The sequence below is a fragment of the Clostridium sp. DJ247 genome (assembly GCF_014231265.1).
Window position 1 is genome coordinate 1 of the sequence record NZ_JABAIW010000011.1, and the last position, 57,671, is coordinate 57,671.

Annotated in this window: 51 protein-coding genes and 2 riboswitches (1 of these 53 running past the window's edge); of the genes, 47 read left to right on the forward strand and 4 right to left on the reverse strand. The window is 29.8% G+C overall.

All coding sequences use genetic code 11. The features are described 5' to 3' along the window. Window positions 1–328: 328 nt before the first annotated feature. A complete protein-coding gene (locus HGI79_RS06280; RefSeq protein ID WP_185649814.1) occupies window positions 329–3,256 on the forward strand; it encodes an insulinase family protein in 2,928 nt (975 codons plus the stop codon). A gap of 118 nt (window positions 3,257–3,374) precedes the next feature. On the opposite strand, the gene HGI79_RS06285 is transcribed toward HGI79_RS06280, so the two are convergent. Then, window positions 3,375–5,162 (reverse strand): carbon starvation protein A, encoded by a 1,788-nt coding sequence (locus tag HGI79_RS06285; RefSeq protein ID WP_185649815.1) that lies wholly within the window; start codon window positions 5,160–5,162, stop codon window positions 3,375–3,377. A gap of 413 nt (window positions 5,163–5,575) precedes the next feature. On the opposite strand from HGI79_RS06285, the gene HGI79_RS06290 reads away from it, so the two are divergent. Both HGI79_RS06290 and HGI79_RS06295 read left to right on the forward strand, forming a co-directional pair. Then, window positions 5,576–5,980: a bacteriohemerythrin gene (locus tag HGI79_RS06290; protein WP_185649816.1), complete on the forward strand. Its 405-nt coding sequence runs from the start codon at window positions 5,576–5,578 to the stop codon at window positions 5,978–5,980. A 141-nt stretch (window positions 5,981–6,121) separates the two neighbouring features. Continuing rightward, window positions 6,122–6,712, forward strand: a complete 591-nt coding sequence (locus HGI79_RS06295; RefSeq protein WP_185649817.1) for a response regulator — start codon at window positions 6,122–6,124, stop codon at window positions 6,710–6,712. Between the two features lie 246 nt (window positions 6,713–6,958). On the opposite strand, the gene abc-f is transcribed toward HGI79_RS06295, so the two are convergent. Continuing rightward, on the reverse strand, window positions 6,959–8,872 hold the full coding sequence (abc-f, locus tag HGI79_RS06300) for a ribosomal protection-like ABC-F family protein (RefSeq protein WP_185649818.1): 1,914 nt from the start codon (window positions 8,870–8,872) through the stop codon (window positions 6,959–6,961). Between the two features lie 290 nt (window positions 8,873–9,162). Here abc-f and HGI79_RS06305 point away from each other — a divergent pair, with 290 nt between their 5' ends. The 12 genes from HGI79_RS06305 (at window position 9,163) to HGI79_RS06360 (ending at window position 22,371) form a co-directional block, all read left to right on the forward strand. Next, window positions 9,163–9,795, forward strand: a complete 633-nt coding sequence (locus tag HGI79_RS06305) for a redox-sensing transcriptional repressor Rex (protein WP_185649819.1) — start codon at window positions 9,163–9,165, stop codon at window positions 9,793–9,795. A gap of 244 nt (window positions 9,796–10,039) precedes the next feature. Continuing rightward, entirely contained in the window at window positions 10,040–10,819 is a 780-nt protein-coding gene (locus HGI79_RS06310) for a short-chain-enoyl-CoA hydratase (RefSeq protein WP_185649820.1), read from the forward strand. A 13-nt stretch (window positions 10,820–10,832) separates the two neighbouring features. Then, a complete protein-coding gene (locus HGI79_RS06315; protein ID WP_185649821.1) occupies window positions 10,833–11,972 on the forward strand; it encodes an acyl-CoA dehydrogenase in 1,140 nt (379 codons plus the stop codon). Window positions 11,973–11,990: 18 nt separating this feature from the next. Beyond that, complete coding sequence (locus HGI79_RS06320) at window positions 11,991–12,770, forward strand: electron transfer flavoprotein subunit beta/FixA family protein (RefSeq protein ID WP_185649822.1); 780 nt, start codon at window positions 11,991–11,993, stop codon at window positions 12,768–12,770. An 18-nt stretch (window positions 12,771–12,788) separates the two neighbouring features. Continuing rightward, window positions 12,789–13,793 (forward strand): electron transfer flavoprotein subunit alpha/FixB family protein, encoded by a 1,005-nt coding sequence (locus tag HGI79_RS06325; protein WP_185649823.1) that lies wholly within the window; start codon window positions 12,789–12,791, stop codon window positions 13,791–13,793. Between the two features lie 322 nt (window positions 13,794–14,115). Then, window positions 14,116–14,964 (forward strand): 3-hydroxybutyryl-CoA dehydrogenase, encoded by an 849-nt coding sequence (locus tag HGI79_RS06330; protein WP_185649824.1) that lies wholly within the window; start codon window positions 14,116–14,118, stop codon window positions 14,962–14,964. A gap of 201 nt (window positions 14,965–15,165) precedes the next feature. After that, entirely contained in the window at window positions 15,166–16,056 is an 891-nt protein-coding gene (locus HGI79_RS06335) for a sulfide/dihydroorotate dehydrogenase-like FAD/NAD-binding protein (protein WP_185649825.1), read from the forward strand. After that, window positions 16,056–17,441 carry an NADPH-dependent glutamate synthase gene (gltA, locus tag HGI79_RS06340; protein ID WP_185649826.1) on the forward strand — a complete coding sequence of 462 codons (1,386 nt, stop codon included), beginning with the start codon at window positions 16,056–16,058 and terminating at the stop codon, window positions 17,439–17,441. The genes HGI79_RS06335 and gltA overlap by 1 nt, the downstream gene beginning before the upstream one ends. A gap of 838 nt (window positions 17,442–18,279) precedes the next feature. Then, a complete protein-coding gene (locus HGI79_RS06345; protein ID WP_185649827.1) occupies window positions 18,280–18,687 on the forward strand; it encodes a C-GCAxxG-C-C family (seleno)protein in 408 nt (135 codons plus the stop codon). 21 nt (window positions 18,688–18,708) lie between these two features. Beyond that, window positions 18,709–19,620, forward strand: coding sequence for a DNA-3-methyladenine glycosylase (locus tag HGI79_RS06350; RefSeq protein ID WP_185649828.1), 912 nt, complete (start codon window positions 18,709–18,711; stop codon window positions 19,618–19,620). A gap of 256 nt (window positions 19,621–19,876) precedes the next feature. Further along, on the forward strand, window positions 19,877–21,367 hold the full coding sequence (locus HGI79_RS06355) for a 4Fe-4S dicluster domain-containing protein (protein ID WP_185649829.1): 1,491 nt from the start codon (window positions 19,877–19,879) through the stop codon (window positions 21,365–21,367). 272 nt (window positions 21,368–21,639) lie between these two features. Further along, the gene (locus HGI79_RS06360) at window positions 21,640–22,371 is read left to right on the forward strand and encodes a TVP38/TMEM64 family protein (protein WP_395939516.1); all 732 of its coding nucleotides are present in this window, start codon (window positions 21,640–21,642) and stop codon (window positions 22,369–22,371) included. A gap of 1 nt (window position 22,372) precedes the next feature. On the opposite strand, the gene HGI79_RS06365 is transcribed toward HGI79_RS06360, so the two are convergent. Further along, a complete protein-coding gene (locus HGI79_RS06365; protein WP_313885184.1) occupies window positions 22,373–23,041 on the reverse strand; it encodes a TIGR01906 family membrane protein in 669 nt (222 codons plus the stop codon). A 359-nt stretch (window positions 23,042–23,400) separates the two neighbouring features. Between HGI79_RS06365 and groES the strand changes: the two genes are divergently transcribed. From groES to HGI79_RS06460, 19 genes are all read left to right on the forward strand, one after another. Then, complete coding sequence (groES, locus tag HGI79_RS06370) at window positions 23,401–23,685, forward strand: co-chaperone GroES (protein WP_185649831.1); 285 nt, start codon at window positions 23,401–23,403, stop codon at window positions 23,683–23,685. Window positions 23,686–23,738: 53 nt separating this feature from the next. Beyond that, window positions 23,739–25,367 (forward strand): chaperonin GroEL, encoded by a 1,629-nt coding sequence (gene groL, locus HGI79_RS06375; RefSeq protein ID WP_185649832.1) that lies wholly within the window; start codon window positions 23,739–23,741, stop codon window positions 25,365–25,367. Window positions 25,368–25,558: 191 nt separating this feature from the next. Continuing rightward, window positions 25,559–25,642, forward strand: a riboswitch (cyclic di-GMP riboswitch). Window positions 25,643–25,698: 56 nt separating this feature from the next. Next, window positions 25,699–26,448, forward strand: a complete 750-nt coding sequence (locus HGI79_RS06380) for an A24 family peptidase (protein WP_185649833.1) — start codon at window positions 25,699–25,701, stop codon at window positions 26,446–26,448. Between the two features lie 386 nt (window positions 26,449–26,834). Next, window positions 26,835–27,359 (forward strand): prepilin-type N-terminal cleavage/methylation domain-containing protein, encoded by a 525-nt coding sequence (locus tag HGI79_RS23165; RefSeq protein WP_185649834.1) that lies wholly within the window; start codon window positions 26,835–26,837, stop codon window positions 27,357–27,359. 175 nt (window positions 27,360–27,534) lie between these two features. After that, window positions 27,535–29,211: a GspE/PulE family protein gene (locus HGI79_RS06390; protein ID WP_185649835.1), complete on the forward strand. Its 1,677-nt coding sequence runs from the start codon at window positions 27,535–27,537 to the stop codon at window positions 29,209–29,211. A gap of 36 nt (window positions 29,212–29,247) precedes the next feature. Next, window positions 29,248–30,441: a type II secretion system F family protein gene (locus HGI79_RS06395; protein ID WP_185649836.1), complete on the forward strand. Its 1,194-nt coding sequence runs from the start codon at window positions 29,248–29,250 to the stop codon at window positions 30,439–30,441. 10 nt (window positions 30,442–30,451) lie between these two features. After that, entirely contained in the window at window positions 30,452–30,889 is a 438-nt protein-coding gene (locus tag HGI79_RS06400) for a type II secretion system protein (protein WP_185649837.1), read from the forward strand. Between the two features lie 9 nt (window positions 30,890–30,898). Continuing rightward, window positions 30,899–31,360: a type II secretion system protein J gene (locus HGI79_RS06405; protein ID WP_185649838.1), complete on the forward strand. Its 462-nt coding sequence runs from the start codon at window positions 30,899–30,901 to the stop codon at window positions 31,358–31,360. A gap of 10 nt (window positions 31,361–31,370) precedes the next feature. Continuing rightward, the gene (locus HGI79_RS06410) at window positions 31,371–32,282 is read left to right on the forward strand and encodes a hypothetical protein (RefSeq protein ID WP_185649839.1); all 912 of its coding nucleotides are present in this window, start codon (window positions 31,371–31,373) and stop codon (window positions 32,280–32,282) included. Window positions 32,283–32,340: 58 nt separating this feature from the next. Next, the gene (locus HGI79_RS06415; protein WP_185649840.1) at window positions 32,341–33,816 is read left to right on the forward strand and encodes a hypothetical protein; all 1,476 of its coding nucleotides are present in this window, start codon (window positions 32,341–32,343) and stop codon (window positions 33,814–33,816) included. Beyond that, window positions 33,803–34,852, forward strand: a complete 1,050-nt coding sequence (locus HGI79_RS06420) for a hypothetical protein (protein WP_185649841.1) — start codon at window positions 33,803–33,805, stop codon at window positions 34,850–34,852. The genes HGI79_RS06415 and HGI79_RS06420 overlap by 14 nt, the downstream gene beginning before the upstream one ends. 66 nt (window positions 34,853–34,918) lie before the next feature. Beyond that, the gene (locus tag HGI79_RS06425; RefSeq protein WP_185649842.1) at window positions 34,919–36,358 is read left to right on the forward strand and encodes an O-antigen ligase; all 1,440 of its coding nucleotides are present in this window, start codon (window positions 34,919–34,921) and stop codon (window positions 36,356–36,358) included. 189 nt (window positions 36,359–36,547) lie between these two features. Further along, window positions 36,548–36,645: riboswitch (purine riboswitch) on the forward strand. A gap of 111 nt (window positions 36,646–36,756) precedes the next feature. After that, window positions 36,757–38,211 (forward strand): IMP dehydrogenase, encoded by a 1,455-nt coding sequence (gene guaB / locus HGI79_RS06430; RefSeq protein WP_185649843.1) that lies wholly within the window; start codon window positions 36,757–36,759, stop codon window positions 38,209–38,211. A gap of 30 nt (window positions 38,212–38,241) precedes the next feature. Continuing rightward, the gene (gene guaA, locus HGI79_RS06435) at window positions 38,242–39,774 is read left to right on the forward strand and encodes a glutamine-hydrolyzing GMP synthase (RefSeq protein WP_185649844.1); all 1,533 of its coding nucleotides are present in this window, start codon (window positions 38,242–38,244) and stop codon (window positions 39,772–39,774) included. A gap of 142 nt (window positions 39,775–39,916) precedes the next feature. After that, the gene (locus tag HGI79_RS06440) at window positions 39,917–40,882 is read left to right on the forward strand and encodes a site-specific integrase (protein WP_185649845.1); all 966 of its coding nucleotides are present in this window, start codon (window positions 39,917–39,919) and stop codon (window positions 40,880–40,882) included. A 2-nt stretch (window positions 40,883–40,884) separates the two neighbouring features. After that, window positions 40,885–41,133, forward strand: a complete 249-nt coding sequence (locus HGI79_RS06445; protein WP_185649846.1) for a hypothetical protein — start codon at window positions 40,885–40,887, stop codon at window positions 41,131–41,133. A 1,150-nt stretch (window positions 41,134–42,283) separates the two neighbouring features. Beyond that, a complete protein-coding gene (locus tag HGI79_RS06450) occupies window positions 42,284–42,421 on the forward strand; it encodes a hypothetical protein (protein ID WP_185649847.1) in 138 nt (45 codons plus the stop codon). A gap of 199 nt (window positions 42,422–42,620) precedes the next feature. Beyond that, complete coding sequence (locus tag HGI79_RS06455) at window positions 42,621–42,887, forward strand: hypothetical protein (RefSeq protein WP_185649848.1); 267 nt, start codon at window positions 42,621–42,623, stop codon at window positions 42,885–42,887. A gap of 260 nt (window positions 42,888–43,147) precedes the next feature. Next, entirely contained in the window at window positions 43,148–44,740 is a 1,593-nt protein-coding gene (locus HGI79_RS06460) for a DUF262 domain-containing protein (RefSeq protein ID WP_185649849.1), read from the forward strand. Window positions 44,741–44,754: 14 nt separating this feature from the next. Here HGI79_RS06460 and HGI79_RS06465 read toward each other — a convergent pair whose 3' ends face one another. Beyond that, complete coding sequence (locus tag HGI79_RS06465) at window positions 44,755–44,991, reverse strand: helix-turn-helix transcriptional regulator (protein ID WP_185649850.1); 237 nt, start codon at window positions 44,989–44,991, stop codon at window positions 44,755–44,757. 281 nt (window positions 44,992–45,272) lie between these two features. On the opposite strand from HGI79_RS06465, the gene HGI79_RS06470 reads away from it, so the two are divergent. From HGI79_RS06470 to HGI79_RS06530, 13 genes are all read left to right on the forward strand, one after another. After that, window positions 45,273–45,701, forward strand: coding sequence for a hypothetical protein (locus HGI79_RS06470; protein ID WP_185649851.1), 429 nt, complete (start codon window positions 45,273–45,275; stop codon window positions 45,699–45,701). Window positions 45,702–45,743: 42 nt separating this feature from the next. Next, a complete protein-coding gene (locus HGI79_RS06475; RefSeq protein ID WP_185649852.1) occupies window positions 45,744–45,911 on the forward strand; it encodes a hypothetical protein in 168 nt (55 codons plus the stop codon). Between the two features lie 178 nt (window positions 45,912–46,089). Continuing rightward, window positions 46,090–46,458 carry a hypothetical protein gene (locus HGI79_RS06480; RefSeq protein WP_185649853.1) on the forward strand — a complete coding sequence of 123 codons (369 nt, stop codon included), beginning with the start codon at window positions 46,090–46,092 and terminating at the stop codon, window positions 46,456–46,458. A gap of 109 nt (window positions 46,459–46,567) precedes the next feature. Further along, complete coding sequence (locus HGI79_RS06485; RefSeq protein WP_185649854.1) at window positions 46,568–47,161, forward strand: helix-turn-helix domain-containing protein; 594 nt, start codon at window positions 46,568–46,570, stop codon at window positions 47,159–47,161. Window positions 47,162–47,165: 4 nt separating this feature from the next. Then, entirely contained in the window at window positions 47,166–47,486 is a 321-nt protein-coding gene (locus HGI79_RS06490; protein ID WP_185649855.1) for a hypothetical protein, read from the forward strand. A gap of 424 nt (window positions 47,487–47,910) precedes the next feature. Next, window positions 47,911–49,737, forward strand: a complete 1,827-nt coding sequence (locus HGI79_RS06495) for a DUF3102 domain-containing protein (protein WP_185649856.1) — start codon at window positions 47,911–47,913, stop codon at window positions 49,735–49,737. Between the two features lie 60 nt (window positions 49,738–49,797). After that, window positions 49,798–49,989, forward strand: coding sequence for a hypothetical protein (locus tag HGI79_RS06500; protein WP_185649857.1), 192 nt, complete (start codon window positions 49,798–49,800; stop codon window positions 49,987–49,989). 233 nt (window positions 49,990–50,222) lie between these two features. After that, window positions 50,223–51,590 (forward strand): hypothetical protein, encoded by a 1,368-nt coding sequence (locus tag HGI79_RS06505; protein WP_185649858.1) that lies wholly within the window; start codon window positions 50,223–50,225, stop codon window positions 51,588–51,590. A 151-nt stretch (window positions 51,591–51,741) separates the two neighbouring features. After that, the gene (locus HGI79_RS06510; protein ID WP_185649859.1) at window positions 51,742–54,819 is read left to right on the forward strand and encodes a hypothetical protein; all 3,078 of its coding nucleotides are present in this window, start codon (window positions 51,742–51,744) and stop codon (window positions 54,817–54,819) included. 418 nt (window positions 54,820–55,237) lie between these two features. After that, window positions 55,238–55,636 (forward strand): hypothetical protein, encoded by a 399-nt coding sequence (locus tag HGI79_RS06515; RefSeq protein ID WP_185649860.1) that lies wholly within the window; start codon window positions 55,238–55,240, stop codon window positions 55,634–55,636. A 153-nt stretch (window positions 55,637–55,789) separates the two neighbouring features. Next, window positions 55,790–56,113 carry a hypothetical protein gene (locus tag HGI79_RS06520; protein ID WP_185649861.1) on the forward strand — a complete coding sequence of 108 codons (324 nt, stop codon included), beginning with the start codon at window positions 55,790–55,792 and terminating at the stop codon, window positions 56,111–56,113. Between the two features lie 357 nt (window positions 56,114–56,470). Beyond that, window positions 56,471–57,169: an antA/AntB antirepressor family protein gene (locus HGI79_RS06525; protein WP_185649862.1), complete on the forward strand. Its 699-nt coding sequence runs from the start codon at window positions 56,471–56,473 to the stop codon at window positions 57,167–57,169. Between the two features lie 84 nt (window positions 57,170–57,253). Continuing rightward, window positions 57,254–57,671 carry the 5' portion of a hypothetical protein gene (locus HGI79_RS06530; RefSeq protein ID WP_185649863.1) on the forward strand. Its footprint extends 281 nt past the window's final position, so the window shows 418 of its 699 coding nt (coding positions 1–418); its start codon is at window positions 57,254–57,256; its stop codon lies beyond the right edge, outside the window.

Below are 57,671 nucleotides of genomic sequence, written 5' to 3' on the forward strand. Positions count from 1 at the left end.
TTCTAAGATTTTTTCTCAAATTTTCACTAAGACTAATAAAAAATATTTAAATGTGACTTCAACATTGGTAATATATCGCTACGTATAAGTTAAATTTAAGTTATTGTTATCTATATATTACCCCCTTGCTTATAGTTGTTTATAAGAAAGGGGGTAAATATTATTATAAATTCATAATAAAAAAACAAGTTTTTGGATATTATTGTTATATATATATGATAGCAATGTGGTATAATAAATAACACTAAATATTTATATATGTATGCAATTAGGGATGATGGCCCAGTAGATAAAGTGAAACTGATATGTTGAAAGGGGAATATAAATAATGGAATTAGAGATAGGCAAAGTGTACCATGGATTTAAGTTATTAGAGAAAAAAGACTTAAATGAAATTAAGTCGGTTGGTATATTGTTTGAGCATGAAAAAAGTGGGGCTAGACTACTTTATTTAAAAAATGATGATGATAACAAGGTTTTTTCCATAAGTTTTAGAACCCCACCAGAAAATAGCACAGGAGTTCCACATATATTAGAGCACTCAGTATTATGTGGTTCTAGAAAATTCCCTACAAAAGAGCCTTTTGTAGAGTTAGTTAAGGGATCATTGAATACATTTTTAAATGCATTTACTTTTCCTGATAAAACTATGTATCCTGTAGCAAGTATAAATGATAAAGATTTTAGAAACTTAATGGATGTGTATTTAGATGCAGTTTTTTATCCTAATATATATAAGCATCCAGAAATCCTAATGCAAGAAGGATGGCATTATGAATTAGAAAATAGCAACTCGGAAATCACTTACAAAGGTGTAGTATATAATGAAATGAAAGGGGCTTTTTCATCTCCAGAATCAATACTTTTCCGAAAGATATCAGAATCCTTGTTTCCAGATACTCAATATGGGGTTGAATCAGGTGGAGATCCCGATGTAATTCCAAATTTGACTCAAGAAGAGTTTTTATACTTTCATAAAAAACATTATCATCCATCTAATAGTTATATTTATCTATATGGTGACATGGATATACAGGAAAAATTAAAATTTATAGATGAAGAATATTTGAAAGATTTTAATAGAGTTGATATAAGCTCTAAAATATCCTTCCAAAAGGCCTTTAATGAACAAAAAGAAAGGGTTATTCAGTATCCTATATCTAGTTCAGAAAAAGAAGAAGATAAAACCTTTTTAAGTATGAACTTTGCTGCTGGAAGTGCTACTAATGATGAAATATACCTAGCTTTTGATATACTTGAGCATTTGCTGCTTGAAACTCCATCTTCACCTTTAAAGAAAGCATTAATCGATGCTAATATAGGAAAAGATGTATTTGGGTCCTTTGAAAATAGTATACTTCAGCCCATGTTTAGTATAGTAGTTAAGAACTCAAATGAAAGCGAGAAGGAAAGATTTAAAAGCATAGTAATAGAAACATTACAGAAGCTTGTCAACGAAGGTATTGATAAGAAACTTGTGGAGGCATCTATCAGTATAAAAGAGTTCCAATTAAGAGAAGCAGATTACCATGGGTATCCTAAGGGGTTAATATATGGAATGAAATGTATGGATAGTTGGTTATACGATGAAAAACCTTGGATACACTTAGCTTATGAAGATACTTTAAAAAAGATAAAAACGGCTCTACAAACCAACTATTTTGAAAATCTTATTGATAAATATTTACTAAAGAATACCCATAGTTCAATACTGGTTGTGAAACCAGCAAAGGGTTTAACGGAAGAAAAAGAAGTTGCGTTAAAGAAAAAGTTAGCTGATTTTAAGGCTAGTCTTTCAGCAGAACAAATACAAGAAATAGTAAAAAATACTGCTAAGCTTAAAGAAAGACAGGTAACTCCTGATAGTGAAGAAGATTTAAAGAAAATTCCGTTATTATCTATAAGTGACATTGATATTAAGGCAAAAGAATTACCTTTAGTAGAAAAGACAGAACAAGGTATTAAAGTACTCCATCATCCTATATTTACAAATGGTATTGCATATGTAAATCTGTATTTCGGAACAGAAACAGTTAAACAGGAACACATACCTTATATATCCTTACTAAGCACTATATTAGGAAAAGTAAGTACAGAAAAATACTATTATGAAGACTTGTCAAAAGAAATAAATATAAATACAGGGGGGATTAGGTATAGTTCTCAAGCATACTCAGAGAAAGGTACTGATGAAAAGTTCCATCCTAAATTTGTTATAAGGTCTAAGGTATTAACTGGTAATATTCCTAAACTTACAGAATTAATAGGCGAAATAGTTGGTCATACTAAGTTTGATGATTATAAACGTCTAAAAGAAATAATACAAGAAACAAAATCTCGTTTAGAAATGATAATATTTGATAGAGGTCACGTAGTAGCTGCAAACCATTTATTTTCATACTTTTCTCCATTAGGCAAATATGAGGATATACTTAGTGGTTTATCATTTTATAAATTTATAGTAGATTTAGAGAAAAATTTTGATAAAAAATCTAAAGAGATAAGTGAAAACCTGAAAAATGTTGCCAAAACTATTTTTAATAAAAATAGACTAATAGTGAGTGTCACTATAGAGGATAAAGATTATCATGTATTTACACAAAACTTTGAAACAATTTATAAAGAGTTAAATGCTGATAAGATAAATTCAGAACAATATACCTTTGAATTAGGCAGAAAAAATGAAGGACTCATGACTTCAGGAAAGGTACAATATGTCTCTAAAGCATATAACTTTATAAAACTAGGGTATCAATATAGTGGTAGCTTACAAGTTCTAAGGACTGTAGCTAACTATGATTACTTGTGGAACAATGTGAGGGTTCAAGGTGGAGCTTATGGAAGTTTTTCAGCATTTCAGAGAAATGGAAACATGTTCTTTACTTCATACCGTGATCCAAATTTAAAGGAAACTTTGAGCATATACGATGGTGCAGGAGAATTCTTTAAGAATTTTGATGCAGATGGCAGACAGATGACTAAATATATTATAGGAACTGTTTCAGACTTAGATACGCCTTTAACTCCATCAATGAAAGGTGAGAGAGCAGCAGAAAACTATATTAAGAAGTTAACTTATGCTGATATTCAAAAAGAGAGAGAAGAAGTTATAAATACTACTGTAGAAAATATAAGACAATTCGGTGATATGATATCAGATGTTATGAAGCAAGATTATGTGTGTGTACTAGGTAACGAAGAAAAAATAAAAGAAAATAAAAACATATTTAATCATCTTGTGGATGTATTTGAATAAAGGTTGGGGTGTAAAACGAAAACTTAAATTATAATTTTAGTTTTGCGCTATGCCCCTTAGAGCATATAAGAAATGGCAAGTGTAAAATACACTTGCCATTTAATTTTAGTGCTTAATTTTATAAAGCATGATTTTCTTTATTGCTAGCTACATTACTATTCCAATTTTTTTGCCAGTTTCTAATGCTTTCGTAAATTATTAATACAAGCATTACTACTAAAATCATAGATAACACTGCTAGTAGGTTTTTGTGAGATGGTATATAGTTTATGAATATATTAGTAATTTCTGCAGTAAGTGCTACTACTGATATAAAGACCATAGGGATTATTGTGATTGGTACATATTTTTGTTTACCCATTTTGATTATTATAGTAGTACCTATAGCTAAGGCAATTGCGGCTAAGGTTTGGTTGGCTGTACCAAATAGAGGCCAAATAGTAGATATATTACCTGTATATAATAAGTAACCCCAAGTAAATGACATAAGGAAACTAAATAATATAATGTTAAACCAGGAATCCTTCTTTTCAAAGGGTTTATAGAAACGGCTTAATAAATCTTGGAAAAGATACCGGCCAATTCGTGTACCTGCATCTATAGTAGTTAAGATAAATAGTGCTTCAAACATTATGCAAAAATGATACCAGTAAGCCATTAAGCCTTTGAGTCCAGGAAGTTTATAGAATACATATGACATACCTACAGCCAGTGATACAGAGCCACCAGGTCTACCAGCTAGATTTTCTCCAACCATTTGTGACAGCATAGGGAGCTCTTCGGGAATCATACCTAGCTTGGCAAATACTGCAGGAGCTGAATTTATAGCAAAATAATCAGCGGTTGGTAGACAGGTTGCAGCAATTAGTGCCATTAGTGCTATAAAGGATTCTATAAGCATTGCGCCAAAACCTATAGGAAGTATATCTTTTTCATTTCTGATTAGTTTAGGGGTAGTACCAGAGCCTATTAGTGAATGGAATCCAGATAAGGCACCACAGGCTATAGTGATAAACAAAAATGGGAATACTTTACCTGGAATAATAGGACCACCGCCATTTATGAATTTAGTTACTGCAGGCATTTGTATTGTTGGTCTAACAAATATAATACCTAATACAAGAAGACCTATAACACCAAGCTTCATATATGTGCTTAGATAGTCTCTAGGGATAAGTAGTAACCATACGGGAAGAACAGCGGCACAGAAACCGTAGAAAGCTAAAATTAGAGACATTTGTTTCACATTAAAAGTTAAGTAAGGAGCTAGAAATGTATGTTGAATATATGGACCAGCAATAACACCTACTAAGATAAGAGCCATACCAATAACTGTAGCCTCAGCTATTCTACCTGGTCTTATAAATTTAAGATATATACCAATGAAAATAGCAACAGGAATTGTAAATCCAACGGTAAATGTTCCCCAAGGGCTGTTGTAAAGTGAGTTAACAATTGGTAATCCAAGCCCTGCCATTGTTATAATTAGTATAAATAGAACTGCGATGGATGTAATAAAGCCCATTCTTTCACCAAGATTTGTCCTCGCAATTTCAGCGATGGATTGGCCATCATGTCTAACTGAAGCTAGTAATACAACTATATCGTGGACAGCACCAGCAAATACGCCTCCGATTAGTATCCAAAGAGCTCCAGGTAAGTAACCAAACTGGGCTGCTAAAACAGGTCCAATTAGTGGGCCCGCACCAGCTATAGCTGCAAAGTGATGTCCTAGTAATACCCACTTGTTAGTAGGTACATAATCACGACCATCTTCATGTATCTTTGAAGGGACTGCCCTAGTTTCATCAAGAGCTAATACTTTTGCTGCTATAAAGGCACCATAAAATCTGTAACCTAGAACTAATATTAATGCACCTACAATTACCAGTACAATAGAATTCATTTATAATTCCTCCTTTTAAGTAAATTTGGTGAAACCTTAAAGTACATATTTAATAAAGTAAATGATTATTTTTAAACTGGTTAACCGTTTATAATACAATAATATTATTTGTTTTCTGAATTTAGTATAATATTTGGCTGAATGGGTGGAATTTAACAGTAAACAGTAAAAATTCAACTTTGTTTGACAGTAATGTTATAAAATTATTTAAATATTTTTATTTTGTTATATAATATATAAGGAAAGAATATTTTAAAATAAGAATACAAAAAATTTTTAAACATGAATAATAATATTAAAGAACTTTATTCATGGTTTAATGGAACATATAAACTAGTAATGAATAATAGAAAATTAAAATGGTTGCTTGGAATTTAGATTAAATTTTATTCAGTAGGAGGAATAATGATATTATGGTAAGCTTATTTACAGATAGGCTATTAATCTACGTTGACAAAATTGATGAACAGCACGAAAAAATATTTAAAGTTGTAGAAAAGCTTCAAAAAGCATGTTCTAGTCAAGGTAATAAGGAAGAATTAATAGAGCTATTTAATGTTTTGAAGATTTATATGAAAGAACATTTTGAAGAAGAGGAAAGGTATATGGTTCAATACGCATATCCTCATTATGGAGAGCACAAGGAAAACCATAATATATTCGCCAGAAAAATGAGTGTGTTAGAAAAAACAGTTAGTCTGGATTATATATCCCTTGCTAAGATAGTTGAAATTAATGAATTTATTTCAGAAGGCTTTATTACACATATTTCTGACGTGGATAGTAAGCTTGGAGAGTATTTACAGGATAAACTGTAATGGAGATACTAGCAATTGTTTAATTGACATCTATATTATTAACGTTTAATATGGATATATAATGAAATCTAAGAAACTTTTTAAGTAAAAGAATATAAATCAAAATTATATTCTAATAGATTGTTAAATGGTGGTGATACCATGAAAAAGGTTCTTATTGTTAACGATTGTAAATTTGAAAGTGTTATCATGAAGGATTTCTTAATGGACTCAGGCTATAATGCGGATACTGCTAACGAGTATGACGTATTAAATAAGATAAGTTTATTCCAACCAGACATAATAATAGCAAATCTAATCATGAAAAACACTAGAGGCCATGAACTTATAGAAAAAATAAAAATAAAAAATCCTGAAATAGTATGTTTACTTTCCTCATGTGATCCTATAAAACTTCGAGATTTTACCCAAAATAGAGTTGATGAAGTTATACATACTCCCGTAGATAAATCACATTTGATAGAAGCAATAAATAGGGCCTTACATAAACATGAAAAAGTCATTTTAAACGAAAAGAATACAGACCAAATTTTTAGAAACTTAGATTTCAAAAGATTTAATTACATAGAAAATAGTAAAGAACATAATAAAGAAAACAATAGAGAAGACAATAAAGAAATTAATGATAGAGAAATTAAATTTGCATTTTGTCCATATTGTGGACATAAGCTAGATGCTAAAGATAACGGTTTTGCATTTTGCCCATATTGTGGACAAAGGTTAAGCAACTAACAGTAGGGATATAAATTAAGTAAAGCTATGAATTAAAAATATAGGGTCATAGCGCGAAACTTAAATTATACGCAGGGATATGTTGCAAAAACTGAAAGCACATTTAAAAATTTTTTTATCAGTCTTAGTGAAGTGTTTTAGACTGATAAAAAATTTTTAACGTGCTGAAGTTTGGCAACGTATCCGGTCGTATGATTTAAGTTTCTACCGCGAGTCCCCCTATACACTTTTTAATACATAGCTTCCTTACACTAAGCTTTCCCATTCTTCATAAAGAGAATCTATTTTGTTTTGGGCATCCAGTAATTGTTTGTTTACTTCACCACTTTTTTCAGGACTTGAATAAACTTCTTCTAAACAAAGTTGACCTTGAAGCTCCACAAGAAGTTCTTCTAAAGTTGAAATTTCACTCTCTATGCTTTTAATTCTTATCTTTTTATCTTTTTCTGCCTTTTCTAATTCTTTCTTTTTCTTCTTTTCATTCTGAATTTGTGTTTTAGTTCTTCCTAAGTTTTCTTCTTCTTGTTGGAATCTTAGTGGGTTTTGTTTTTTATCTATATAATAAGAGTAATTTCCTAAATATTCTTTCATGCCATCAGCATTAAGTTCATAAATTTTCTGTACAACTTTATTTAAGAAGTATCTATCATGCGATATGACAAGGACAGTACCATCATATCCTAAAATAGCCTCTTCTAAAGCTTCACGTGACATTATATCAAGATGATTTGTTGGTTCATCAAGTAATAAAAAATTAGATTTAGAAAGCATGAGCTTTAGTAGATTAATTCTACATTTTTCCCCACCACTTAAAGATGATATGCTTTTGAATACGTCATCTCCTGTAAATAAAAATGCCGCTAATGCATTTCTAACTTCAGTAGTAGTAAGCTCTGGAAAATGATCCCAAACTTCATCAATAACTGTCTTACTATCATTTAAGTTGGATTGCTCTTGATCATAGTAACCTATAAATACATTTTTTCCTAATACGGATATGCCTGTATCAGGATTTAACTCATCCATAATTATTCTAAATAAAGATGTTTTACCTCTTCCATTTTCTCCTATAAGAGCAGTTTTGTCTCCTCTCTTTATATCTAATTCTACATTAGTAAATAACTTCTTTTCACCAAAGCTTTTACTTAAGTTTTCAATGTGGAGAACGTCGTTACCACTCTTTATTTGAGTTTCAAATACTACATTTCTTATTTTATTTTCCTTGTCTGGAGCTGATATTCTTTCAATCTTATCTAAAGCTTTTTGCCTACTTTCAGCAGCTTTTATACTTTTTTCTCTATTAAAGGATCTATATCTCTCTATTATTTCCTCTTGTCGTTTTATTTCAGCTTGTTGTAGGGTAAAGGCTTTTAATTGTATCTCATAATTTTTTTCTTTTAAATCCAAATAGGTAGTGTAGTTCCCATTGTAGCAGTTCACATGTCCGTTAATAAGTTCAAAGGTTTTATTAGTAACTGCATCTAAGAAATATCTGTCATGTGAAATTAGTATAATGGTGCCTTTGTATGCATTTAAATATTCTTCTAACCATTCTATAGCATCCAAGTCTAAGTGATTTGTAGGCTCATCTAGTAGTAATATTTCAGGTTTAATTAAAAGAAGCTTACAAAGGGCAACCCTAGTTTTTTGTCCGCCGCTTAATATTTCTATAGGTTTATCAAAATATTCTTCAGTAAATCCTAAGCCTTTAAGGACCTTACTTATTTCAGCTTTATAAGTATATCCTCCGCGATTAGTATATAATTCTGAATAAGTTGTATAATCTTTTATAATTTTATTGTGATATTCCTCTTTGGAGGAATCATAAGGTTCATTCATTAGAAGCTCTAACTTATTAAGTCTATTTTCAATTTCAAGTAAGTCTTTAAATACAGAAAGCAGCTCTTTATGAATTGTATTTGAAGAATCCAAAGATAAATGCTGAGATAAGTATCCTATAGTCCTACCTTTATCGATAAAAAGTTCTCCTGAATCATAATCGCATTGATTAGTAAGTATTTTAAAAAGTGTAGATTTACCAGCTCCATTAGGGCCTATAAGTCCAACTTTTTCACCATCATTTATATTAAAGGTTATGCTTTCTAATATAACATCTATTCCATAACTTTTGTGTATATCTTTACAACCTAAGACTATCATTGTTTCACCTTCCTTAATCATATAATATTGTACTATGAATAAAGAATTTTTTATAGAGTTATTTAATAAATTAAAACAATTGAAGAGGGTTTACAGTGAAGAGGCTTATATAATATATAAGAAGAATAATAAAAATAGTATTAATCACATAAAATATAGTTAAATAATAGTATAAAAAAAAACATAAAATTATCATTGAAGGATTTTATATACAGAAAACTATAACATTTTACAATGAATATAAAATTAATGTATAATATTATCATATAATACTAAATAAGAGGTGCGGTATGGATAAGAAAAAAAATATATCAATGGCTGTAATAAAAAGATTGCCTAAATATCATAGATATTTAAATGAATTAATGAAGAATGATGTAGATAGAATATCATCAAAGGAATTAAGCGAAAAAATAGGTTTTACGGCTTCACAAATAAGACAAGACTTAAATTGCTTTGGTGATTTCGGACAACAAGGTTATGGATATAATGTAAATGAGTTATATAACCAAATAAAAAATATTTTAGGTCTTACAAAAACATATAAAACAATATTAGTGGGTGCAGGGAACATAGGGCAGGCTATAGCAAACTATACAGAATTTGAAAAGTTTGGATTCGAGGTAAAGTCCATATTTGATATAAATCCCAAAATAATAGGAATTACTATAAGGGGAATAGAAATAAAAGATATAGACTACTTAAGTGATTATGTAAAGGAAAATCCTACGGATATAGGAATAATATGTGTTCCAAACAACAATGCTCAAAAGGTATGTGATATTTTAACTAAAAACGGCGTTAAAGGTATATGGAATTTTGCACCAGTGGATTTAGTGGTGCCTGAAGATGTTAAAGTTGAGAATGTTCATTTGAGTGACAGTTTGTTAACACTAAGTTGTCTATTGAATGACATAGAATAATAAACTACATTTAGATAAAAAATAAAAATCTATGTAATCAGCTAATAAGTATTTAAATATTAAGTATTTGTTAGCTTTTTAAGATAAATTGGAAGAAATTGGAATTGAAGTATATGATTTACAGGTATATAATAATAATTGAAGTACAAAACTTCAATTATTTTTTTGTATTTGTTATAATATTAACAATTTTTTGTTAACGTTGTAGCAGCTAATTAAATAATAGTTCATGGGGGAGGATAATATGGAATTTAAAAACATAACCCTTGAAAAGGAAGGAAAGATTTCCTTAATAACAATTAATAGACCTAAGGCACTTAATGCATTGAATTCAGAAACTTTAAAAGAGCTAGGTTATGCAATTGATAACATAGCTGAAGATAAGGAAGTACTGGCAGTAGTGCTGACAGGAGCTGGTAAAGCTTTTGTTGCAGGGGCAGATATAACTGAAATGAAGTATCTTAACACCGTTGGCGGAAGAAGTTTTGGAATATTAGGAAACAAAGTTTTTAGAAAGTTAGAAAATTTAGAAAAACCAGTTATAGCAGCAGTTAATGGATTTGCTTTAGGTGGTGGATGTGAAATATCAATGGCTTGTGACATAAGAATAGCTTCAGCAAAAGCTAAATTTGGTCAGCCAGAAGTTGGTCTTGGAATAACTCCTGGATTTGGAGGAACTCAAAGATTACCAAGACTTGTTGGTGAAGGTATGGCAAAAGAACTTATATACTCAGGAAAAATAATAGATGCTCAGGAAGCTTTAAGAATAGGACTTGTTAACAGAGTTGTTGAACCAGAACAATTACTAGATGAAGCAAAAGCTTTAGCAAATACCATAGCAGCACAAGCACCAATAGCTGTAACACTTTCAAAAGCAGCTATAAGCAAAGGAGTGCAAACTGATATAAATACTGCTTTATCATATGAATCAGAAGTATTTGGAGAATGTTTCGCAACAGAAGATCAAAAAGAAGGTATGACAGCTTTTGTAGAAAAAAGAGATAAAAACTTTAAAAATAGATAGGAGGTAACAATAAATGGACTTTACATTGACAAAGGAACAACAATTAGTACAACAGATGGTAAGAGAATTTGCTGAAAGTGAAGTTAAACCATTAGCGGCAGAAATAGATGAAACAGAAAGATTTCCATTAGAAACAGTAGAAAAGATGGCCAAGTATGGCATGATGGGTATTCCATTTTCTAAAGAATACGGTGGAGCAGGTGGAGATACTCTTTCATATATATTAGCAGTGGAAGAGCTATCAAAGGTTTGTGGTACTACAGGAGTTATACTTTCAGCTCATACTTCTCTGTGTGCTTCATTAATAAGTCAGTTCGGTACTCCAGAACAAAAAGAAAAATATTTAATACCACTTGCAAAGGGTGAAAAAATAGGAGCATTTGGTTTAACAGAACCGAATGCAGGAACAGATGCTGCAGGACAACAAACTGTAGCTGTTCTTGAGGGAGACCATTATGTAATAAATGGTTCAAAAATATTCATAACAAATGGTGGGGTTGCTGATATATTTGTTATATTTGCAATGACTGACAGAAGCAAAGGAACAAGAGGAATAACAGGTTTCATAATTGAAAAAGGCTTCAAGGGCTTCTCCGTTGGAAAAGTCGAAAATAAATTAGGAATAAGAGCATCTTCAACAACAGAACTTATATTTGAGGACATGATAGTTCCAGCTGAAAACATGATTGGAAAAGAAGGAAAGGGCTTTGGTATAGCAATGAAAACTCTTGATGGAGGAAGAATTGGTATAGCAGCTCAAGCTTTAGGTATAGCAGAAGGTGCCTTCGATGAAGCTAAAGCATACATGAAAGAAAGAAAACAATTTGGAAGATCATTAGACAAGTTCCAAGGCTTATCTTGGATGATGGCGGATATGGACGTGGCTATTGAATCTGCTAGATATTTAGTATACAAAGCTGCGTGGCTTAAAGATCAAGGACTTCCTTACACTGTAGAAGCTGCTAGAGCAAAACTTCATGCTGCAAATGTAGCAATGGATGTAACAACCAAAGCAGTTCAGTTATTCGGTGGATACGGGTATACAAAGGATTACCCAGTAGAAAGAATGATGAGGGATGCTAAGATAACTGAAATCTACGAGGGAACTTCACAGGTTCAAAAACTGGTTATTTCGGGAAACATTTTCAAATAATAAGGAGGATTTAGAACAATGAATATAGTTGTTTGTTTAAAACAAGTTCCAGATACAACTGAAGTTAGAATAGATCCGAAAACAGGAACTCTTATAAGAGAAGGTGTTCCATCAATAATAAATCCAGATGATAAAAATGCATTAGAAGAAGCATTAGTATTAAAAGAAAATACAGGTGCTAAGGTTACTGTATTAAGTATGGGACCTCCGCAAGCAGAAGCAGCTTTGAGAGAAGCTATAGCTATGGGAGCTGATGAAGCAATTCTTATAACAGACAGAGCCTTTGCAGGAGCTGATACTCTAGCTACTTCAAATGCACTAGCAGGAGCACTAAGAAAATTAGACTATGATATAGTGTTTGCAGGAAGACAGGCTATAGATGGAGATACTGCTCAAGTTGGACCTGAAATAGCTGAACATTTAGGAATTCCTCAAATTACTTATGTAGAAAAAGTGGATATTGATGGAGATTCATTAAAGGTTAGGAGAGCATGGGAAGACGGGTATGAAGTGATAAGCGTAAAAACACCAGTTCTTTTAACAGCAATAAAAGAATTAAATCAACCAAGATATATGCACATAGCTAACATATTTGAAACCTTTAAGAAAGAAGTAAAGATATGGAGCACAGCTGATATAGATGTAGATAAATCTCTTCTAGGACTTGCTGGATCACCAACTAAAGTTAAGAAATCATCAACTAAGGAAGCTAAAGGACAAGGAGAATTAGTTAACCAGCCACCAAAGGAAGCAGCAGCATATGCAGCTCAAAAATTAAAAGAGAAACACTACATCTAATATTAGGAGGGAATTATAATGAATATAGCAGATTACAAAGGTGTATGGGTATTTGCTGAACAAAGAGACGGACAACTACAAAAAGTTTCACTAGAATTACTAGGAAAAGGCAGAGAGCTTGCAGATAAACTAGGAGTAGAATTAACAGCACTTCTTCTAGGAAGTGATGTAGATGATATAGCAAAAGAATTAGTAGCTTATGGAGCTGATAAAGTAATATATGCAGACAGCCCATTATTAAAGCATTTTACAACAGACGGATATACAAAGGTTGTATGTGATATAGCAAATCAAGTAAAACCAGAAATAATATTAGTAGGAGCTTCCTTCATAGGAAGAGACTTAGGTCCAAGAATAGCAGCTAGACTTGCTACAGGACTTACTGCGGACTGTACATCTCTTGATATAGATCCAGAAAACAAAAATTTGCTTGCAACAAGACCGGCATTTGGTGGAAATCTAATGGCCACAATAGTATGTGCAGATCATAGACCACAAATGTCCACAGTAAGACCAGGAGTATTCGAAAAATTAGCTAAGAATGAAACTAGAGAAGGTGAAATCCAAAAGGTAGCTGCTAAGATAACTGATACAGATATAAGAACAAAAGTAGTTGAGGTAGTTAAAGTAGCTAAAGATGTTCTAGATATAGGAGAAGCTAAGGTACTTGTAGCAGGGGGAAGAGGTGTCGGAAGTAAAGAAGGCTTCAATACATTAAAGGAACTTGCAGAAGTACTTGATGGAACAGTAGCAGGATCAAGAGCTGCTATAGAGAATGGATGGTTAGAAAAGGATTATCAAGTTGGTCAAACAGGTAAAACAGTTAGACCAAATTTATATGTAGCTTGTGGTATATCAGGAGCAATACAGCATTTAGCTGGCATGCAGGATAGTGATTATATCATAGCTATAAACAAGGATGCAGAGGCTCCAATTATGAAAGCTGCTGACCTTGCTTTAGTTGGAGATTATAAGAAAATAGTTCCTGAACTTATAGCTCAAATTAAAGAATTGAGTAGATAGCAAATGTAAAGAGCTAAAGCAGAAACTTAACTTATACTCCGGAATATATTATGATACTTCGTCATGTTAAATATTTTTAATTAGTCTAAAGCTCGAATTTGAGAAAAAGCTAAGAACTTTGATAAACTCGTACCTCAAACATATCTAAAGTTCTAAGATTTTTCTCAAATTCTCCCTAAGACTAATAAAAAAATATTTAAATGTGACTTCAGTATTCATAATATATTCCTACGTATAAGTTAAGTTTCAAGCTTAAAACTCTATACAATAATAAAAAGGTAAAATAATAAATAAATTATATAAAATAGGGGGAATATCTCGTATGAAAAAAGTATGTGTTCTTGGAGCAGGCACAATGGGAGCTGGAATAGCTCAGGCTTTTGCAGCTAAAGGATATGAGGTAGTATTAAGGGATATTAAGGAAGAATTTGTTGAGAGAGGACTTATAGGCATAAAGAAAGGTCTTTCAAAATTAGTAGCTAAAGCAAAAATTACTCAAGAAGATGCAGATGCTCTTGTGGCTAGAATAACAGCAACAACTGACTTAAATTTAGCAGCTGATTGCGATTTGATAGTTGAAGCAGCAGTAGAGAATATGGAAATAAAGAAGCAGATATTTAGGGAACTTGATAAGATATGCAAGGCGGAGACTATACTTGCATCAAATACATCATCACTTTCAATAACTGAAGTTGCAGCTGCTACCAATAGACCGGATAAAGTTATTGGCATGCACTTCTTTAACCCAGCTCCAGTTATGAAGCTTATAGAAATAATAAGAGGAATGGCTACTTCACAAGAAACTTTTGATATGATCAAAGAGTTATCTTTAGCTATAGGTAAAGATCCTGTTGAAGTTGCAGAAGCTCCGGGCTTTGTTGTAAATAGAATATTGATACCAATGATTAATGAAGGTGTTGGAATATTAGGAGAAGGAATAGCTACTGCAGAAGATATAGATAAGGCTATGCAGCTTGGTGCTAATCATCCAATGGGACCTCTAGCTTTAGGAGATCTTATAGGATTAGATGTATGTTTAGCTATAATGGATGTTCTATATAAAGAAACTGGAGATACAAAATATAGAGCACATTCATTATTAAGAAAATATGTAAGAGCTGGATGGCTTGGAAGAAAGACTGGAAAGGGATTCCACAATTACGCAAAATAACACAAAAAACCATTGAGATATTCTCAATGGTTTTTTTATATATATCGACAAATTTATCATTTTGATATATAATTTTTGAAATATAATTTTTGAAATATAATTTTTGAAATATCTAATATATTATGAAACTCTAGTATGTTATAATTTAGGTTGAAGTATAAAGTTATTTATTTTAAAACATATTTTACAGGGGGTAACAAAATGTACAAAATACTTGCAAAGAGAATCTTGGCACCTAATATATTTCTAATGGATATAGAAGCACCGAGAGTAGCCAAGTCATGTGTGCCAGGACAATTTATTATAGTTAAGATGGATGAAAAAGGTGAAAGAATACCTCTTACAATCTGTGATTATGATGGGGCAAAAGGAACAGTAACTATAGTATTTCAAACCTTAGGTGGGTCAACTAAGAAGATGGCTTCATATGAAGTTGGAGATTTTTTTACTGATTTTGTAGGACCACTAGGACAACCTTCAGATTTGGTACATGAGGATATAGAAGAATTAAAGAAGAAAAATATAGTTTTTATTGCTGGTGGTGTTGGAACAGCGCCGGTTTATCCACAAGTTAAATGGCTTCATGAAAACGGAGTTAAAGTAGATGTTATTGTAGGCTGCAAGTCAAAGGAACATCTATTGCTTGAAGATGAGATGAAAAATGTATCTAAAAATTTATATGTTGCCACTGATGATGGAAGTTATGGATATAAAGGATTAGTTACAGACGTTCTAAAGAATCTTATAGATAACGAAGGAAAGAAATATGACCACGTAGTTGCGATAGGACCAATGATTATGATGAAATTTGTAGCTAAACTTACTAAGGAATATGGCATAAAGACTATAGTAAGTTTAAATCCAATAATGGTTGATGGAACAGGAATGTGCGGAGCTTGCAGAGTTACAGTAGGTGGAGAAGTAAAATTTGCCTGTGTTGATGGTCCAGAATTTGATGGACATTTAGTAGAGTTTGATGAAGCAATGAGAAGACAAGCTATGTACAAGAGCGAAGAAGGAAGAGAAATTCTTAAGGACGAAGAAGGAGAAACTCATCATAGAAAAGGCTGTGGCTGTGGAGGTAATGAATAATGGATAGAATGAAAAGAACACCAATAAGAGAACAAGATCCAAAGGAAAGAGCTATAAACTTTGAGGAAGTTTGTTTAGGTTATACTAAAGAAGAAGCTATGCAAGAAGCTTCAAGATGTTTAAATTGTAAAAACCCAAAATGTGTGGGAGAGTGTCCTGTTTCTATAAATATACCAGAGTTTATAGGTAAAGTTAAAGATGGAGAACTTGAGGAAGCAGCTAAAATCATAGCCAAATCCAGTGCATTACCTGCAGTATGTGGAAGAGTATGTCCTCAAGAAAGTCAATGTGAAGGAAAGTGTGTACTAGGTATAAAAGGAGAAGCTGTAGCTATAGGTAAGCTTGAAAGATTCGTAGCTGATTGGTCTAGAGAAAACAATGTAGATTTATCAGAAACAAAACCTAAAAATGGTAAAAAAGTTGCTGTAATAGGAAGTGGTCCAGCAGGACTTACTTGTGCAGGAGACTTAGCTAAACTTGGATATGATGTAACCATATTAGAAGCACTACACGAAGCTGGTGGAGTTCTTGTTTACGGAATACCAGAATTTAGACTTCCAAAGGATACAGTTGTTAAGCATGAGGTTGATAATGTTAAAAAGCTTGGTGTTAAAATAGAAACTAATGTAATAGTTGGTAGAACTATTACTATAGATGAGCTCATAGAGGAGGAAGGCTTTGATGCTGTATTCATAGGTTCTGGAGCAGGACTTCCAAAGTTTATGGGGATACCTGGAGAAAACCTAAATGGAGTTTTCTCAGCAAATGAGTTTTTAACAAGAAATAACTTAATGAAAGCCTTCAAAGAGGACTTTGATACACCTATAAGAGTAGGAGCGAAGGTTGCTGTTGTAGGTGGAGGAAACGTTGCTATGGATGCGGCAAGGACTGCGTTAAGACTTGGAGCAGAAGTACACATAGTATATAGAAGATCAGAAGCAGAGCTTCCAGCAAGAGCAGAAGAAGTACATCACGCAAAGGAAGAAGGAGTAATATTTGATGTACTTACAAACCCAATAGAAATTGTGGGAGACGAAAAAGGTTGGGTTAAAGGCATGAAATGTGTGAGAATGGAGCTTGGAGAGCCTGATGCTTCAGGAAGAAGAAAACCTGTGGTAGTTGAGGGATCAGAGTATATAATGGATGTGGATACAGTAATTATGTCTCTTGGAACATCACCAAACCCATTAATATCTTCTACAACTAAAGGTTTAGAAATAAATAAGTATAAATGTATAGTAGCAGAAGAAGAAACAGGGTTAACTTCTAAGGAAAAAGTATATGCTGGTGGAGATGCAGTAACTGGTGCTGCTACTGTAATACTTGCTATGGGAGCTGGTAAGAAGGCTGCTAAAGCTATTGACGAATATCTTAGTGCTCAATAGAGTATTTGTATGTAGAGGGTGCACGGTAGAAATTTAACTTATACTCCAGAATATGCTGCCAAACTTCGGCGCATTAAAAGCTTTTAATCAGCCTAAAGTTCGTGTTTTTGAAAATCTAAGAATCTTTGATAAACTCGTACCTCAAACATATCAAAGCTCCTAAGATTTTCAAGAAACACTTCACTAAGGCTGATAGAAAAGCTTTTAAAAGCGCCATCAGTTTTGGCAGCATATACCTAATCCCAAGGCATAGTAGCCGTTAACTTTCTGCTTATAAAGCGATGGTTTTAAGGTTAACAGAGAATAGATAGAAACCATGTTTAGTTAGATGAATTTATAACTAAACATGGTTTCTTATTTTTCAAACAGTGTATGGAAGCAGTGTGTATTTATGAAACAAAGCATTAAAAGATTTTTAAAACAAATTTTAGTAACCTTTTATAGGGTTCCAAAGTAGAAACTTAACTTATACGACCGAATATGTTGCCAAACTTCAGCACGTTAAAAACTTTTAATCAGTCTAAAGTTCGTGTTTTTGAAAATCTAAGAAACTTTGATAAACTCGTACCTCAAACATATCAAAGCTCCTAAGATTTTCTAAAAACACTTCACTAAGACTGATAAAAAGTTTTTAAATGTGCTTCAGTTTTGTCAACATATTCCTACGTATAAGTTAAGTTCTGATAAAAGTTAACCTTAAAGCACTTCATTGCTTTTTGAATTAGAGACAGTAACTTTGATAACATGTAATAATTATTAAAAAATATGTAATTTTATAATAGAAAAAATATTAGTATAGGGTTATAATTTATAAAAAACATAGTGGAGGATGATATGTATGTTGTTAGACAAAGTTAAAAAGTATTATGGTAAGGAATATGATCTGAATTGTGCGGAAACTATAATATATGGGGCTGATGAGGAGTATAATCTTAATTTAGATAAAAATACTTTAAAAACCATGTCAGCTTTTGGTGGGGGAATGGGTATTGAAAGTGTTTGTGGAGCCATTACTGGTGCATTAGCGGTATTAGGTGTAATTTTTACAAAAGAAAGAGCCCATGAAAGTACTAAAATAAAAGAACTTTCTCAAGAATTTTTTTATAAATTTGAAGAAAAATTGCAAACAAATAACTGTAGAGAGTTGAAAGATAAATATAGAAATGATGAAGAAAGATGTAGTGTTATAGTATATGCTGCAGCAGAAATATTAGATGAAATAGTTACAAAGGAAACAAGTAAATAATTATATGAAGAGGGATATAAAATGGATTTTGATAAGGTAGAAAGCTTTGAAAATGGAGTTGTAATAAAAAATATTAGGAATTTTGAATTAACTCATATATTTGATTGTGGACAATGCTTTAGATGGAACAGACAAGAAAATGGCAATTATATTGGAGTTGCCTTTGGAAGGGTAATAGAGGTAGAGAAAAGATATAATGATGTTATATTGTATAATACAACAGAAGAGGACTTTAAGAACATATGGATAGATTATTTTGATTTACATAGGGATTATTCAGAAATAAAAAACATATTAAGTAAAGATCCTTTGCTTAATAAATCAGTAGAATTTGGTTATGGAATTAGATTGTTAAAGCAAGATCCTTTTGAGCTTATTGTTTCATTTATAATATCAGCAAATAATAGAATACCAATGATAAAGAGAGCTATTGGTAAGATATGTACAAAGTGGGGAAAAGAATTAGAGTATAAAGGACAGAAATATTACTCCTTTCCAAATGCAGATATACTTAGTCAAGCAACTGAAGAAGAGCTAGAAGGCTGTGGTACAGGTTTTAGAGCAAAATATATAAAAGATACAGTAAGTAAAATATACTTGAATAGCACTGCATCTAATGGAGAGTATGATGAAAAATACGATATCAATTGGATAAAGTCACAAGAAGATCAAATCTGTCATAAAGAATTACAAAAGTTCTCAGGTATAGGTCCTAAGGTTGCTGATTGTATAATGCTTTTTTCTATGCAAAAATACTCAGCATTTCCTGTGGATGTATGGGTGAAAAGGGCAATGATCCATTTCTATGTAGCACCAGATGTATCATTGAAAAAAATTAGAGACTTTGGTATAGATAAATTTGGAGATCTATCTGGGTTTGCACAACAATATTTATTTTATTATGCTAGAGAAAACAACATAAATGTAGACTAAAAAAGCATATTTCTCCTTTGAAAATATTTTCTAATTTAAAGCATTTTTTATATATAATTAGTGTGCTGTAGAAATTTAGAGGATTGTCAATTTTTTTGATATCAAAAACTGTTACATTTAATTCAGTTATCTGTTATAATAGATAAAGAGATATTGTTAATGATTTAACTAATAGTACACTTCGAATTTATTTACATAATTTTAACATTTTTTATGTATTGTTATACAGTTTAAATTAGGGAGAGGGAGAAATAAAATGATAAATTTTGAAACTCAGTTAAAAAAACTTAAATATCTTGTATTAAAGGAAGTAACAGGTTTAGCTAAGGATGGAAAGATTAATAAAGAAGAGTTAGAGAAAATTCCTTTTAACATAGTACCAGGAGATAAATCTGAATATAGATGCTGTGTATATAAGGAGAGAGCTATAATATATGAAAGAGCAGTTTTAGCTTCAGGATTTATGCCTAACAAAGGAGTACAGTCGGAATTAATTACTAATACAGATGACGAACAAATATTATATGTGCTATCTCCAGCCTGTGATAAATGTCCTATAGATAGATATACTGTAACTGAAGCTTGTAGAGGATGCATTCAGCATAAATGTATGGAAGTATGTCCTGTAGGAGCTATAGTTAGAGTTGCAGGTAGAGCTTATATAAATCAAGAACTTTGTAAAGAGTGTGGTATGTGTAAGAAGGCATGTCCATATAGTGCGGTAGCAGAAGTAATGAGACCTTGTAAGAGAGCCTGCCCAACAGGAGCATTAGAAATAAATCCTGAAAATAATATAGCAGTGATAGAGAAAGAACAATGTATAAATTGTGGTGGATGTATGTCTGCATGTCCTTTCGGAGCTATATCAGATAGAAGCTATATTACTAATGTTGTAGCGGCTTTAAGGGACAATAAAAAGGTATATGCAGTAGTAGCACCAGCTATAACCGGACAATTTGGACCTAAGGTTACAGTTGGACAAATTAAAGATGCCTTTAAAAAGATGGGCTTTGAAGACATGATTGAAGCTGCCTGTGGAGCGGATGCTGTTACAGTTCATGAAGGCAATGAATTTGTTGAAAGAATGGAAAGTGGACACAAATATATGACTAATTCTTGTTGTCCAGGCTTCTTTAGCTATATTCAAAAGAAATATCCAGATCAAGCAGAAAAAATATCAGGAACAGTTTCTCCAATGATTGCTACAGGAAGAATGATAAAGAATATAGATAAAGATGCTGTTGTGGTATTCGTTGGACCATGTACTGCTAAAAAGAATGAAGTTAGCAGAGAATCTGTAAAAGATGCAGTAAATTATGTTATGACTTTTGAAGAAATAGCAGCTTTAATGGGTGCTTATGATATAGAGCCACAAGATTGTGAAGATATACAAGTGGAAGATGGATCAGTATTTGGAAGAGGCTTTGCTCAAGGCGGAGGGGTTACAGCAGCTATAGAAAACTATGTTAAAGAAAAAGGTATATCAGAAGTTGAATTTAAGCCTGTAAAAGCTAGTGGTGTGGATGAAATTAAAAAAGCTATGACTATGGCTAAAGCTGGAAGACTTCAAGGAAACTTTATTGAAGGTATGATGTGTGAAGGTGGATGTATTGGAGGAGCTGGTACCATGGTATCTATGCTAAAATCAAAACCTCAACTTGTTAAATTTAGCGGACAATCCTCTAAAAAATCTGTGCTCTCAAATGATAATTTAGGCAAATTTGAAGGTGTTAACTTAGAAAGATAAAAATTCATATTATAGGTTTACGTAATAAAAATTTAACTCTATAGATTTTTTTAGTCAATTTAGAATTCTTTGAAGGTTACCCCAGTAAGTAGATACAGTTAAGAAAACTGTTATAAGATCTACTTAGTGGGGTAATTTTTATTTGAAACTATTATGAAATTATTTAAAAATAAAAATTCTTTGTAAATTTTATTTTAGATAATATTATAATACTTTGATAAATTATGCTAATAATATATAATGAGTGCAATATATATTATTAAGAAACAAAGGTGTTACATATGAGTAGAGAATATTTTTTTAAAGTTTATAATAAACTATTAAAGTATAAATCATATATAGTTTTAGGAATAATATTTATATTCTTAGTGTATTGTGCCTATGAATATAGTAAGTATTTTTATATATTAAGAGATCTTGATAGGCTGAAAAAAGTTATATTATCTTATGGAAGATATAGCATACTAGCCTTTATTATGCTACAAGTTATACAGGTGATTGCCTTTTTTATTCCAGGAGAAATAGTGCAAATAGCTGGGGGATATATATATGGAACTTTAGTAGGAAGTTTGTTATCGATTATTGGAATTACCATGGGCAGTATAGCAGGTTACGGTATTTCTAATTATTATGGGAAGCCTTTAATAAGTAAAATAATATCAAAACGAGATATGAAGTTCTTTCAAAGAATATTGAATATGGGAAGTATAAATTATATAGTGTTTCTCTTATATTTAATTCCAGGTATACCTAAGGATGTTCTATCATATATTTGTGGAGTGTCTAGTATAAGCTTTAGAAACTTTTTTGTTTATTCTACATTAGGAAGATTGCCTGGGATTTTTATATCTGCATATTTTGGTGCTAAAATTGATTCAAATAACACTAGTATATTAATAATCATAGCTATTAGTATGACTATTTTATTTATTCTAGGAGTATTTAAGGGAGAAAAAATAATAAAGGTAATAGTTAGAGATGTGCAAACTGAAAATGATAAGTAGTTTATTTCCTACCTATCATTTTTTTATGTTTAAAATAAATTAATTTTATGGCTACTATCCATAAGAATATAATAATCAATATGAGAATAGCGCAATGGAAAAAATATTCCTCAGGGAGAATATTAATAACAGGATCTTTGTTAGGATCAAGAAGCCAGTAATTATTATTAAAAAATAGCTTGTGAAAGGCTGTAAAGCTTTTGTCGAAACTTAAAGAAAAAGCTAAAATAATCACACTACATGTACACAAAAGTATATTTGAACACCAATTTAAAAAAGATAAATCTTTATATTTTTTATAAAAATATATGCTACATATAACTAGCATTGTACATATAAATAACAAAAAATCCAGTTTGTGTACTAAATTTTTTACATCTATAAAGTGAGTAATACCTTCCTTTGATGAGGGTAAAAGTGGTATATGAAATTCAGATGTTTTATAGTTGGTTACATAGTCTATTATATAGCTATATGTGGATTTTATTTGCTCATCATTTAAAAAGGTATATTTTTTTATATTCAAGTAATTTAAGTCAAAGTAATAAAGTGCTTTAAAATTTAAAGTAATCTTAACAGAAAAAATAACAATAAAAAGAAACATAGAAATAGCAAATACAGCATTAAAAAGTATTTTCATTTTTTTATTTATTTTTATCACTCCCTTCATTCATAGTGTTTCCACTTAGGATTCCTATGTAGTTATCGATGAAAAAATAAATTTCTTTAGAATAGTCTGTATTATAACCATAAAAATTGAAAATAATATGAATATGTGTGCACTTGTGTTAAAAAACGTTTTAAAGTTATTTTTATGAAATTAACAGAAATAAGGAGAAAAAAGTACATAATTAACTTATATTCAGCTAATTCGGTTTAATTAGTATATATAGTGTGAAATTGGAATTTGAAAATACGGATATGTTTAATTATTATAATAATTGTATTAGCACTCGAGATTAGTGAGTGCTAACAATAAAAGTTTAAAATATATTTAAATAAATTAAATAATATTAAGGAGGGGTTTAAATGAGTATTAGACCACTTGGAGACAGAGTTGTCATTAAAAGAGTTGAAGCAGAGGAGACTACAAAAAGCGGTATAGTTTTACCAGGAGCCGCTAAAGAAAAACCACAGGAAGCTGAAGTAATTGCTGTGGGACCAGGCGGAATAGTTAATGGAAAAGAAGTTAAAATTGAAGTTAAAGTTGGAGATAGAGTATTATTCTCCAAATATTCTGGAACAGAAGTTAAGATAGATGGAAATGAATACACTATCTTAAAACAAGATGACATATTAGCAGTAATAGAATAAAGTGAAACTTTACTAAAAATAATAGAACATAATTAAGTAGGGAGGGTTTTTTAATGGCAAAAAAGATTTTATTTGGCGAAGAAGCAAGAAGAGCACTTCAATCAGGTGTAGATCAATTAGCTAATACTGTTAAAGTTACACTTGGACCAAAAGGAAGAAACGTTGTACTTGATAAAAAATTTGGTTCACCACTTATAACTAATGATGGTGTTACTATAGCGAGAGATGTTGAATTGGAAGATCCAATTGAGAACATGGGAGCTCAACTTGTTAAAGAAGTTGCTACAAAGACAAATGATGTAGCAGGAGATGGAACAACTACAGCTACATTACTTGCTCAAGCTATAATCAGAGAAGGATTAAAAAATGTTACTGGTGGAGCTAATCCAATACTTATAAGACAAGGTATAAAGATAGCTGTAGATAAAGCTGTTGATGAAATCAAGAAGATTTCAAGACAAATCGAAGGAAAAGAAGATATAGCTAGAGTTGCTGCAATATCAGCTGCTGATGAAGAAATAGGAAAGCTTATAGCTGATGCTATGGAAAAAGTAGGCAACGAAGGTGTTATTACTGTAGAAGAATCAAAATCTATGGGAACTGAATTAAATGTTGTTGAAGGTATGCAGTTCGATAGAGGATATGTAAGTCCTTATATGATAACTGATACTGAAAAAATGGAAGCTGTATTAGATGAACCATATATCTTAATTACAGATAAGAAAATATCAAACATACAAGATATATTACCAGTACTTGAACAAATAGTTCAACAAGGTAAAAAGTTATTAATAGTATCTGAAGATATAGAAGGAGAAGCATTAGCTACTCTTGTTGTTAACAAATTAAGAGGAACATTTACTTGTGTAGGAGTAAAAGCTCCAGGTTTTGGTGACAGAAGAAAAGATATGTTAACAGATATAGCAATACTTACTGGCGGAGAAGTAATTTCAGAAGATTTAGGAAGAGAACTAAAAGAAGTTACAATCGACATGCTTGGAAGAGCTGAATCAGTAAAAGTAGGTAAGGAAAATACTACTATAGTAAATGGAAAAGGCGACAAGAACGCTATCCAAGACAGAATAGCTCAAATTAAGAGACAAATCGAAGGAACTACTTCAGATTTCGATAGAGAAAAATTCCAAGAAAGACTTGCAAAATTAGCAGGTGGAGTAGCTGTAATTAAAGTTGGAGCTGCAACTGAAACTGAATTAAAAGAAAAGAAATTAAGAATAGAAGATGCTTTAGCAGCTACAAAAGCAGCTGTTGAAGAAGGTATAGTTCCAGGTGGTGGAACAGCTTATGTTAATGCAATTACAGAGGTTAGCAAGTTAACTTCTGATGTATTAGACGTAAAAGTTGGTATAGATATAATCAAAAAATCATTAGAAGAGCCAGTAAGACAAATAGCATTTAATGCTGGAGTTGAAGGTTCTGTAATAATCGAAAAAGTTAAAAACAGCGAAGTTGGTGTTGGATATGATGCACTAAACGATAAATATGTAGATATGGTTAAAGCTGGTATAGTTGACCCAACTAAGGTTACAAGATCAGCTCTACAAAATGCTGCATCAGTTGCATCAACATTACTAACAACAGAATCAGTTGTTGCTGATATTCCTAGCAAGAATGATCCTCCAATGCCAGGTGCACCAGGAATGGATGGAATGGGAATGTACTAATCGTAGGATTAGGAAATAAGGATATAATAAAAAGTACTATGCATATGCGTAGTACTTTTTTATTGTTAAATAATAATAAATGCACTTTAGTTTCTATGATGATATAACGAAATATAAAATAGGTAAATTGCAAACGAAAACTTGTTGAATTTAATTAAATTAAATGGTAAAATTAAACCAATAATATACAAGGTGATAAGGGAAACAATGAGATACACACTGTATTTGGGCATCTGGTGTGTATAGAGTTAGTGATGCAACCGACCCTATACTCATAAGTAATTTCTTAAGGGTATAGGGTTTTGCTTTACACTGAAAATGGAGAGTATGCATGTATATTTATTATGGTGTTACTATTTTTATTCTTGGAACTATAATAGGAAGCTTCCTAAATGTCTGTATATATAGAATACCAAGGGAGCAATCTATTGCCTATCCATCGTCACATTGTACAAGCTGTAATAACGAAATTAAATGGTATGACCTATTTCCTATTGTAAGTTACATATTTTTAAAAGGAAAATGTAGATACTGTGGAGAAAAAGTATCAATAAGATATCCTATTATAGAATTTATAACAGGATTGATATATTTAATGCTTTACATTAAATATGGAATAACAATAAGTCTTATAAAATATATAGTATTTATAAGCATACTTATTGTTATCGGAATGATAGATTTTGATACTACAGATGTTTACTTTAATACTACGGTAACAGGTGCAGTTGCTGCAGTAATATTTTTAGCAATATATTTTTATATGGGACTACCTATAAAAAGTTATATTTATGGTGGCGTGCTAGGTGGAGGGATTCTATCACTGATTGCTTTAATAACAAAAGGCGGTATGGGCTGGGGAGATGTAGAAATCTGTCTTGTTTGTGGATTGTTTCTAGGGCTTAAGCTTACAGCAGTTATGTTGTTTTTATCCTTTATTATTGGATCAGTTATAGGAGTGATACTTATTTTATTAGGAAAGAAGTCAAGAAAAGATTACATACCTTTTGGTCCATCTATTGTTATTGCTGCTGTTGGTGTGGTGTTTTTTGGACAAAGTATTTTGAATTGGTATTTGTAGGGGGGCTAGATGGAAATTTAAATTATACTCCGGAATATGTTGCCAAACTTCAGTACGTTAAAAACTTTTAATCAGTCTAAAGTTTGTGTTTAAGAAAATCTAAGAACCTTATATAAACTCGCTGCGCTCAAACATATATAAAGTTCTAAGATTTTCTAAAACACTTCACTAAGACTGATAAAAAAGTTTTTAAATGTACTTTCAGTTTTGTCAACATATTCCTACGTATAATTTAAATTTCTAGCTAGAACCTCAGAGTGTGGGTAGAAGGAGGAGATAGTGTAAAACATATATGGTTAAATTAGTTTAACACTTGTTAACTTGAAATTTATAGAAAAAATTTGTTGTTTAGTTTTTAATTTTAATTAAGGAAAGGATGAGATTTTATGAAAAAGAAAAAAGGTTTTACGTTAATTGAACTTATGATTGTATTAGCTATTATTGCAATATTAGCTGTAGTTTTAATACCTAAGTCTACAATTTTTAAAAATACTTCAAAAAACACAGGAGTTATAACAAATGTAAATACAGTAAAGGCATACTTGGAAACTAAAACAGCGGATTCAACCGGGTCAAATTCATATTTGGATACTGATAAGGTAAGAGATGCATTAGATAACGCACTTAATTTAAGTCATACTGCAGTATCAGGTGTTGGTTATACTTTAAGTCCAACTAGTTCAGCAACAGCAGATGAAAAAGTTATAAATCCTATTAAAAAGGGAAACGCAGCTGTTTATATAGTTGATAAAGATGGCAATAGTATGGGAACTGACACTAATATAACAACAGATGGTGGCAGTGATAGTACAAAAGTTGGGCAGGTAGTAGTAGTAGTTTACAATGATGGATATGCTTTATACGGCGTAGATAACGTAGGAACAGTAACTCAAATATACAGAATTAAGTAGTAATTCAGAGAGAATGTGGGAAACTATGTTCTCTCTAATTTCTATTTGATAGCATTAAACTAAGTTAAGATATTTAAGTGAAATAGATAAGCATCCCAATAACAAGATATTTTCTCGTAGAGACAAGAAAATGTATTTAGAAAGGTATGAATAAGAATATGAAAGGGGTAAATCTATGCCAAAAGTAAAAAAACGTCTAGGAGAAATCTTAATAGATGCAGAAGTTATAACTGAAGATGTTCTACAGAAAGCCCTTATCTTACAGAAGGAAACAGGTGAAAAGCTTGGTGAGGTACTTGTAAGTAAGGGTTTTACTACTAATGAACAGATAGTTAATGCTATAAAGCAGCAGCTAGGTATACCGCTAGTTAACTTAGATGCTATAAATGTAAGACAAGATGTTATAGATATTCTCCCGGTAAGTATTGCGAAGAAACATGAAGCTATTCCTATAGATATTATGAATGGTTTTTTACTTGTGGCTATGAGTGATCCGTTGAATTATTTTGCTATAGAAGATATAAAGATAGCTACAGGGTATAATGTTAAGACTGCTATTGCACTAAGAAATAGTTTGTTAGATAATATTGAAAAATACTATGGAAAAAGTAGAGCTCAGGAAGCAGCACAAAGTTATACTAAGAGTTTTTCTAGCAGGAGGGTTGAAAGAGAAGAGGAAATAGTAGATGAAGCGGCAGCACCTATTATAAAATTTTTAAATACTATAATTGAAAATGCCATGATGTATAGTGCTTCAGATATTCATATAGAACCAGATGAAAAAGAAATGAGAGTCAGGTTTAGAGTAGACGGAGTTCTACGAGAAATTATGAGAACGGAAATAGATATGCTTTCTCCTGTAATAAGTAGAATAAAGATAATGGCTAATTTAAATATAGCGGAAAATAGAGTGCCGCAGGATGGTAGAATTAACTTTAGGTCAAAACAAAAAGTAATAGATATAAGAGTTTCTACAGTTCCAACAATCTTAGGTGAAAAAATTGTAATGAGGTTATTAGATAAGAGTAACTTTTCTATGGATCTTGGAAAGATTGGTTTGGAGAATAGTGAACTAGTAAAACTCACAAAGATGATTTCAAATCCTTATGGTATAATACTAGTATCAGGTCCTACTGGAAGTGGTAAAACTTCTACATTATATTCAATACTTAACATACTAAATGACGTATCTAAAAATATTATAACCATAGAAGATCCAGTAGAATATAACTTAAAGGGTGTAAATCAAATGCAAGTTAACACAAAAATTGAATTTGATTTTGCTAGTGGATTAAGGAGTATACTTAGACAAGACCCAGATATAATTCTTGTAGGAGAGATAAGAGATAACGAAACTGCTGAAATATCTGTAAGATCAGCCCTTACAGGTCATATGGTGCTGTCAACCATTCATACTAACAGTTCTGTAGGAACTATTACCAGATTGATAGATATGGGAATAAAGCCTTTTCTTATATCCTCAACCTTAGCAGGAGTAGTAGCACAAAGATTAGTTAGGAAAATATGTCCAAATTGTGGTGAGGAATATATAAGTGATGAAAGAGAAACTAGATTACTGGGCTTAGATACACCTGTTAAATTAAGAAGAGGTAAAGGATGCAGTTTATGTAACGAAACTGGATATAAGGGGAGAATAGGTATATTCGAAATTCTTGAAATAGATAGGGATATCAAAAATTTAATAGATAGAAATTGTACAGAAAGTGAACTAGAAAAACTAGCTGTTGAAAAAGGCATGAGCACTTTAAGACAGTCTTGCATCCATAAGGTCTTAAATGGAATAACTACCGTTGAAGAGATGCTAAGAGCAACTTACGGGGACATTATTTAGTGTTAAATGAACTAAGTGTTAAAAGGAATGATGCTTATGAAGAAGTTTATATATAAGGCATGGGATGACGAGTTTAATATAATAAAAGAGGAAATGGAAGAAGAAGATATTGATACAGCTGTAGAATTATTAAAAAGTAAGGGTTTAAAGATTATATATATTAAAGAAAAATTTAGTTTATCTCAGTTTAGTTTTTTAAATAAGAAACTAAGTGATGAAGCTTTAGCAAACTTCTGTGGACAAACTGCTATGATTCTAAGTTCAGGTATAAATCTGTTAACTGGACTTGAAATAATGGAACAACAAGTTAAGGACAAGGATATGAAAAAAACATTATCTCAAATAGCTGAAGGTGTTAAAAAAGGGAACAACTTAGCAACAGCTATGAGAAACTGTGGAAGGTTTCCTATTCTGTTAGTGGATATGGTTATGACAGGTGAAATCAGTGGAAATGTTGATACCATACTATATAACATGGAGAATTTTTATAAGAGAGAGGCGAATATAAAGAATAAAATAACCAGTGCGTCTATATATCCTATGCTTATATTAGTAGTAGCCATTGGTATGATGTTATTTTTTAATTTTTTTATATTTCCTGAAATAAAGGGTTTATTTGTAGATATGAAGCTGCCTCCTGTGACAATATTTGTACTAGGAGCTATGAACTTTTTTAATAATCACTATATATTAATAATTGCAACAATAATCATTGCAATAGTATTTATAAAATATATTCAAACTATTCCTAAGGTTGCATATGTTTTTGACGAGTTAACACTTAAGGCTCCTGTTTTGGGATCTGTTAAGCGATATATTATAACATCTAGATTTACCAGAAGTATGGGAATATTTTTAAAATCAGCGGTTCCTATTATGACGATAATGGAGAATGTGAAACTTGTTGTAGGAAACGAATTTATATCTCAAAAAATAGAAAAAGCTAAAAGTGAAATTATAAGTGGTACAAAGCTGGCAGATTCTTTTGGAAATGAAGAAATATTTGAGCCTATTGTAATACAGATGATAAGAGTAGGAGAAGAAACAGGACAACTTAATGAGATTATGTTTAAATTAGCAGATATATATGATGAAAAAGTAGAGAGTGGAATTGGAAGGCTTATGTCTTTAATAGAGCCTGTACTTACTCTAGTTATAGGATTAGTAGTAGGAGTAGCAATAATTGGGGTAGCATTACCTATAATGCAGATGACTCAAGGAATAAAATAGGAGTGGCATTATGAAAAGTAGAGGATTTACTTATATAGAAGTCATGATAGCCTTAGCAATATTTTCAATACTTATTGTGTTTGTAATGAATATAAATCATAGTTCAGCAAAAGTCATGAGTCAAAGAAGAATGAAACTGAAAGAGCTTTATATTGCTCAAATGGAGATGGAACGGTGGAAAATTAACTATGATACCCTTCAAGGTAGTAATAACATAGAATATGATGTAGAAATTGATGATAAGGGAATTAAATATATTTATAGTGCTGATATAGATCCTAATACTATAGGAAACATAGGACAGAATGATACTGAAAAGTATCATGTTAAAGTGCAAGCAACAGATATAGATAACTATCTTTTAGATATAGTAATTTTAGTAAAGAAAGATGTAATTGATGATGATTCAAATGGAGAAAAGCTTGAGAGTCACATTTTTAAGAATTAGGGTGGAGAGATGAAAAAGGGTTTTACACTTATAGAAGTTATGATTGCACTAGCTATATTCTCAATATTTATAGGTTTTGTTTACAAAACTTATTATGTTGAAATAAGAACTTCACTTTCTATGAATAAGTCTATAGATTTAGAATATAATGCCTCTAAAGTAATGAATAGAATGGTTAACGAAATAAGAACTAAAGTAAGTCCTAGCAATATTAATATTATTAGTTCTGATAGCATAAATAGTACGAATAGTACGAATAGCACTATACTAGTGAAAACTAATTCTAACCATATAGATACTTTCAGTTTTAATGGAGAAGACGTGGTACAAGTTAGTGATATGTATAATATATTAGTGAAATTGTATGCTTATAATGACGGTAGTGGTCAGTATATTGTTTTTATTAATGTTCACGGGAACTATAAGGATGATAACATTGTTTTAAGATCCGCTGTAACTATTTCTAATTAAGGTGGTTTTTATGAAGAAAAAAGGTGCTGCTCTTTTAACAGTAGTAATTATTATGACAGCAGTATTGATGTTAGGTGCTGTTATTCTAGAATCACAGGTTTCAAGCTTTAAGAGTTTAAAATATATTAATAGAGATATGCAAGCTTATTATTGTGCGGAAGCTGGAGTAAATGATGTAGCAAATAACTTAGTTAAGGAAATGAATAGAGTAATAGGTTTATATCCTCAAAATTCAAGTATACAAACTAGTGACTTAATTCATAAGATGTATACCTATATTCAGCCAAATAATAATATTATTATGGTCACAGAAAAATCCTTAGATAAAGATAAAGACACATGGTATTCTTCGGATATTGATAGTTATAATCCCTTACCAGATGATACTGAAGTAGATGCTAATAATAAAATATATTTTACTTATACAGTGCATTCTACTGGGAAAGCTAATCTAAAAGATCCAATTGTTCACAAAATAACAGCAACAATAAAAATATCAGTAACCATAATTAATAATAGTGGAGGAGGTAGTGGTGGTGGAAACACAAGTGAAAATATTTATTCGTTAATGTATCAACTGATTAACTATATTATTACTAATGATAAAGATGGAAGCAATAATGAAGAAATAATTGATTGTGTAATCCAATTACATAACCGTTGGCAAGAAGTAATAGCTTCTGATATACCTGATTTATTTAATATAGATAACAATAAAAATATAAATATAAATTGGGAGCATTTCACTGATGACTTCAATAAAATATATGATTACTCAATGAATCTTAATGGAGACAAGACAGGTATATTTAATTTTAGCAATGTACATGATTGGCCAGAAATAAAAGATAATATTTCAAAATACGTAAATAACTCTAACGGTACAATTGTTATTGTTGGTAGTCCGGATATATCAAAATAATAAAAAACTCATTTTGTAGAAAACTTAAAGTTAAAGCAATCCTACTGGAGGTAACGAGATGTCTTCCAAAATCATATTTAGTTTTAAAGAAAATTATGCAGATGTGGCAGTTGTATCAAAAGGAATAAATAAAATAAAAATAAAAAAAGTAGTAAGAATAAATGAACGTAACGATTTTGTTTCTGGAGGACAGCCTTATGCTGATGAATATAATTTAAACAAGGTCAAGGATATTAGAGAAAAATTCAAAATTAGAAACAATAATATAGGGATAATATTGAATTGGGATAACATTATAACAAGAATTATAGATACTCCAGTAATGAATAAAAAAGAGTTAAAAAACTTTATAGAGAATAATATAGAAGAATACTTTGCTGTTAGCATGAATGAATATTGCTATGATTACGAGATCATGTCTATAGATAAGCAAGAAAAAAAGGGCAAGATGTCCATTATGTTAGTAGTTGTACCTAGAATAAAGTTAAAAGAGGTACTAGAATTTATAAAATATTGTGGATTAACGCCAAAGTCCGTAGGGATATATCCAAGTTATATGTCAAATATATTTTTAGGTGAAAATCATAGTAGTATAGCAATAATAGATGCTAATAGTGGAAAAAGTACGCTAACCATATTAGATAAGAGAAGTATATTTATATATTCTAATATTTCAGGTGAGAGTTATGAAAGAGATGAGGAAGAATTTAGTGATATAACAGAAAATATTGATTACTTTTTAAATTTCTATTCTACAAGACATTTTGGAAATAGAGTTGATAGAATATATATATTAGGTGAATTTTATAATAGTGAAAGCCTACATAAGGTTATTACCAGTCAAACTGATATAGAAACTATAGTTGGATTAACTGCTAAAACCACAAAAATGACTAAGGATAGTCCTGTAGATATTAATGAGTATGCAGATATACTTGGTTATGTTATTCCTGTAAAAAATATATATGATAAAAAAATAAATTTTATAGACAAAATTTATAGAAAAGATAAGAAGGAAACTTCTAGTAACAAGTTAATTACTATGGAAATAGGAATACTTTCTCTATTAACAGTAATGTTAGTAGCTGGGGTATTTATATATACAAAGATAAATCTATCAAAATATAATACTTCAGACATAGATGCACAAATAGCCGTTCTTAGTAGTGTAGAAAAAGATATAAATAAATTGGAGCAGGAACAAAAAGAGTATGAGACTAAAATTAAAAATATGCAAAAAATTGAAGATGATGAGTTTAATTATATTGGATTACTTGATACTATAAAAAAAGGACTACCTAAAGACATATTAATAAAAAGTATTACTCTTGATAAGAGTAATGTAAATGCTACCTTTTATATAAATAATAGTACAATAGATGCTGCTAAGCTTATTATAGCTATAAACAAAATGAATATATTTGAACCTGTTGAACTTCCCCAAATAAACCTTAATGATGATGTAAAGGAAATTAATCTTAATCTAAAGATAGCGAACTCATATAAAGGTGTGGATACAAGTGGAAAAAAATAAAAAAGATTTGATGATTTTAATAGTAATAATATTTATAGGTATCAATTATGTTATTTATACCTATTTTATAACTAGTCAGTTAGATAATATAAAAACACAAAAAAATAAGTATTTAGCTCAAAAACAAAAACTTAATGATATTAAACTAAAAAAACAATCTATTGATAAGAAGAAAAAAGACTTAGAAAAATTAAAAAAAGAAACTGCTGATTTTGACAATGTGGTTCCTACGGAAATTAATACTCCTCAACTTATATATGATTTTTATACGGGATGCAAGTTATTTGGAATAGTAGGACAAAATCTTACCTTTCAACTGCTTGATAACAATACTGATCCTAATAAAAGTCCTAATACAAACAGTAGTGCTAACAACAATACTAATACTAATAATACAAATTCAACGGACAACAAGAGTAAACAACCTAGTGGAAAATTCTATACTCTCACTGTTAACTTGAAAGTATTAGGAGATAAGGAGAATGTAGAAAATTTTATCAAAAATCTCGGAGTCATCACTAAGAGAAAACTTAATGTTAAGAACATTACTATTTCTTCATCAGAGAATAATAATACTTCAAAAGAGACTAGTAATGGAGTAGATATACAAAGTGATACTAAAGCACAAAGTCAGCCCTCAACAAATAAACTTAGTAGTTCATACACTAAAAAAAATTTTTATATAGATAACCATAGAGTTACAGTATTAAGAAATGCTTCAGATAAAAACTATATGAGTATAAATTTTATTGATAAGAAGCTTTATGCTGATGATTTAGTAAATGAGGCAACACAACAAGACATCGGAAAAAATAATAGTATTAGTTCCATTCCTAATTCTAATAACAGTAATATTGGTTCAGTTCCATCAAAACAAACTAGTGATCAGATTCCAACAAATCAGCTTTCAGCAGAAATTATTTTTTATCAATATATACAAGGTGATGGAAACAATCAGATTAAGGTACCTGATAACTATGAATTCTATGATAGCCAAAAGGAAGGCTTCAATAGTATTTCTGATATGTTTAAATAGTGGGTATGTATATACAATATAACATGTTTTTATATAGTGTGATACTTAAGAATAGGATGGGATTATATGATAAAACTTAATAAAAGTATAGTATGTGATAAGGATAAAGTTTTTAATGAAGTAGTAATTATACTGTTATTTATAATACCTTTATATATGACATATTTTAGATTTAAGCTTTTTACCTACTCTAAAATAAATTGGATATTTATAGGCTGCATACTCTACTTAATATTTTACTTGTGGAAGAAAAACATAAGTAAAGAGAAGTTAGTAAACTATAGTATTGCTGTGCTGGCATCTTTTATGCCGCTAATAGTAATGAATATAGGCATGGACTTATGTCAGAATGCAAAAATAAACTACACTACTATAATAGTTATAATTATGTCTATATTTTTTCTAATGAATTACAAATTAAAGCTTGAAAAAATAGATTACATACTGATATGTTATCTAACCACAGTTGTTATATCAACGGTGTTCTCAATAAATATCCATAACTCTATATTTGGCAAGTTTAATAGGTACGAAGGGCTCATAGCTATTGTTGTCTATGTGGTACTTTATTATATTACTTCAAAAGCTTATAAGTTTAATAAAATACTCTTCAACACTGCAATAGCTTCTTCTTGCATTGTAGCCTTCTATGGAATATGTCAGTACTATGGATTTGATCCTCTAAATAAGTTAGTACCAAACGGTTGGAGATTTGAAGCATACTCTACTATTGGACACAGAAATTTCTTAGGGAGCTATTTAACCTTGTTCCTGCCAATAAGTATATTTGCCTTTATAAAAAGTAAAAACTATATGTATCTTATATCATCTTCTATATTGTTTCTATGTATGTTATGTATTTATACGAGAAGTGCATGGTTGGCTTTCATGTTCTATACTTTTGTTCTAGTATTCTTTATATTTAAATATAAACTTTCAAAGAAAAACTTAATTTATGTTTATACAACCTTCGCTATTATATTTTTAGTTTTTAACTTTCAAAATGGAAACAAGCTATATGAACGATATAGCTCTATAAACAGTGATGTAAAAATGCTAATTTCAACTTCAGATGGATTTGAACATGGTGGTTCAGGAAGAGTATTTATATGGGATAGAACACTAAAAATATTATGGAGTAGACCTTTAACGGGAAGTGGACCTGATACCTTTGATCTTGTATTTATGGGAAAATATAAAAATGACGTTAAGACAAGATTTGGAGATAACGTAGTTTTTGACAAAGCTCACAACGAGTATCTAAACATGGCTATTACTACAGGAATACCCTCTTTAATGCTTTATGTTACTTTTGTAACATTCATTATTATAAGAGCATATAAGAGTATATCTAGAGGTAATCTATATATGATACCTATTTTATGCAGCATATCTGGATACTTATTACAAGCTTTTTTTAATATAAGTGTAGTATCTGTAGCTCCTATATACTGGATAATTCTTGGTATAGCGTATAATTTATCACGAGAAAGCGAAAAACTATAGTATGTGTATTCAGATAACACTGCATTAAAATTATTTAATATAAGATTAAAATTATTTAATATAAACCTATGCAAAAAATCAAAAATACTAGAACTTTGAAATAGAACAATTGACAAAGTGCGAAAAATTGAATAAAATGATGTAAATAGTTTAAATGTTAGATTGAAACATATCACATGTTATCTATAAAATATAACAATTAATCAAGCTCATATATCCCCTGAATATGGCAGGGAGTCTCTACCGGAAGCCGCAAATTTCCGACTATGGGTGAAGTTAGTTTACGTCTGTCGTACTAATTTCACATCATGGTGAGTTTAGTACGGTTTTTTTGTTCATAATTTACATTACCTATAAATGAATTACGATAATTAACATATAAAAAAGGAGTGGTCTCAGTGGCAAAAATATTAAAACAAGCTTATACTTTCGATGATGTACTTTTAGTTCCTAATAAATCAGAAGTTTTACCTAAAGAAGTATCTCTAGCTACAAATCTAACAAAATCAATAAAATTAAATATTCCTTTCATGAGTGCAGGAATGGATACAGTAACTGAATCAAAGATGGCCATAGCTATGGCAAGAGAAGGCGGAATAGGAATAATACACAAAAACATGACTATAGAACAACAAGCTACAGAAGTAGATAGAGTAAAGAGACAAGAAAACGGAGTAATAACTAATCCATTCTATCTTTCTCCAGACAACACTATAAATGATGCTTTAGAGGTTATGAGTAGATACAGAATATCAGGTGTACCTATAACTGTAGATAGAAAATTAGTTGGAATTATAACAAATAGAGATATAGTTTTTGAAACTAACTATGATAGAAAAGTTTCAGAAGTAATGACTACTGAGAATTTAATAACAGCACCAGAGGGAACAACTTTAGAGCAAGCTAAGGAATTGCTTAAAAATCACAAGATAGAAAAACTTCCTTTAGTAGATGACGAATATAATCTAATAGGACTTATAACAATTAAGGATATTGAAAAAGTAAAGACATTCCCAAATAGTGCAAAAGACAGCCAAGGTAGACTTTTATGTGGAGCAGCTGTTGGTGTTACAAAGGATATGCTTCAACGTGTAGCTGCTTTAGTAGAAGTGGGAGTAGATGTCATAACATTAGATACAGCTCACGGTCATTCAAAGGGCGTTATAGATGCAGTGAAAACTATTAAAGAAAGCTATCCAGATTTACAAATTATTGCAGGAAATGTTGCTACAGCTGAAGCTACTAGAGATTTAATACTTGCAGGTGCTGACTGTGTAAAAGTTGGTATTGGACCAGGTTCTATATGTACAACAAGAGTTGTAGCTGGTGTTGGAGTACCTCAGCTTACAGCAGTAATGGATTGTGTTGAGGAAGCGGAAAAGTACGGAGTTCCAATTATTGCTGATGGAGGTATAAAATATTCAGGAGATGTAGTAAAGGCTTTAGCAGCAGGTGCTAAGGTTACTATGATGGGTTCTATGTTTGCTGGTTGTGAAGAATCACCAGGAGAAACAGAAATATATCAAGGAAGAAGCTACAAGGTATACAGAGGAATGGGATCATTGGCAGCTATGGCTTGTGGAAGTAAGGACAGATATTTCCAAGAAGACAGCAAGAAGCTAGTTCCAGAAGGTGTAGAAGGAAGATTACCGTACAAAGGCTATGTAGCAGATACACTATACCAACTTATGGGCGGATTAAAATCAGGTATGGGATATCTAGGGGCAAAAAGCTTGACTGATTTATATGAAAATGCTACATTTGTAGTTCAGACTGCTTCAGGACTTAGAGAAAGTCACCCACATGATATATCAATAACAAAAGAAGCACCAAATTATAGCGTTAACCAGTAATATATTTTTAATTAATATTTGGAGGTATTCATGGAAAGAGAATTAGTCCTTGTTGTAGATTTTGGAGGCCAATACAATCAAACAATAGCTAGAAGAGTTAGAGAAAATAATGTTTATTGTGAAATAGTTCCATTCACATATCCTGTAAGCAAAATAAAAGAAAAGAATCCAAAGGGAATAATTTTTACAGGAGGACCTAACAGTGTTTATGGAGAAGGTGCTCCTAGAATTGAAAAAGAAATTTTTGAATTAGGTGTTCCAGTACTTGGAATATGTTACGGACAACAATTAATATCCTTTACTTTAGGTGGTAAGGTACAAAGTGCTGAAGTTAAAGAGTATGGAAAAACTGATGTAAAATTAAGTAATACTTGTGCATTATTTGAGGATATAGAAGAAGCTGAAAGCTGCTGGATGAGTCATACAGACTTTGTTTCACATGCACCAGAAGGCTTTGAAGTAGTAGCACAGACATCACAATGCCCAGTGGCAGCCATGATGGATACTACTAGACATATATATGGAGTACAATTCCACCCAGAAGTAGAACATACACCTTTTGGTAAGAAGATGTTTTCAAACTTCCTTTTCAAAGTTTGTAAGTTAAAGGGAGACTGGTCTATGGCTTCTTTTGCGGAAGAGCAAATAAAAGCTATAAGAGACAGAGTAGGGGACAAAAAAGTACTATGTGCTTTATCTGGTGGAGTAGACTCTTCAGTAGCAGCAGTAATTGTTCATAAAGCTGTTGGTAAGCAGTTAACTTGTGTATTTGTAGATCATGGTTTACTTAGAAAAGATGAGGGAGACCAGGTTGAAAGAATATTTAAAGATCAGTTTGATATGAACTTAATAAGAGTAAATGCTAAGGATAGATTCTTAGGAAAACTTGCAGGAGTTGAAGACCCTGAAAGAAAGAGAAAAATCATAGGTGAAGAGTTTATAAGAGTATTCGAAGAAGAAGCTAATAAACTTGGGGAAATAAGCTTCCTAGTACAGGGAACTATATATCCTGATATAGTTGAAAGTGGAACTGGTACTTCAGCTACAATAAAAAGTCATCACAATGTTGGTGGGCTTCCAGAAGATATGAAATTTGAACTTATAGAACCTCTAAGAGAGCTATTTAAAGATGAAGTTAGAGCAGTTGGAGAAGAGCTTGGAATTCCTCACAAATTAGTTTGGAGACAGCCATTCCCAGGTCCAGGTCTAGCTATAAGAGTATTAGGTGAAGTTACAGAAGAAAAGCTTGAAATAACTAGAGAAGCAGATGCTATATTTAGAGAAGAAGTGGCAAATGCAGGGCTTGATGAAAAAATATGGCAGTATTTTGCATGTTTACCTAATATACGTTCAGTTGGAGTTATGGGAGATGAAAGAACTTATTGTCATACTATAGCTTTAAGAGCAGTAACTTCATCAGATGCTATGACTTCTGATTGGGCTAGGCTTCCTTATGAACTTTTAGATAAGGTTTCAAGAAGAATAGTAAATGAAGTTAACGGTGTAAATAGAATAGTTTATGACGTAACAAGTAAACCACCAGCAACTATTGAGTGGGAATAGAATAAAGTGTTGAAAATCAACGGTTTGAAACATTAATGGTATGATTTAATTATAAAAAAGTATTTATGATTTGCTTTTAAATGAAAGTAAGTTATAGATACTTTTTTTTGTTTATTTTAAGCCATTTGGAGGTGTTTTAAACGTGAAGAGGGGAGAAGTTAAAGGTACTCAGCTTTTCAAACAAAAACAGGAGAATAAAAAGACTTATAAAGAGTTATTAGAAGAATTTATATTATCTTTAAAAGTAAAAGGTAGAAGTGAATATACCCTAAGAAGCTATAAATATCACAGCAAATATTTCGCTCAATTTTTAGGAGAAGACACATTATGTAATACCATCAATTTAAAAACCCTAGAAGATTACATTTTATATATACAAGATGTAAAGAAGATAACAAATGGAGTAACGATTAACAGTTATCTAAGAAATATTGGTGCCGTTGTCCATTTTGGTATAAGAAAGAGATATATACTAGAAGACTTTGAAATACCAGTTGTAAAATATCAGGAAACTTTTAAGGAAATATATACTAAAGAAGAATTACATGATCTATTAGAAAAACCTAAAAAACAAGATTTTAATACTATAAGAACATGGACTATAATATGGACATTTGCAAGTACAGGAGTAAGAGCTAGAGAGCTAAGAGAATTAAAAGTAAAAGGTGTAGATTTACTAAATAGAACTATTACTGTAAATGCCACCAAAAATAAAAAAGCAAGATATCTACCAATTTCAAATTCTCTTGCAGAAGTATTAACAGAATACTTAGAAGTTAGGGGTGGAGAAAGTGATGATTATTTATTTCCAACAGTATATGGTGACCAATTAGCACAAAGTACATTACAAAAATCTATAAAAATATATTGTAATACATTAGGAATCCAGAAATGTTCATTACATCTATTCAGACACACCTTTATAACCAATGCTGTAAATCAGAATGTAAGTCCATTAATTTTAAAACGGATAACAGGTCATAGCACTCTAAAAGAGTTGAATAGGTACTATAATGCTAAAACAACTGATATGGTTAACGTAATTGATGATATAGCACCGCAAATGAGTAAGAAAGAAAGTGTGTTTAAGAAGTCCAGGAGGAAATAACTATGCTAAAACAAGCAGTACATGAGCAAATCAAAGAAATGGCAGATGATAAAGTGCCAGTTATATATGAAAATTATGAAATAAATGAAAGGCTTAAAATTGAAACATATATAATTATTATTAAAAGTTTAAGTTATGGTTTTAGGATTTATCAAGGTATGCTTCATTCTACAGGAAGAATTAGCACCAAATATATGAGTGTAGATGAAGATATGCTAAAAGCTATGCAAAACTTAAATATAAAAAAATAAAGCCATCTATTGGCGTAGATGGCTACCATTTAAACCTTATAAAATCCTGCGAAAAATTAAATAAAGTTTAACTAAAACCTTGATACTATTATATCAAAAAAAAATTAGTATTTCAAGGGTCTAGTTTCCTATTCCTAAAAATAGGTAAGCTATAAGGCACTGGAGTAGCTATAAACAATCCAGTAGGTGTTGTGAGCCAACGCATAAAGTTTTCACTCGGTCTTGTTGAATTTCTGTTGTTATAGACAAGCCCGTCAGTCGAGTGTATCTGATCGACTAATAAATTAGATAGGTCGGAAAACTGGTACATAATAAGTACAGGATTTTATATAATTGTGGATAACTTGTTAGTAAAGTTGTGCATAAGTATGTTAGGGCAGTTTTTAACGTATCAAAATATAGAATACAATAACAGTGCTAAAAGAAACTTAAACCGAAAAACAAAGCATATTATTGTGCTTTTTTCTTTTTCCCCTGTTTTCTAGGGGAAACTACGTCCAATTGCTTAACCTCCTCCAAAGCATACACACCTAAAACCATAAATCAAGTTTAAATTCAAAAAATATTATTGTTTTAATAGTAATTTCTTAGAGAGTTAACTAAGGGAGAAGAGAAGTTAGTATTAAGATAATAGAGCGACCCCCTTAAAGATAACGGCGTCGGAAATAGCGACACCTTTAAAGAGGACGGTATGTAAATTCCCTAGAGGAAATAACATCGGTATCTTCTTTGTGTCAAATTTAACACTCAGATTCATAGAGGAATGTAGGACTAACCAAAATTGGAGAGTTGTTATCATTTTAAGTGATATCAAAAAGGGGGGGTATACACTAATATAGCCCCTATGGTCAATGGAACAGAGGGTAACAGTTTAAATTGGCAAACGTTTGCTAAATCTAATAGTGATATTATGATATAATTTATTTAAGTTAGAAATGTATGGCAAATTTAATGTTAAGGTAGGGGGATTGGTACATAATGTTAAAGCGTAATAAGATATTAATTATAATAGGTATTTTGGTATTGATAGGATCATATGTGTTAGAATGGTTATTTCCGATAATAAAAAGTCATAGAACAATAGAATATATAGTGATACTAGTAGCATCTACGATAATATGTTTTCATTTTAAAGAATAATCCTATGAAAATGGCTAGATGTATTTTAGAATTAGAAAGAATTTATGGAATAAGACAAGGTAGTGCAAATGAAAAAGGTATTAATCAATACTGTGGTGACCAAAATAATTTGGGTGACCAGAAAACACAAACTGATTTGGCAAAGTAAAAATTTTAGAGTCAGATAATCTTACTCTAAATAATAAAACTCAAGAAGAATTAGCTAAACAATTAGCTACCAAAATATATCGGTCACTAAAGAATTTACTTTTTCTGAAAGAATAGCTATAGCAGAAAAATATAGACCTATATATAAAAGAAAAGCAGAAGAAAATTTAAAACAAAGTGGTGAACAATTTGGAAAGGGTTTGCCGAAATCAGCAAAGGCTATCGAATCAATTAATACAAGAGATGCATTAGCTAAAATTGCGGGCGTTGGTCATGATACATATAATAAGGGAATAAGTAAAATATTTGAGTTTCAACCTAAACCTGAAGATACAGTTAACAAGTATCTTGATGTAATAGAAGAAAAAACAAGGTTTAAGCACTGGTTCTTTGGTCACTTTCATGAAGATATTGAATTAGATAGCGAACATACCTTATTATATGAAAAAATAATTAAGATACAATAATAACATAATAAAAGTTAAAAATGCAGACTAAATCTACCAAATTAATTATATAGTAGATAGGTCTGCATTTTTTGCTGTAGTTTTAAAGACTAAAATACTTTATTTTATAGTATAAGATTAAAAATATGGACATGGATATATAAAACAATAGTGGATAATATATCATTATGTTCCTCTAACTCACTAATGATGCATTAATATTCAACCATTATAATATAAATAACTAGCTAGTAAATATTATGTATTTTGAAAGGTAAATTATGAGAGATAATATTAAAATAAAAGAATTAGTTGATTATGTTTATAATGGTGAGGTTGTTTTGCCAGATTTTCAGAGAAGTTTTATCTGGGAACCAGAAGATTTAAGAGAGCTTTTAGTTTCTGTTCTAGGTGATTATTTTATTGGATCTATGTTAGTTTTAGATGATATTTATAAAGAAGATTCCCCTTTTGCTCTAAGATTAATAGAGGGAGTCACCAGTATAAAACCAGATGCTCAAATAAGATCGGTAGTAAGTGTTATACTAGATGGACAGCAAAGAACAACAGCTTTATTTTATGCATTATATGAACCGCAAATATCATTAAAGGGTAGAAAAAGTGTATATAGATTTTATATAGATTTAGAAAAAGCATTACAGGGTGATTGGGACAAGGCTGTAATAGCAGCATACTTAAATGATAAAAGAAAAATCAATGCAATTAAATCCAACAAGTATATTATACCTTTTAGCAGTATTAGAGATTTAAAAGAAATTACTAAGCAATTTAAAGATAATGAAGAATTTGAAGGAATATATGATTTAATAAAAAGAGTCTTAGATAAAGAAATAAATATAATTAAATTACCACGTAATACAGAGTTAGAAAAGATAGTAGAAACTTTTGAAAGAATTAACAGAACTGGTGAACCATTATCTATATTTGACTTAACTGTAGCAAGGTTATTTAAATATGGAATAAAATTACGTGATCTTTTAAGTAAAGCAAAAGATGAATATGAATCCATAAGAATTATAAAGCCAGATATGATTTTAAAAACCATATCATTAATAAGAAATGGAGAGTCTAAAAGAAAAAATATTTTATCTTTATCTAATGAGGATTTTGTAAAAGACTGGGAGTTTGCTATAGTTTCTTTAGATAAGGCATATAAAAGAATTGTTGATATTAAAAGTGGATATGGTGTTTATAATATTAATAAATGGATTCCTTATAGTACAATGATAGTTCCTTTAGCTGCAATGTTACACTTTATAAGGATTAGTAATATTGAAAATCTTAATAATTATGCAAAAATAGACAAGTGGTATTGGTCTTCAGTATTTAGTAGTAGATACGATCAAGGTGTAGATTCTACTTCAGCTTCTGATTATAAAATAATTAAGGATTGGATATTAGATAACTCAAAGACTCCTGATTTTATTAAGAATTTTAACGTTAGTGAAGATAAATTAGATGTTGATAGTAAAACCTCTGCTATTTATAAAGGAATCATAAACCTAATTGTTTTAGAAGGTGCTTTGGATTTTAAGACCGGAAATCCAATCCAGTTTGATGATGAAAGTATACAAGATGATCATATATTTCCTAAATCAAAATATAAAATGAACTTAATATCTAATAGAACTTTAATAACTTCTAATGCAAGCAAGGGAGATAAAAGTACTTCAATATACTTTGAAGAAAGAATACGTGAACAGGGAAAAGAAGCAGTTATAAAAATATTAAAGTCGCACCTTATAAATGAAGAAGCGTTAAATTACTTATTAAATGATGATATTAAAAATTTTATGTTGTGTAGAAAAAAGGTTATTTTAGATAAAATTAATAACTTTGTAAGTATAAAATAAAAAGGTAGAAGGAACTATTCCTCTGCCTTTTCTTCATTATCAACATAATCTATTATATCATTAAATTTTATATTCTTATCTAACTGCTTAAAGGCTTTATAGATTGCTTCTAGGTCTTCTGTATTCATTCTTTTAATAGTTTCTTTATAATACATACTAATTGTTGATTGGCGAATCAAGGTTTGTTGTGAAAGCCACATCTGAGTCTTTTTATATTTACCAAGTAGATCACTTACATATATTCTTAACATTTATTTGCACCTCTTAATATATTTTGCATAATTGCTTTATGGGTTATATTATACTACATAGGTTTTAAGGTGTCAATAATTCTGCATAAAAAAACTTTAAAGTGATAAATTTAACCCTTGACGTTAAACTGTAGGAGTTATATAATATATTTATAGATTGAAAAAACTATAAAATAAAAAAGCACCCAACTAGAAAGTTAGGCACTTCGTAACTCGCAATTACATTGTACCATTTTCTAGTTTTGGAAGCAACATTTAAATTGATGGGAGGAATTTTATTAATGGAAAATATAAGAAACATAACTAGTGAAATGACAATGGAGGAAGCAGGACAGATAATGTTAGCTGAAAGAAATGAGTTTTTAGACAGAATGGACAAGGCGTTACAAAGCTTTATAGGAAAATCTATAATGGTAGAAATTAATGGTGTTATATTCACATCTAATTATTATGAGAACTTTGGATATAACTACTTTACTAATAGTAGAAATGAACCTATGTTAACATTTAAGAATGCTGCTGATGATGAATTTGAGATAACTGTTAGCGTTGACGACATAACTATAGCAATAGTAGCAGATAACATAGATGACTATACAGAAGAACTTGCAGAAGGAGAGAATGAATATTATGCGGATGATGTTGAAATATATCTTTGTGATTCTGCATTATCTGAACTAACTATTAGACTAGAGCTTCAATGGGCGTAAAAGTTATTTTTATGAAGATATTTAGGAAATGGAGGAATAAAAATGAAAAATTGTGTTGACATAAATGGAATAATGTGTTTTAATGTTAAATGTCAGGAAAATTTATATATAATAGTTAATAATATATATAATAAATTGAATAGTAGATCCTCACTGTTGGTGGGGTTAATAAATAAACGTAAGACTGATATACATATAATAATAGTCTAAAATTGAATACAATAATTAAAAGCAAATGGATAAGTCAAAAGGGTAGTGTTCCTGTTGATGTTTTATAAATTCGTTTGTTTGTGGAATTATTGTATTATGATTATGATTATTATTATACTTATCAGTCTTATTGTTTTACAAAAATTAAATAAAAATGAAGAGGAAGGGAAGAAGGAATATGAAGAAGAGGGTAAGAAAGAATACAAATATGAGAGCAGATGAGTGGATATTAAAGAATTCAATTAAACAGAATAAGGATACTGTAGTAAAAGTTTTACATGACAATGGTTTTAAAGTGGACAAAGATTATAGGATAACTCAAAATTGTTTTAATGAATGTGATATCTTTTTAAGATATATGGCAAAAAGTTATAAGATAGAAGTTAACTCAGATAATAGGAGTTATAATTTGCTACAGGAAAAACTTAGTGCTAATCCAACTCGTAAGAATAAATATCGTGTTTTAAGAAGCTTTACTGGAGATAACATTATAGCAGATATATTAAAGTTCATCAAAGATAGTACAAGCTACAAAATAGCTAGTTAAGTTGATATAAGAAATGTATGGAAAGTTTTTCTTAAAATTGGTTGACTAGAACATCCAATAGTGATATTATAAATATGGATGACAAAGACAACCAATGGAGTGTGGAAAAATGATCGGATTGGAGTATGTATTACATTTATATAAAGTACAACATAGTGATTTGGCTGAAGAATTAGGGATTGCAAAACAAAATATAAATAGATGGATTAAAGGAACTAGAAAGATTCCTGAAAAATATTTACCTGTTCTATCAGAGAGGTTTAATATTCCAGCAGAAATGCTTCAAAAAGAATTACAAGAAAAAGATCAAGTTATTATACAATCAGATAAAGTGATTAATGAAGTTGAAACATTAGAGTTTACTGAAGAAAATATAGAAGAACAAGAGGAGAAATTGAAAACTGCGGCACAGGTGATTGTACGATCATTAGCCTTACTCGAAAAAAATAAAATTAATGAAATATTTGATAAAGCTTATAAGAATAGGGATAATGGTTTGATAACTCTATACAGTTATTTTGGTAAAGAGGTTTCTAATTCAAATGTTGATAGAAAAGTAATATACTCAATGCTAAAAAGTATACATGATAATTATAGTCCTAATGAAGAGCGAAGGGATATTACTTCAGATTGCGATATGGAACTTGTCAACAAGTTAAATGAATTACTAAAAGAATATAAAAGTAAGAAAGAGGAGGATTAATATTATGAAAAAATATGAGTTGAAATTAAACTTAAATTTTCTCGACATTAATGAATATTCAAAAGGTGAAAAGATTGATATTGAAGAAGTAGTAAAATATCAAGGTGAAGCATATGAATCTTTTGAAAAATTCTGTAAAGAAAATAGTATTACTATAATTGATGGTTGCTTATTTGAAGGGGATACTTCTTTAGATAGTGGTTATGATGAATGGTTTAATACAACAATAGAAACTACTTTATCTGAAGAAGAATTAAAAGAAAAATTAGAACAGTTAAGAAGAACTATATCTTATTGTAATTATATTAGAATAGAAGAAGATTGATACTTCTAACTATTTCAAAAAACCACAATAGACAGAGATATCTATAGAAAAACAAACACTTTTTCCTATAACTCTGTTATTTAACAAAAAATACTAAAATATAACCTAATATCCAATTTGTAAATCAACAGTTAAAATGTTAAGATTTAGAGTACAGGACTAATTTTGCGGATTAGTTCTTACTCTATAAAATATCATAACCATTTTGCTAGTTTTTAATCACATAGTTTTAAATAGTTTCTAACAAATCGTTCTTTGAAAATTGAACATTTCACAACACTACGAACATGCGTTCAAATTCCTGTGGCTAATAAATAATTAATCCACATATTTTCACAAACTTAGTATACATCAAACTTAGAGCCTAGTCAAGAACAAAAAGTTCATTAATTTTTATGATTTTACTGATATATAGGAGGATATTATGGGAAAAAAATTAAATGAAAACCAAATTGAAGAACTTACTGCTGAGATACTAGAATTAAAAGAATCTACTGCAATAAATATAATGGAAATTGGTAAGAGATTAATACAGATTAAATATTCATTACCACATGGAAAATTTATAAAATACTTAGAAGAAAAAGTTGATTATACTTCAAGAACGGCACAAAAATTTATAAAAGTTTATGAAGAGTTTGGAAATACGAAGTCGCCTTCGCTTTTAAGTACAGAAAAATTATATTTGTTAACTGGTTTAAAAAAAGAACAAAGAGAAGAGTTTTTACAAAATAATGATGTAGAACATATGTCTACTAGAGAATTACAACAGGTTATTAAAGATACTAAGAAAGCTAATAAGAAGGCTTTAGATCCACAGAAAACTGATAGTAATGTAGTTATAAATACAGAATTTAAGGATGTTACAGAGTCTATAAATGTAAATAAAAATGGTGTCGGAGAGAAAGACACGATAGAACAGAACCTTAAATTTGAGGGGCAGGTCAATAATGGCACACCTGTAAATAATGAAGAGGTCACAGAGAGTGACTCAGTTGATGAATGGGCTAAAACTATAAGTATGGTAAATGAAATTAAATTAAAGACAGGTGGATTCTACAATGATATAAATAGTAATTTACAACTAAGTGATTATGAAAGTTTACTTGTTACTAGATATTTGAATGGCGAAGTTACTCAAGAACAGTATAAAAGTATTATAGATGAAGAGAAGCTTAATATTCCTTATATGCAAAATGAAGAATCTTATAAAAAGTTTCTTGATGACTTAAGTGTAAGTAATAGTTACAGGCATTATGTAGATAACTATGATTCTAAAAATAAAATTGATAACAGTTATTACTATTGTAACATATTAGAAATAGAAGATTTATCCTATGAAAATGTAATTGAATTTGCTTGGGAAAAGAATCTAAAGGATAGACAAAAATATATTAATGAAAATAAGTATGTATTTACATTAAACAATATTACTATTGCTATGGGATACATTGAGTCTACTGAATACATTTGTATTTATAAAGATAGAGAATTATTTGCACATTATGATACAGATTATGACTACTTAGATAAGATAACAGAGTTATTTAAGTTCTATAAAATTAATAAAAAATATCTTAAATTAGTTGAAAAGTTTATGGAACAGAAGGAAATTGATAGGCAGCAACAACTAAAAGATGATTATAACAAAGCAGTTAAAGTAGCTAAGATTAAGCTAATTAAAAATGATGAAACCTATTTACTAAGTGAATATGGTACACAAAGGGATTGTGTAAGAGTATTTAGAAATTATGAAGAAATTGCTTTTTATGCTTTTGAAGTTGGAATGAATTTATATAATACAGACTTCTATAATACTGTAAGTATAGCTAATTACTACAATGAACTAATAAAAGATGCTGATAAAAAACACATAGTATTAGTTTATTTAAAAGACTTCCATAAATTATTAAGAGCAGAAGCCAAGAAAATATATGATAAATATAAAAAGGATTATGAAGAATATGACCCTTTTAGAGATTACAAGAAAAAGCAAGATGATGATTTTTGGGAACAATTTGCGAGTAATTTCAATAAAAAGCAAGATGCTTCTTTAGATATGTTCACAGAAGAAGAACTACAATTCCTAAAGGATATGCTTCAAGATGAAGATTTATGGAAAAAGGTTTATCGAAAGACAGCAATCAAAAACCATCCAGATAGAGCAGTTATTAAAGGACAAGAAGCAGTAAAAGAAGCTGAAAATTTAATGAAGCTATTAAATTCAATCAATGAAAAAATTGTTGGTTAGTACATATAGGGATGGTCAAAGTTTTGACTGTCCTTTAAATTTGAGGAGGAGGTGATTGTTTTGAGTGAATATGTAGTAACCAGTAAAAGGTTAAGAAACTTTTTATATTCTTTAGGGTTTAATTATAGAGAAGTGCCTGACAGAACCAATAGACAAGAATGTGTGTGGTTATTTGAAAAGAATAGTACCCTATTAAATGATATAGAATACTTTACCATACATAAGCAAAAAGTAATGGAAATTAATGGATAAAATAAGCTAAAAAATTGATGTACCTATTTTTACGTACATCAACCCAAGCTAATAGCTATTTTCATGTACGTATTTTTAGGTACATCAGTGAGGTGCTATAATAATAGACTAATTAAGAGAAAAGAATAGAATAAAATATTTCCTATTTAACTAAACGTTAAATAAGAATTTTCGATTCTTAGATTGATTTTCATAAACTTAAAAAAATATATTATGCGAAGGAGATATATATTATGATGGATTTTATAAAACTACCAAATAGATTATTTTATACTACTAAAAATGATGAGAAAGATTCTATTACTTATTTGAGTATTAAAGATACTATTAAAGATACTGATAAGGTACAGAAAAATGAAAATAAAATTAATGAAAAAGTATTATGTATTTTTGAGTTTTTATATAACAATGTTGATAGACGAGATAAGATTAAATTTACCTTAGAACATATAATTGTTCAATGTGGTTATACAGTAGACCAAAGAGCTAATAGGTCAGTACAACAATTCAGAAGAATATTAAATAAATTATTAGAACTTAAAGTTATTAGTATTGTACCTGATATTGGTAAATGTAAAAAAGAAAAGGTAATTAATAATTTTGATGATTTAAAACCAAAAGATTTTGTGGTTTGTAAATTAGAATTAGATATGTCTAAAATGTATTTTCAACTAAAAGATTCTGATAGAGAAGTAATAATGAACTATGATAAAGAAGAAATTAATAAAACAAAATTACTTATACATTACTGTTATATATGTGCTAGGGTTTATAAACGTTCTAAAGAAGATGGAGATCAAATTGCTCATGGAGGTCGTGCTGAAGTTTGGGCAATTACCTATAAAATGTTTAGAGATGATTTAGGAGAAACAGATGAAACTATTAAAAAATATAATGACATACTCCAGGAATTAGGACTTGTATACATAAATAATTTAGGAACATGGTATTGGAATGATGACCCTACAAAGTTTGTACATGAAAGTGTTAACATATATTCACTATGGCAAGGTTCAGAGGAAGCAACTAAAGATAACCTTAAAGCAGGTGCAAAACAATATAAAGCATTAGATAATAATAAAAATAAAGTATTTACTGGTAGTAGAATTTATAAAAACAATAATAGAGCATTAAATGGTAAAAAAGGTTCTATAATGAAGAAAGTTAAAAATGGAACTGCTACCGAAGAAGAATTAATTGAGTTAGAAAAAATTAATACCACATTAGATAAGGGTAAAAATGATACCAAATTTAGTATCATGAGCATACTAGATGAAAATAAAGATTATTATACTTTATCAGAAATCTATGATGAGAAATTTGGGAATCAAGAAATATCAGAGAAATATTATAGCCTAGAAAAAGATTTAGGGTTACTTGATGAAGAAGATAACTTAACTGTTAGCAAAGAATATTATAGATGGGTTATGGCTAATTATGAAGAAAGTAATCATCAATACTACATTAATTGTGTCCAAGTAGAAATTAGAAAAAATATTACAGATACTAAAGGTTTTGAGTTATCTAAAAATGGTAAGAAAATTGACAAGGATATCATAGCATCAATATCAGGTGGAAAAGTTAAACGTCCAGTATTTTAATAATTTAACGGTTTCCTTTGAAGGAAGTCAAGCTGTCGCCAGATGTGGCGAAAGTGAAAATTTAATATATGTTAACCAGGGATGTGGTAAGCAGATCCTATTTTGTCGTTGTTTTAAAAATTAATTTAATGTGTGAAGGAGATTAATTATTATGATGAATATGAATACATGTATAATTCAAATAGAAGGAAAAGACATATTAAATTTTGGTAAGAAAGGATTAGTTATAAAAGATAATAAGAAGAAATATAAAGCAACAGCAGATTATTCTTTAGAATGTATTCAACTCAATAAGGTTGTTAAAGCAGTATATAAAGATAATCCTGAAAAACAAAATTTATTTTATATTTTAAATGATAAACAATATACTGATACATTTATCAGCGTGACATTTGAATATTCTATCAAGGAGTTTGCTGAAAAGTATATTAAAAAGGACAAAGAAAATAAATATTACGTTAAATATGAAAATATTGATGATGTTAAGTTAGAAAAAATTGAATTTGATGCTGAAGGAAAATATTATATTGATAAGGAATTAGTTGCTTTTAAAGTTTCAAAAGATACAAATGATGATAAACTATGTGGAACTACTGTTAAAACTGCTAAAGAAGTAAGAGAAGATTTATATGAGAATGGATTTATTTGCAATAAGAATAGGTATGTACGTTTTAAAAGATCTAGTGGCTCTAGTAGAGTGGGAAAATGTCTTTTTATTTTAGAAGATTTATATAAGGACATGATGGAATGGTCATTAATGGGATTAACATTTAATGAAAATGAAAAAATTGATTTGGCTGCATTAGAAGCATACATAGCACTTACAACTAGTTCGATTATAGATACTATTAAGATTAGTCCTAAAAATATATTACTTATTGATGATGCTAAAAGTGTATTTACAGATACTGCAATGGTTACTAAAATAGTAAAGATAAATGAAAAAGATAGACTTGTTACTGAAAAAGATGATGAAGTAGAAGTTGAAAATAAAATTTGGGATGGGCAAAGTCTTTTAGATGAAAGTGTTTTTCAACAATGGAGACATAGAAAATCAGATGGAAATAAATTCGTTCTTATAAAACCCAATATTAAATGTAATACTAAAATTAATAAAGAAAAATTAATGAAAAAATATAATTATAACTATTCAGACAAGGGATTTTTACTTCTTCGTAATAGGATGACAAAAACGGCATGTTTCCAAACTCGCATACAACAATTCTTTAGAGATAACAACATAACTTCATTAGACCAACTAAATGGGATCACAGGAGCAGAAAAAATAGAAGATATATTAATGATAACAACAAAATCGTCAATTAAGTATATGAAATTTAATAATAGCTTTACCGATTATATTAATGAATCAGAAGATACCTGGGGCATAGTAAAATATGAAAAGCCTACACATCATTTTAATGGAGCAATGGTTTCTACTCACTATCAACTTTTAAATACTTTACAGATGGATAAAGAAACAATAACTCATTTTCTACAACCTTCATTCGATTATTTAAAATTACTTAAAACAGATATTAATGTATTCAGACATCATCTAAAGATTAGTTTAGGTGATACTGTAGAAGAAAGAGAGTTAAATAATACTAATGACTTAATGTTCTCTATGTTAGAAATTAATAATAATATAGAAAAAACTAATATATTTCAAAATTTCAGAGATGATGTAATAGATAGTTATATAAAGAATATGAGAAAAGGTCATATTTTGATAAATGGAACATATGCCATCTTATTCGGGAACAGCCTTGAGATGTTAAAGGCTACTATAGGAGATAAAGAACATCCTATGTACTGGAATGGAGAAAGTAGTGTTTTAATTGGTAATGAAATACATAATGCTAATTTTAAATATAATAAAGAATTGTTAGGATGTAGGTCGCCACATGTAACAATGGGCAACATAATAAAATTTAAAAATGTCGAGTGTAAGGTATTAGATAAATATTTTCATTTAACACCACAAATAGTGTGTGTAAATAGTATAAAAGAAAATCTATTGGAAAGAGCCTCATCTGCTGACTTCGATAGTGATCAACTTATTCTCACAGACGACCAGTATTTACTAGAAGCAATGAATAAGAATTATGATAATTTTTTAGTTCCTACATCAAAAGTTAACCCTAAAACAGTAAAAAGATTTAATACAGCAAAAGAAAAAGCAGATCTTGATTTTAATACTAGTGTTAACCTTATAGGAGATATTATCAATTGTAGTCAGCAATTAAATTCACGATTATGGCATATGGTCAATGAGGAGAAAAAAACTATTGATAGTCCAGAGGTGAAAGATTTATATTCTATAATATGTCAGCTTGATGTAATGTCGTGCATTGAGATTGATAAGGCTAAAAAAGAATTTCCAATTGATAATCAACTAGAACTAAAAGAAATAAGTAAAAAATATTTAGACTATGAATTAGTACATAAGGATAGTTGTAAATTAGCACCTAAAAAAATAATAAAAATATATGATGAATTTATTGAATTTCAAATCAATAAATATACCAGTAAAGATTGTAAAATGTTGGACATAAACTATAAAAAATATAGGGAAGAATATAAACAACAATTACTGGATTATAGGGAAAAATTAAAAGATTATAAATTAATAAAAGTTAGACCAATGTTTTTCAAATATATTGCTAAGAAAGAATATAAAGATCAGAAATATTATTACAGAAATTACAATACAACAATGGATATACTAGAAGATGTTATTACAGAAAAAACAAAGGAAATACGTGCTAAAAGAAATAGTAAAAAAGATTTAAAGCAAATCATACAAATTATGGATGATATAAAATATGCTTCAGCAGATAGGAAACAGGTTCCGGTAATTATTAAAGATGTTGAAGAATACAATAATTTTAGTAAAGCTATATGGAGTAAGGATAATTTAGAATCTGAAGAAAAATATATTAAATGTAAACAAAGACAAAATGAAATAGCAAAAGAGTATGAGAATAAAATAACTTTAGAAACTATGTATAAGATAATACATAAGTTATGTCACACTGATGAATATGACCATATAGCACGTAAATTAATAACAATTTTATTTAAAACTAATAGTAATGTATTCTTACAAATGTTTAACGAGAAGAAGGAAAAACTAACTATATTAAAAAGAATTTATAGAGAGCCTAAAGAAAATGAAGAAATAGTTAAAATTTATAATATGAATTACTTAATTGTAAAAAATTAAAAAAATCGCACACATTATAGCCTGAAACGGCTTGGTTGTGCGATTTATAATAATCATATAGGATAGAAAGAAAAGTTTAGACTTACTTTCTGCATGGGTGTAGTAGATACTAGTTAGAGCTACACTAGAAAGGATATACAGTAAAATGTATGTCCTTTTGTTTATATATTTTTTAAAAATTATATAACTATCTCTACTATTATTATATAATTTTTTATTGTGTAAGTCAATAATTTTTATAAAAAAATTTATAATATCTCAATTATATAATATATGTAAATGGTTAGTTGTGTCAATACTATTTTAAAAATTAATATAAAACTTATAGGTAAGTCGCCAAGTCAACACACATGTACAACACGGTATATGGTTGATAACCGCACTGTAAGTTTTAACAAGTGCAGGAGGAGTAGATATTATGGAAAAACTATACAATACATTAAGAGAGTTGGAAACAAGAGGAACATTACAACAACAGGCAAAGAATTTATATTCGGAGGAAAGGGAATATAAGAGACTTATAGCTAAATATAAAAATAATGAATTGCTTAAACAAAAATATGAGATTAGGTTAGAACATGTAAAAACAGAAATGATGTATCTAAATACCAAAATAATAGATACCCTAAATATAATAGAAGAATTTGTAGATGTAGAAGTATTTTGTGAGTTGTTTGGAGTAGATTATGAAAATTATGATGAGGACGAAAATTTTTATAATAATTTATTGGTTTCTAATAATAATTACATAGCACATGTTTGCAGGCAGGGATTGATACATAACGAAAAAATAGTAAAAGAATTCATGGAGCTATAATGGTATGACAATATTCTGGCTAGTAGTTAGATATTTAATATTCTTAATAAGTATAGTATATTGTGTTATTACAGGATTTTTAATAGTGATGATGATTAAAGAGATGATACAAGAAATAAAAATAAAAAATATATTTTGGGAGGTAAAGAAAAGATGGAAGAAAATACAGTATATCCATATATTCAAAAATGTGATGAAATTACCATTACATATGATGAGGAAGGAAAGGCGACTTTAACCAATGCTTATGGGCAAAATGATATGAGTCAGAATTACATAAAGATGCTTCAACAACAAGTTAAAGATTTGGAAGCAGAATTAAAAGTAACTAAAGAAGATGCAGACGAAAAGGCAAAAATGGCTCAAGGAATACTTGTTTGCTTAATGAAAATATATGAAAATGCTGAATCAATAGAAGAAGCTAAAAATATAATACATGATGATTTGCACGAGGTTGTAAAAGATTTGTTTAAATAAATAACTAAATATATATTTTCTCAATATAACATTATCACAAAATATAATAATAATCAATAGGGGTTTCTTTAAAGGAAGCCCCTTGAATTATATATACATTTAAAAGAGTAGAAATACTCTAAGTTTTTCATAATAATAATCTCCTTGGAGTAGTTAGTTAAATAGCTGACTACCCTTTTAAGTGTATATTTGTATACTGTAATGGGACTCCACATCCCAAAATATTTGAGTATATAGAGCCTATCAGCTTAATTGTTGGTAGGTTTTATTATGTTCAAATTGATGTGGAATCTGATTAGAGTATATAAGAAATTATTACTCAAATATTAAAAAATGTGGAAGGATGGTGTTGCAGTTATGGCAACAAAATTATTAATTAATTACAAAATAAATGAGAAAGGACAAAAGGTAGTATCAGCTAAAGAACTATATTTAGGTTTAGGATTAAATAAATCAAATTGGACTAAATGGTATCCTACTAATATAGAAAAGAATGAATTTTTCTTAGAAAATCGTGATTGGGTAGGGTTCGTTATAATGACGAACGGTAATGAAACTAAGGATTTTGAAATAACTTTAGAGTTTGCAAAGCATATAGCAATGATGGCACGTACAGAAAAATCACATGAATATAGAAATTACTTCTTAGATTTAGAAAAACAAATAGAAGAAGTTTCTGAAACAATGAATACTAAAGGTGAAATGTCTTTAGATGATTGGAATAAAATTAGATTTTCTGAAAAGAGAACTATTAATACTTTTGCTGATTGTTCTATAGAAGATATTAAGCAATTGGTAGAAGATTTTATTACATATGCTGAAACATTGGACACTAAAACTAGGGTTGTAAGATGTAGTAGTGCTATAAAGGGTATAACTAGATTACATGATAGATTAGCTAAAGAATCTGTAACTAATATAGGAGATTGTTATAATCTTTTAAAATTACAAGATAGTATTAAGACTATTGCTCATATTACAGAAAACAGACATAGAGGACAAAAGATAGCTCACAGAAATAAGAAAATAAAAGATTTAGAAAGTAAGATAAGTTAAGGAACTGGCTTAAAAATAAGCTGGTTCTTTTATTTTATAAAAATTTAAGGTTACGTCATATCCTAAAAGGCGATGGAGGAAAATATGAAAAATTTATTAAAAGAAGTAAAAGGGAATATTTATGGATTAGGTTGTTATTGTTTCAAATATGGTGATACAGTAGCCTATGTAGGATCAGGAATGATGAATGATCGTTTACAATCTCATTTGTATGCACTTAAAAGAGGATTGTATGAAGGAACTAATAAAGACATACTCCAAAGGAAATATAACCTTGGGGAACTAAGCTTTGAGGTTCTTCACTTCTCTGAGAACAATAGTACATATTTAAATGGTACTGATGAAGAAAGAAAAGCAATACAAGAATCATTGGAAGTACTGGAGCAGTTTTATCACGATATGTATAAAGATACTGTTTGTAATAAAATGAGTAAGATTAAAAAGTGGAGTACAAGTCCTAACATAGAATCGACTAATAAGAGAAAAAAAGCCAACACTGGAA

Coding starts and splice junctions, on each gene's coding strand:
- HGI79_RS06390 (WP_185649835.1), top strand. CDS start 27,535: ATGCCAAAAGTAAAAAAACGTCTAGGAGAAATCTTAATAGATGCAGAA.
- HGI79_RS06295 (WP_185649817.1), top strand. CDS start 6,122: ATGAAAAAGGTTCTTATTGTTAACGATTGTAAATTTGAAAGTGTTATC.
- HGI79_RS06350 (WP_185649828.1), top strand. CDS start 18,709: ATGGATTTTGATAAGGTAGAAAGCTTTGAAAATGGAGTTGTAATAAAA.
- HGI79_RS06450 (WP_185649847.1), top strand. CDS start 42,284: ATGGCTAGATGTATTTTAGAATTAGAAAGAATTTATGGAATAAGACAA.
- HGI79_RS06405 (WP_185649838.1), top strand. CDS start 30,899: ATGAAAAAGGGTTTTACACTTATAGAAGTTATGATTGCACTAGCTATA.
- HGI79_RS06425 (WP_185649842.1), top strand. CDS start 34,919: ATGATAAAACTTAATAAAAGTATAGTATGTGATAAGGATAAAGTTTTT.
- HGI79_RS06465 (WP_185649850.1), bottom strand. CDS start 44,991: ATGTTAAGAATATATGTAAGTGATCTACTTGGTAAATATAAAAAGACT.
- HGI79_RS06505 (WP_185649858.1), top strand. CDS start 50,223: ATGATGGATTTTATAAAACTACCAAATAGATTATTTTATACTACTAAA.
- HGI79_RS06495 (WP_185649856.1), top strand. CDS start 47,911: ATGGGAAAAAAATTAAATGAAAACCAAATTGAAGAACTTACTGCTGAG.
- HGI79_RS06290 (WP_185649816.1), top strand. CDS start 5,576: ATGGTAAGCTTATTTACAGATAGGCTATTAATCTACGTTGACAAAATT.
- HGI79_RS06475 (WP_185649852.1), top strand. CDS start 45,744: ATGAAAAATTGTGTTGACATAAATGGAATAATGTGTTTTAATGTTAAA.
- HGI79_RS06305 (WP_185649819.1), top strand. CDS start 9,163: ATGGATAAGAAAAAAAATATATCAATGGCTGTAATAAAAAGATTGCCT.
- HGI79_RS06510 (WP_185649859.1), top strand. CDS start 51,742: ATGATGAATATGAATACATGTATAATTCAAATAGAAGGAAAAGACATA.
- HGI79_RS06330 (WP_185649824.1), top strand. CDS start 14,116: ATGAAAAAAGTATGTGTTCTTGGAGCAGGCACAATGGGAGCTGGAATA.
- groES (WP_185649831.1), top strand. CDS start 23,401: ATGAGTATTAGACCACTTGGAGACAGAGTTGTCATTAAAAGAGTTGAA.
- HGI79_RS06395 (WP_185649836.1), top strand. CDS start 29,248: ATGAAGAAGTTTATATATAAGGCATGGGATGACGAGTTTAATATAATA.
- HGI79_RS06285 (WP_185649815.1), bottom strand. CDS start 5,162: ATGAATTCTATTGTACTGGTAATTGTAGGTGCATTAATATTAGTTCTA.
- HGI79_RS06410 (WP_185649839.1), top strand. CDS start 31,371: ATGAAGAAAAAAGGTGCTGCTCTTTTAACAGTAGTAATTATTATGACA.
- HGI79_RS06415 (WP_185649840.1), top strand. CDS start 32,341: ATGTCTTCCAAAATCATATTTAGTTTTAAAGAAAATTATGCAGATGTG.
- HGI79_RS06320 (WP_185649822.1), top strand. CDS start 11,991: ATGAATATAGTTGTTTGTTTAAAACAAGTTCCAGATACAACTGAAGTT.
- HGI79_RS06345 (WP_185649827.1), top strand. CDS start 18,280: ATGTTGTTAGACAAAGTTAAAAAGTATTATGGTAAGGAATATGATCTG.
- abc-f (WP_185649818.1), bottom strand. CDS start 8,872: ATGATAGTCTTAGGTTGTAAAGATATACACAAAAGTTATGGAATAGAT.
- HGI79_RS06380 (WP_185649833.1), top strand. CDS start 25,699: ATGTATATTTATTATGGTGTTACTATTTTTATTCTTGGAACTATAATA.
- HGI79_RS06525 (WP_185649862.1), top strand. CDS start 56,471: ATGGCAACAAAATTATTAATTAATTACAAAATAAATGAGAAAGGACAA.
- HGI79_RS06515 (WP_185649860.1), top strand. CDS start 55,238: ATGGAAAAACTATACAATACATTAAGAGAGTTGGAAACAAGAGGAACA.
- HGI79_RS06335 (WP_185649825.1), top strand. CDS start 15,166: ATGTACAAAATACTTGCAAAGAGAATCTTGGCACCTAATATATTTCTA.
- HGI79_RS23165 (WP_185649834.1), top strand. CDS start 26,835: ATGAAAAAGAAAAAAGGTTTTACGTTAATTGAACTTATGATTGTATTA.
- guaA (WP_185649844.1), top strand. CDS start 38,242: ATGGAAAGAGAATTAGTCCTTGTTGTAGATTTTGGAGGCCAATACAAT.
- HGI79_RS06400 (WP_185649837.1), top strand. CDS start 30,452: ATGAAAAGTAGAGGATTTACTTATATAGAAGTCATGATAGCCTTAGCA.
- HGI79_RS06470 (WP_185649851.1), top strand. CDS start 45,273: ATGGAAAATATAAGAAACATAACTAGTGAAATGACAATGGAGGAAGCA.
- HGI79_RS06485 (WP_185649854.1), top strand. CDS start 46,568: ATGATCGGATTGGAGTATGTATTACATTTATATAAAGTACAACATAGT.
- HGI79_RS06325 (WP_185649823.1), top strand. CDS start 12,789: ATGAATATAGCAGATTACAAAGGTGTATGGGTATTTGCTGAACAAAGA.
- HGI79_RS06480 (WP_185649853.1), top strand. CDS start 46,090: ATGAAGAAGAGGGTAAGAAAGAATACAAATATGAGAGCAGATGAGTGG.
- gltA (WP_185649826.1), top strand. CDS start 16,056: ATGGATAGAATGAAAAGAACACCAATAAGAGAACAAGATCCAAAGGAA.
- HGI79_RS06460 (WP_185649849.1), top strand. CDS start 43,148: ATGAGAGATAATATTAAAATAAAAGAATTAGTTGATTATGTTTATAAT.
- HGI79_RS06490 (WP_185649855.1), top strand. CDS start 47,166: ATGAAAAAATATGAGTTGAAATTAAACTTAAATTTTCTCGACATTAAT.
- HGI79_RS06280 (WP_185649814.1), top strand. CDS start 329: ATGGAATTAGAGATAGGCAAAGTGTACCATGGATTTAAGTTATTAGAG.
- HGI79_RS06310 (WP_185649820.1), top strand. CDS start 10,040: ATGGAATTTAAAAACATAACCCTTGAAAAGGAAGGAAAGATTTCCTTA.
- HGI79_RS06445 (WP_185649846.1), top strand. CDS start 40,885: ATGCTAAAACAAGCAGTACATGAGCAAATCAAAGAAATGGCAGATGAT.
- HGI79_RS06365 (WP_313885184.1), bottom strand. CDS start 23,041: ATGAAGGGAGTGATAAAAATAAATAAAAAAATGAAAATACTTTTTAAT.
- HGI79_RS06315 (WP_185649821.1), top strand. CDS start 10,833: ATGGACTTTACATTGACAAAGGAACAACAATTAGTACAACAGATGGTA.
- groL (WP_185649832.1), top strand. CDS start 23,739: ATGGCAAAAAAGATTTTATTTGGCGAAGAAGCAAGAAGAGCACTTCAA.
- HGI79_RS06355 (WP_185649829.1), top strand. CDS start 19,877: ATGATAAATTTTGAAACTCAGTTAAAAAAACTTAAATATCTTGTATTA.
- HGI79_RS06520 (WP_185649861.1), top strand. CDS start 55,790: ATGGAAGAAAATACAGTATATCCATATATTCAAAAATGTGATGAAATT.